Source organism: Natrinema thermotolerans, assembly GCF_031165565.1.
Lineage (GTDB): Archaea > Halobacteriota > Halobacteria > Halobacteriales > Natrialbaceae > Natrinema > Natrinema thermotolerans.
In genome coordinates this window covers 2,679,515-2,736,207 of sequence record NZ_CP101873.1, presented here as the reverse complement: position 1 = coordinate 2,736,207, position 56,693 = coordinate 2,679,515, and the positions used below count along the sequence as shown (strand labels likewise).

At 67.0% G+C, this 56,693-nt stretch carries 52 protein-coding genes and 1 tRNA gene (2 of these 53 running past the window's edge); 23 read left to right on the top strand and 30 right to left on the bottom strand.

From position 1 onward, the window contains the following. Positions 1–403: the 5' end (the start) of an amidohydrolase gene (locus NP511_RS14075; RefSeq protein ID WP_049966005.1), read on the bottom strand. 938 nt of this gene lie to the left of the window's left edge; 403 of the gene's 1,341 nt are visible here — the first part of the coding sequence; its start codon is at positions 401–403; its stop codon lies beyond the left edge, outside the window. 98 nt (positions 404–501) lie between these two features. Here NP511_RS14075 and NP511_RS14070 point away from each other — a divergent pair, with 98 nt between their 5' ends. Beyond that, positions 502–1,476, top strand: coding sequence for an NAD(P)-dependent oxidoreductase (locus NP511_RS14070; protein WP_049966004.1), 975 nt, complete (start codon positions 502–504; stop codon positions 1,474–1,476). 4 nt (positions 1,477–1,480) lie between these two features. On the opposite strand, the gene NP511_RS14065 is transcribed toward NP511_RS14070, so the two are convergent. The 3 genes from NP511_RS14065 to NP511_RS14055 all read right to left on the bottom strand — a co-directional run bounded on the left by NP511_RS14065 (position 1,481) and on the right by NP511_RS14055 (position 4,792). Next, positions 1,481–2,140 (bottom strand): DUF502 domain-containing protein, encoded by a 660-nt coding sequence (locus NP511_RS14065; RefSeq protein WP_006651183.1) that lies wholly within the window; start codon positions 2,138–2,140, stop codon positions 1,481–1,483. Positions 2,141–2,239: 99 nt separating this feature from the next. Next, positions 2,240–3,547 carry a glutamate dehydrogenase GdhB gene (gdhB, locus tag NP511_RS14060; protein WP_049966003.1) on the bottom strand — a complete coding sequence of 436 codons (1,308 nt, stop codon included), beginning with the start codon at positions 3,545–3,547 and terminating at the stop codon, positions 2,240–2,242. Between the two features lie 63 nt (positions 3,548–3,610). Further along, a complete protein-coding gene (locus tag NP511_RS14055) occupies positions 3,611–4,792 on the bottom strand; it encodes a M24 family metallopeptidase (RefSeq protein ID WP_049966002.1) in 1,182 nt (393 codons plus the stop codon). 218 nt (positions 4,793–5,010) lie between these two features. Here NP511_RS14055 and NP511_RS14050 point away from each other — a divergent pair, with 218 nt between their 5' ends. Continuing rightward, complete coding sequence (locus NP511_RS14050; RefSeq protein ID WP_049966890.1) at positions 5,011–5,556, top strand: CDP-2,3-bis-(O-geranylgeranyl)-sn-glycerol synthase; 546 nt, start codon at positions 5,011–5,013, stop codon at positions 5,554–5,556. Between the two features lie 35 nt (positions 5,557–5,591). Here NP511_RS14050 and NP511_RS14045 read toward each other — a convergent pair whose 3' ends face one another. The 5 genes from NP511_RS14045 to NP511_RS14025 form a co-directional block, all read right to left on the bottom strand. Beyond that, positions 5,592–6,953, bottom strand: coding sequence for an aminotransferase class III-fold pyridoxal phosphate-dependent enzyme (locus tag NP511_RS14045; RefSeq protein WP_006651179.1), 1,362 nt, complete (start codon positions 6,951–6,953; stop codon positions 5,592–5,594). 132 nt (positions 6,954–7,085) lie between these two features. Beyond that, on the bottom strand, positions 7,086–8,729 hold the full coding sequence (locus NP511_RS14040) for a BCCT family transporter (RefSeq protein WP_049966001.1): 1,644 nt from the start codon (positions 8,727–8,729) through the stop codon (positions 7,086–7,088). A gap of 549 nt (positions 8,730–9,278) precedes the next feature. Further along, positions 9,279–9,926: a DUF8102 family protein gene (locus tag NP511_RS14035; RefSeq protein ID WP_049966000.1), complete on the bottom strand. Its 648-nt coding sequence runs from the start codon at positions 9,924–9,926 to the stop codon at positions 9,279–9,281. A 94-nt stretch (positions 9,927–10,020) separates the two neighbouring features. After that, positions 10,021–10,353, bottom strand: a complete 333-nt coding sequence (locus tag NP511_RS14030) for a DUF8000 family membrane protein (protein ID WP_049965999.1) — start codon at positions 10,351–10,353, stop codon at positions 10,021–10,023. Between the two features lie 98 nt (positions 10,354–10,451). Then, entirely contained in the window at positions 10,452–11,732 is a 1,281-nt protein-coding gene (locus NP511_RS14025) for an amidohydrolase (RefSeq protein WP_006651175.1), read from the bottom strand. 472 nt (positions 11,733–12,204) lie between these two features. Between NP511_RS14025 and NP511_RS14020 the strand changes: the two genes are divergently transcribed. From NP511_RS14020 to NP511_RS14010, 3 genes are all read left to right on the top strand, one after another. Then, positions 12,205–12,675: a hypothetical protein gene (locus NP511_RS14020; protein WP_233274347.1), complete on the top strand. Its 471-nt coding sequence runs from the start codon at positions 12,205–12,207 to the stop codon at positions 12,673–12,675. Positions 12,676–12,837: 162 nt separating this feature from the next. After that, a complete protein-coding gene (locus NP511_RS14015) occupies positions 12,838–13,440 on the top strand; it encodes a helix-turn-helix domain-containing protein (protein ID WP_006651173.1) in 603 nt (200 codons plus the stop codon). Positions 13,441–13,460: 20 nt separating this feature from the next. Next, complete coding sequence (locus NP511_RS14010; protein ID WP_006651172.1) at positions 13,461–13,913, top strand: DUF4870 domain-containing protein; 453 nt, start codon at positions 13,461–13,463, stop codon at positions 13,911–13,913. Here NP511_RS14010 and NP511_RS14005 read toward each other — a convergent pair. Next, entirely contained in the window at positions 13,910–14,299 is a 390-nt protein-coding gene (locus NP511_RS14005) for a Rid family detoxifying hydrolase (RefSeq protein WP_049965997.1), read from the bottom strand. The two genes, NP511_RS14010 and NP511_RS14005, sit on opposite strands and share 4 nt — an antisense overlap. A gap of 20 nt (positions 14,300–14,319) precedes the next feature. Beyond that, the gene (locus NP511_RS14000) at positions 14,320–15,702 is read right to left on the bottom strand and encodes an aspartate aminotransferase family protein (protein ID WP_049965996.1); all 1,383 of its coding nucleotides are present in this window, start codon (positions 15,700–15,702) and stop codon (positions 14,320–14,322) included. Positions 15,703–16,120: 418 nt separating this feature from the next. Here NP511_RS14000 and NP511_RS13995 point away from each other — a divergent pair, with 418 nt between their 5' ends. From NP511_RS13995 to argS, 6 genes are all read left to right on the top strand, one after another. After that, on the top strand, positions 16,121–18,388 hold the full coding sequence (locus NP511_RS13995; RefSeq protein WP_049965995.1) for an amino acid permease: 2,268 nt from the start codon (positions 16,121–16,123) through the stop codon (positions 18,386–18,388). A gap of 135 nt (positions 18,389–18,523) precedes the next feature. Next, a complete protein-coding gene (locus tag NP511_RS13990; RefSeq protein ID WP_049965994.1) occupies positions 18,524–19,363 on the top strand; it encodes a proline dehydrogenase family protein in 840 nt (279 codons plus the stop codon). Between the two features lie 237 nt (positions 19,364–19,600). Further along, entirely contained in the window at positions 19,601–20,560 is a 960-nt protein-coding gene (locus tag NP511_RS13985; RefSeq protein WP_006651167.1) for a succinylglutamate desuccinylase/aspartoacylase family protein, read from the top strand. Position 20,561: 1 nt separating this feature from the next. After that, positions 20,562–21,695 carry a threonine synthase gene (locus NP511_RS13980; RefSeq protein WP_049965993.1) on the top strand — a complete coding sequence of 378 codons (1,134 nt, stop codon included), beginning with the start codon at positions 20,562–20,564 and terminating at the stop codon, positions 21,693–21,695. Positions 21,696–21,720: 25 nt separating this feature from the next. Then, positions 21,721–22,257, top strand: coding sequence for an NUDIX hydrolase (locus tag NP511_RS13975; protein WP_049965992.1), 537 nt, complete (start codon positions 21,721–21,723; stop codon positions 22,255–22,257). Positions 22,258–22,798: 541 nt separating this feature from the next. After that, positions 22,799–24,586 (top strand): arginine--tRNA ligase, encoded by a 1,788-nt coding sequence (gene argS / locus NP511_RS13970; RefSeq protein WP_049965991.1) that lies wholly within the window; start codon positions 22,799–22,801, stop codon positions 24,584–24,586. Between the two features lie 81 nt (positions 24,587–24,667). On the opposite strand, the gene NP511_RS13965 is transcribed toward argS, so the two are convergent. After that, positions 24,668–25,183 carry a DUF8159 domain-containing protein gene (locus NP511_RS13965; RefSeq protein ID WP_049965990.1) on the bottom strand — a complete coding sequence of 172 codons (516 nt, stop codon included), beginning with the start codon at positions 25,181–25,183 and terminating at the stop codon, positions 24,668–24,670. Positions 25,184–25,483: 300 nt separating this feature from the next. Further along, the gene (gene minD / locus NP511_RS13960) at positions 25,484–26,374 is read right to left on the bottom strand and encodes a cell division ATPase MinD (protein ID WP_049965989.1); all 891 of its coding nucleotides are present in this window, start codon (positions 26,372–26,374) and stop codon (positions 25,484–25,486) included. Positions 26,375–26,558: 184 nt separating this feature from the next. On the opposite strand from minD, the gene prf1 reads away from it, so the two are divergent. From prf1 to NP511_RS13925, 7 genes are all read left to right on the top strand, one after another. Next, positions 26,559–27,818: a peptide chain release factor aRF-1 gene (prf1, locus tag NP511_RS13955; RefSeq protein WP_049965988.1), complete on the top strand. Its 1,260-nt coding sequence runs from the start codon at positions 26,559–26,561 to the stop codon at positions 27,816–27,818. 97 nt (positions 27,819–27,915) lie between these two features. Next, the gene (locus tag NP511_RS13950) at positions 27,916–28,845 is read left to right on the top strand and encodes an NAD-dependent epimerase/dehydratase family protein (RefSeq protein ID WP_049965987.1); all 930 of its coding nucleotides are present in this window, start codon (positions 27,916–27,918) and stop codon (positions 28,843–28,845) included. A gap of 110 nt (positions 28,846–28,955) precedes the next feature. Further along, complete coding sequence (locus NP511_RS13945; RefSeq protein WP_049965986.1) at positions 28,956–30,107, top strand: lysylphosphatidylglycerol synthase transmembrane domain-containing protein; 1,152 nt, start codon at positions 28,956–28,958, stop codon at positions 30,105–30,107. A 7-nt stretch (positions 30,108–30,114) separates the two neighbouring features. Further along, a complete protein-coding gene (locus tag NP511_RS13940) occupies positions 30,115–31,296 on the top strand; it encodes an alpha-1 4-glucan-protein synthase (protein ID WP_049965985.1) in 1,182 nt (393 codons plus the stop codon). A 39-nt stretch (positions 31,297–31,335) separates the two neighbouring features. Further along, positions 31,336–32,496 (top strand): extracellular solute-binding protein, encoded by a 1,161-nt coding sequence (locus tag NP511_RS13935; RefSeq protein ID WP_006651157.1) that lies wholly within the window; start codon positions 31,336–31,338, stop codon positions 32,494–32,496. A gap of 4 nt (positions 32,497–32,500) precedes the next feature. Then, positions 32,501–34,117: an ABC transporter permease gene (locus tag NP511_RS13930; RefSeq protein ID WP_006651156.1), complete on the top strand. Its 1,617-nt coding sequence runs from the start codon at positions 32,501–32,503 to the stop codon at positions 34,115–34,117. Between the two features lie 43 nt (positions 34,118–34,160). Continuing rightward, entirely contained in the window at positions 34,161–36,197 is a 2,037-nt protein-coding gene (locus NP511_RS13925) for an ArnT family glycosyltransferase (protein ID WP_049965984.1), read from the top strand. An 88-nt stretch (positions 36,198–36,285) separates the two neighbouring features. Here NP511_RS13925 and NP511_RS13920 read toward each other — a convergent pair whose 3' ends face one another. From NP511_RS13920 to NP511_RS13870, 11 genes are all read right to left on the bottom strand, one after another. Continuing rightward, positions 36,286–37,032 (bottom strand): dolichyl-phosphate hexose transferase, encoded by a 747-nt coding sequence (locus NP511_RS13920; protein WP_049965983.1) that lies wholly within the window; start codon positions 37,030–37,032, stop codon positions 36,286–36,288. 89 nt (positions 37,033–37,121) lie between these two features. Further along, entirely contained in the window at positions 37,122–38,108 is a 987-nt protein-coding gene (gene corA / locus NP511_RS13915) for a magnesium/cobalt transporter CorA (RefSeq protein WP_233274346.1), read from the bottom strand. Beyond that, positions 38,105–38,275: a hypothetical protein gene (locus NP511_RS13910; RefSeq protein ID WP_162834896.1), complete on the bottom strand. Its 171-nt coding sequence runs from the start codon at positions 38,273–38,275 to the stop codon at positions 38,105–38,107. Before NP511_RS13910 ends, corA begins: the two co-directional genes overlap by 4 nt. An 83-nt stretch (positions 38,276–38,358) precedes the next feature. Continuing rightward, complete coding sequence (locus NP511_RS13905) at positions 38,359–39,999, bottom strand: GMC family oxidoreductase (RefSeq protein ID WP_049965981.1); 1,641 nt, start codon at positions 39,997–39,999, stop codon at positions 38,359–38,361. Next, a complete protein-coding gene (locus NP511_RS13900) occupies positions 39,996–40,514 on the bottom strand; it encodes a gluconate 2-dehydrogenase subunit 3 family protein (protein ID WP_049965980.1) in 519 nt (172 codons plus the stop codon). Before NP511_RS13900 ends, NP511_RS13905 begins: the two co-directional genes overlap by 4 nt. Positions 40,515–40,588: 74 nt before the next feature. Further along, positions 40,589–41,341, bottom strand: coding sequence for an SOS response-associated peptidase (locus NP511_RS13895; RefSeq protein ID WP_049965979.1), 753 nt, complete (start codon positions 41,339–41,341; stop codon positions 40,589–40,591). A gap of 603 nt (positions 41,342–41,944) precedes the next feature. Continuing rightward, positions 41,945–42,025, bottom strand: a tRNA-Ser gene (locus NP511_RS13890). A gap of 27 nt (positions 42,026–42,052) precedes the next feature. Next, positions 42,053–42,316: a DUF7981 family protein gene (locus NP511_RS13885; RefSeq protein WP_084158293.1), complete on the bottom strand. Its 264-nt coding sequence runs from the start codon at positions 42,314–42,316 to the stop codon at positions 42,053–42,055. Positions 42,317–42,332: 16 nt separating this feature from the next. After that, on the bottom strand, positions 42,333–42,713 hold the full coding sequence (locus tag NP511_RS13880; protein ID WP_006651147.1) for a Rid family detoxifying hydrolase: 381 nt from the start codon (positions 42,711–42,713) through the stop codon (positions 42,333–42,335). A 903-nt stretch (positions 42,714–43,616) separates the two neighbouring features. Then, on the bottom strand, positions 43,617–44,828 hold the full coding sequence (gene ilvA / locus NP511_RS13875) for a threonine ammonia-lyase (RefSeq protein WP_049965978.1): 1,212 nt from the start codon (positions 44,826–44,828) through the stop codon (positions 43,617–43,619). Positions 44,829–45,077: 249 nt separating this feature from the next. Continuing rightward, positions 45,078–45,551: a gamma-glutamylcyclotransferase family protein gene (locus tag NP511_RS13870; protein ID WP_049965977.1), complete on the bottom strand. Its 474-nt coding sequence runs from the start codon at positions 45,549–45,551 to the stop codon at positions 45,078–45,080. Positions 45,552–45,670: 119 nt separating this feature from the next. Between NP511_RS13870 and NP511_RS13865 the strand changes: the two genes are divergently transcribed. Both NP511_RS13865 and NP511_RS13860 read left to right on the top strand, forming a co-directional pair. Continuing rightward, a complete protein-coding gene (locus NP511_RS13865) occupies positions 45,671–46,738 on the top strand; it encodes a DUF7490 domain-containing protein (protein ID WP_049965976.1) in 1,068 nt (355 codons plus the stop codon). Beyond that, a complete protein-coding gene (locus tag NP511_RS13860; RefSeq protein WP_049965975.1) occupies positions 46,735–47,079 on the top strand; it encodes a DUF8060 family membrane protein in 345 nt (114 codons plus the stop codon). Before NP511_RS13865 ends, NP511_RS13860 begins: the two co-directional genes overlap by 4 nt. Before the next feature lie 55 nt (positions 47,080–47,134). Here NP511_RS13860 and citZ read toward each other — a convergent pair whose 3' ends face one another. After that, a complete protein-coding gene (gene citZ, locus NP511_RS13855) occupies positions 47,135–48,283 on the bottom strand; it encodes a citrate synthase (protein ID WP_049965974.1) in 1,149 nt (382 codons plus the stop codon). 303 nt (positions 48,284–48,586) lie between these two features. On the opposite strand from citZ, the gene NP511_RS13850 reads away from it, so the two are divergent. Then, positions 48,587–49,792, top strand: coding sequence for an MFS transporter (locus tag NP511_RS13850; RefSeq protein WP_049965973.1), 1,206 nt, complete (start codon positions 48,587–48,589; stop codon positions 49,790–49,792). Here the strand turns inward: NP511_RS13850 and NP511_RS13845 are convergent. Further along, positions 49,789–50,166: a VOC family protein gene (locus tag NP511_RS13845; protein ID WP_049965972.1), complete on the bottom strand. Its 378-nt coding sequence runs from the start codon at positions 50,164–50,166 to the stop codon at positions 49,789–49,791. The genes NP511_RS13850 and NP511_RS13845 overlap by 4 nt on opposite strands. Positions 50,167–50,327: 161 nt before the next feature. Between NP511_RS13845 and NP511_RS13840 the strand changes: the two genes are divergently transcribed. Next, on the top strand, positions 50,328–50,765 hold the full coding sequence (locus tag NP511_RS13840; protein WP_049965971.1) for a universal stress protein: 438 nt from the start codon (positions 50,328–50,330) through the stop codon (positions 50,763–50,765). Between the two features lie 36 nt (positions 50,766–50,801). On the opposite strand, the gene NP511_RS13835 is transcribed toward NP511_RS13840, so the two are convergent. The 4 genes from NP511_RS13835 to NP511_RS13820 form a co-directional block, all read right to left on the bottom strand. After that, positions 50,802–51,461 carry a helix-turn-helix domain-containing protein gene (locus tag NP511_RS13835; protein WP_006651138.1) on the bottom strand — a complete coding sequence of 220 codons (660 nt, stop codon included), beginning with the start codon at positions 51,459–51,461 and terminating at the stop codon, positions 50,802–50,804. A 111-nt stretch (positions 51,462–51,572) separates the two neighbouring features. Next, positions 51,573–52,892 (bottom strand): Coenzyme F420 hydrogenase/dehydrogenase, beta subunit C-terminal domain, encoded by a 1,320-nt coding sequence (locus NP511_RS13830; RefSeq protein ID WP_049965970.1) that lies wholly within the window; start codon positions 52,890–52,892, stop codon positions 51,573–51,575. Then, complete coding sequence (locus NP511_RS13825) at positions 52,893–55,295, bottom strand: rhodanese-like domain-containing protein (protein ID WP_049965969.1); 2,403 nt, start codon at positions 55,293–55,295, stop codon at positions 52,893–52,895. Positions 55,296–55,836: 541 nt separating this feature from the next. Then, positions 55,837–56,199 carry a cell division protein SepF gene (locus NP511_RS13820; protein WP_006651134.1) on the bottom strand — a complete coding sequence of 121 codons (363 nt, stop codon included), beginning with the start codon at positions 56,197–56,199 and terminating at the stop codon, positions 55,837–55,839. A gap of 214 nt (positions 56,200–56,413) precedes the next feature. Between NP511_RS13820 and NP511_RS13815 the strand changes: the two genes are divergently transcribed. Then, positions 56,414–56,693, top strand: the beginning of a protein-coding gene (locus NP511_RS13815) for a DUF1028 domain-containing protein (RefSeq protein ID WP_049965967.1). 485 nt of this gene lie beyond the right edge of the window; 280 of the gene's 765 nt are visible here — the first part of the coding sequence; it begins with the start codon at positions 56,414–56,416; the stop codon falls past the right edge of the window.

Here is a 56,693-nt window from a genome sequence, read left to right as displayed (position 1 = left end):
CGATCTCCGAGCGAAAGCCCTCGTCGACGGGGTCGTGATCCGGGTCGGTCGATTCCTCGATGAACAGCCCGTCGATGTCGACGCGTAGGCCGATCGTCGGCCCCTCGCCGCGCTCGAGGACCGCGACGGCACCCGTATTGCCGCCGGTCATCCGCTCTAAAAGCGCCTCGTCCGCGCCGCGCTCGCGGGCGCGCTCGACCCACGGCTCGAGGTCAGCGTCGGGGACGGCCATTCGGTCGGCGGGGTCGTAGGCGTCGGGGCCGACGGCCAGTTCGTCGACGCCGATGGCCCGGATCTCTTCGACGAGGCGGGCCGTCGTGAGGTACTCGCGCCACGCGGGCTCGGGGTGGCGGTGGAAGCTGCGACGAACCGTCACGAGTCGGTCCTGGATCGGCTCGGTCATGCGAGAGGCTGACGCGCCCCAGGGACTTAATTATACACAATGAGTGTTTACGACGACTACACAAAAAGGATAAGGGAGTCGATGACGATCGTCGGACAATGAGTCCGGAGCCGGACGTTGTCGTTCTCCGCGAGGGAACGGAAGGGCTGTCGATGGAATCGTACGCCGAGCGACTGCGCGAGCGACTGCCGGACCACACCGTCGCGCTCGCGCGGACGCCGAAAGAAGAGCGCGAACTGATCCCGCAGGCCCGGGTCGTGACCGGAATCTCGATCGACGAGGCGCTCCTCGAGCGGGCCGATCGGCTCGAGCTGTTCGCGTGTACCTTCGCCGGCACCGATCACGTGCCGATGGACGCGCTGGCCGATCGCGGCGTGACCGTGACGAACGCGGGCGGTATCCACGCCCCTGGGATCGCCGAGCAGACGATCGGGAACATGCTCGTGTTCGCCCGCCGGCTCCACGAGGGGTGGCGGCGCAAGGAAAACGGCGAGTGGCGACACTTCCAGTCTCAGGAGTTCACGGACAGCACCGTCACGGTCGTCGGGCTGGGCTCGATCGGACAGGCGGTCGTCCAACGGCTCGAGGGGTTCGAGGTCGAGACGATCGGGATCCGCTACACCCCGGAGAAGGGCGGACCGACCGACGAGGTACTCGGGTTCGACGAGGACGACGTCCACGAGGCCTTCGCCCGGAGCGACTACGTGGTCCTTGCGTGCCCGCTCAACGACCTGACCCGCGGGCTCGTCGGCGAGGCGGAACTGGCGACGCTCCCCCCGAACGCCGTGATCGTCAACGCGGCCCGCGGTGGCATCGTCGACACTGACGCGTTGCTTTCGGCGCTACAGTCCGAGGGGATCCGCGGGGCGGCCCTGGACGTCACCGACCCCGAACCGCTGCCGGCCGATCACCCGCTGTGGGACCTCGAGAACTGTCTCATCACGCCTCACACCGGCGGTCACACCCCCAAACACTGGGATCGGCTGGCCGATATCGTCGCGGGCAACCTCGCAGCGCTCGATGCGGGCGGCGAGATCGAAAACGCCGTCTTGCGGCCGGCATCGTCCGAGTGACCGGTCACTCGTCGTCGGCGCGGTCGTCGGTCGTCTCGAACGGGACCGTCGGGGCCGCCCCGTCAGGTCGAGTCGACTCGCCGAACCCGCCGCTCAAGACGTGCGCAAGCGTTTCGTCGACGCGTTCGTCGGTCTCGGTGACGCGGTCGGGATCGGCCTCGACGACGAAACCGGAGGAGATGTTCGGCGCGGTCGGAATAAAGAGGACGGGCCGTCCGTCGGGAGTCGTGTGGCCGGTCTTGAACGCGGGCACCTCGACGCCGTTCCAGTTCTCGACCCTGACCGGTTCCTGCAGCGCCTGTTCCTCGCCGAACGTGGTTTCGGCGGCGACTTTCGATGCGTTGTAGATGACGCGCAACCCCGGAACGCGGTTCGCGACGTGGTCGATGCCGCGCGTGAAGAGGTCACCGACCGTGGTCCGGGTCAGAAACCCGACGGCGACGGTCACGAGGGAGAACAACACGAGCGGAACGATCGCGTGCGAGACGTCGACGACCAGCGACCGGGTCGGCGCGTGCGTGATCACCCCGCTCAGTACGGCGTCGATCGGGACCATCGGCACGATGCCGGTCACCAGCGCGTAGACGCGGTAGAGAACGTACAGCGTGACGAGTATCGGACCGATGACGATCAGTCCGCTCGCGAACTCGCGCTTCCACGCCATTGTCGGAGTATGTGACCGGCGGGACATGAGCGCTTCCCTTCACGACCGCGCTCAGCCGGGCGGCAACCGATTCGAGCTGCCGCTGGCGGCCGAGGCCGACTACGGCCAGAGGCCGCGCGTCTCCTTCGCTTCGGCGATCCGGGACAGCGCGACCACGTAGGCGGCGTCGCGCCACGTCAGCCCCTCGGCGTCGACTACGTCGCGGACATCGGTCCAGGCCTCGAGCATGTGGTCCTCGAGTTCCTCGTTGACCCGCTCGAGGGACCACTGGCGGCGGTTGATGTCCTGGAGCCACTCGAAGTAGGAGACGGTGACGCCGCCGGCGTTCGCGAGGATGTCAGGGATCACCGGCACGTCCCGCTCCTCGAGGATGGTGTCGGCCGCGAACGTCGTCGGGCCGTTGGCACCTTCGACGACGATGTCGGCCGCGATCGCGTCGGCGTTGTCGGCGGTGATGACGTTGCCGACCGCGGCCGGGATCAGGACGTCGACGTCGAGTTCGAGCAGTTCCTCGTTCGTGAGCCGACGGACGCTATCGTCGCCCTCAAGGTCGTTCGCGAAGCTGGTGACCGCTTCGGGTTCCTCGTGGTGGGAGGGGATCGCCGCGACGTCGAGCCCGTCGGGGTCGTAGACCGCGCTGTTGACGTCGGAGACGGCGACGATCGACGCGCCCCACTCGTGGAGCAGGCGGGCGGCGTTGGCACCGACGCTGCCGAAGCCCTGCACGGCGACCGTGGTCTCGGAGGCCTCCCGGTCGTAGTACTGGATCGCCTCGCGAGCGGCGATGGCAGTCGAGCGGCCGGGGGCTTCCTCGCGGCCGTAGGAGCCGCCGATAACCGGCGGTTTCCCGGTGACGACGCCGGGGATGGTCTCGCCTTGTTGCATCGAGTAGGCGTCCATGAACCAGGCCATCGTCTGGGCGTCGGTTCCCATGTCGGGCGCGGGGACGTCCTTCGTCGGCCCGACGGCATCGCGCAGTTCCTCGGCGAACCGGCGGGTGAGCCGCTCGGTCTCGTCGTCGGTCAAGGACTTGGGATCGACGGCGATTCCGCCTTTCCCGCCGCCGAAGGGCAGGTCCATCACCGCGCACTTCCAGGTCATCCACATCGAGAGCCCGGTACACTCCTCCGCGCTGACCTCGGGGTGGTAGCGCAGGCCGCCCTTGTAGGGGCCGCGGACGTCGTCGTGCTGGGCTCGGTAGCCGGTAAAGACCTCGACGGTCCCGTCATCGCGCTCTAAGGGGACCGATACCTGCTGGACCCGTGTCGGGTGTTTCAGTCGCTCGACGACGCCGGGGTCGACGTCGACGTGGGTCGCGGCCCGCTCGAGCTGGCGGCGCGCGGTGACAAGCGCCGAGGCGGGTTCGTCCGTTGATTCGTTTTCCGTCGCGGGTGATGAGGTAGTCATCAGTCTGCTAGTCGTATCGAAGACAGTAGTATGGTTGGCGTTCCATGGTCGGTGTGGATCGCGTTACGTCGTGAATAACTCCCGTGGGAAGTCGGCCAGTGTCTCCGCGCCCGTACTCGTGACGCGGAACGTCTCGCTGATCTCCATCCCGATCTCGTCGGTCCAGATGCCGGGAATCATGTGGAAGGTCATGTCCTCCTCGAGGACGGTCTCGTCGCCGGGACGGATGCTCGCGGTGTGTTCGCCCCAGTCCGGCGGGTAGCCCAGCCCCATCGAGTAGCCGATCCGGTCCTCCTTCTCGAGGCCGTACTGGGCGATGGTCTCGCGCCAGGCCTTCTCGACCGCCTCGCAGGTGACGCCGGGTTCGACGGTGTCGAGCGCGGCCTCGATCCCTTCGACGACGATGTCGGCGGTCTCCTGGAGTTCCGCGGGCGGGTCGCCGACGAACGTCGTTCGAGCTAGCGGGGAGTGATAGCGGTGGCGACAGCCCGAGAGTTCGATGATGACCGGATCGCCGTCCTCGAACTCGCGGTCGGTCCAGGTCAGATGCGGCGTCCCGGTGTGGTCACCCGAGGGCATCAGCGGGACGATCGAGGGGTAGTCGCCGCCGTACTCCTCGGTGCCGGTAATAAGTTGTTCGTAGATCGCGGCCGCGGCCTCGTACTCCGGAACCCCCTCATCGATGACGTCCAGCCCCGCCCGCATCGCGTTCTCGGAGATGCGGGCGGCCTCGCGCATGTACTCGAGTTCCTGCTCCGATTTCTTGATCCGGACCCATCCCACGAGAAGCGTCGCGTCCTCGAACTCGGCCTCGGGGAGGTTTTCCTGCAGTCGGGTGTAGGACTTCGCGGTGAAGTAGGCCGCGTCCATCTCGAGGCCGATCCGGCCGTCCGCGACCTCGAGTTCCTCCAAGACGCCCGCGACGTAGTCCATCGGGTGGAGGTCGTGGGGGGAGTGGACGTGATCGTCGCTGTAGGCGCGGATGCTGTCATCGCCGAGGTGGGTCGTCGCCCGCGCGCCGCCACCGTCCATGTCGCGGCCGATCCAGACCGGTTCGTCGCGGTCGGGCGTGACGACGACGGCCTGATGGACGTAGAACGACCAGCCGTCGTAGCCGGTCAGGTAGTTCATGTTCGCCGGATCGGCGACGACGATGGCGTCGAGATCCTCCTCGCGCAACCGCTCTTTGGTCCGTTCGACCCGTCGCTCGTATTCGGCCTCGTCGAAAATATGCTCTCGTGGCATGGTAACAGGACCTCTACGAAGAGTATCGGCAAGTAGTAATAAAATCTTTTCGTGTATAGTAGATACAGATACTGTTTACTATGGGGCGGGTCGGGCGGGCAGCGACGGACCGGACCGTCGGCCACAGCCGGCTCGAGGGCGAGGCAGCCGTCTCGAACCGGTCGGCCCGTCCGATCGAACCACCGGCCGTTAAGACACGTCGGCTCCTTCCGGCCGATATGGCAGTACTCGAGACGCTCGTGATCGCGTTCTGGGCGATGTTGCCCGCGTACGTCCCCAACAACGCCGCGGTGTTGGCCGGCGGCGGTCAACCGATCGACGGCGGCCGGACCTGGGGTGACAAGCGGGTACTCGGCGACGGGAAGACCTGGCGCGGGACGGCGATGGGCGTCGCGGCGGGCCTCGCGCTCGCGGCCGTCTTGACGGTCATCGCGGGCGATGTCGGTAGCGCCCTCGGCTTCGACGTGCCGGCCTTTACCCCGCTCGCGGCGCTCGGTCTCGCCGGCGGCGCGATGCTCGGTGACATCCTCGCCTCCTTTCTCAAACGCCGGACGGGCCGCCAGCGCGGCGCGATGTTCCCCGGCCTCGACCAGCTCGACTTCGTCGTCGTCTCGCTGCCGCTCGTGGCGCTGCTCGACTTCGAGTGGTTCCGCGAGTGGTTCACGCTCGAGGTCATCCTCGTCGTCGTCGTCCTCACCCCGATCCTGCACGTGACGACGAACATGGCCGCGTACAAACTCGAATTAAAGAACGAACCGTGGTAATCGAGTCGCAGTAGGGCGACGGACGACGCCGGTTTTTACGCGACCGTCGCGCTCGGACCGACGGCCTCGATCGCCTCGCAGAAGATGTCGATGCCGAGTTCGATCTCGCGTTCGGTCGAGTCCAGCGGCGGCAGCAGCCGGATCGTCTTCTTCCCGCAGCCGAGCGTGAGCAGCCCGCGCTCGAGGGCCGACTCGACGACGGCGTTGCGGCGTTCGGGGGTGTCGAACTCGACGGCGAGCATCAGCCCCTTCCCGCGGACGTCCTCGACGTGGTCGGGCGCGTCGTCCCGGAGGAGTTCCGTCGCCTGTTCGCCCCGTCGGGTGGCGTTGTCGAGCAGGTCGTGGTCCTCGATTGCCTCGAGCGTGAACGCACCCATCATCGAGCCGAGCAGGTCGCCGCCGCCGAAGGTCGAGCCCAGCCGGTTCTTCTGACTGGGGAAGACCTCCGACCGGGAGATCGTCGCGCCGACGCGCAAGGCCTTCGCGCTGGCGATGACATCGGGTTCGATCGGGTAGTGATCGGAAGCCCAGATCTCACCGGTCCGGCCCACGCCGGCCTGGATCTCGTCGACGACCAGTGGAATGTCGTACTCGTCGGTGACGGCGGCCACTTCTTCCATGAACGTCTCGCTGGGGAACCGGTAACCGCCGACGCCCTGAATCGGCTCGAGCGTGAGGAAGGCGATCTCGTCGGGGTCGACGTGGCCGCCCTCGGGCGCGAGCATATTGCGGAGCTGCGAGCCGCCGCCGGCGAAGAACCCGCAGTCGCAGCTGTCGGCGTCACAACCCCGGTCGGCGCAGAACGGTACCGTCTCGATCCCGCTGATCTCGGGGTAATGGCGCGTATAGACATCCTTGGACTTCGTCAGCGAGAGCGTGCCGAGGGTACGGCCGTGGAAGCTCCCCGAAAACGCGACGCCGTATTTGGCCGGCGCGCGGTAGTCGTTGGTGATCTTCATCGCGTTCTCCATGGCCTCCGCGCCGGAGTTCGAGAGGAAGACCGTGTCCATGCCGTACTGGCTCGAGACCTCGGTCAGTTTCTGCATGAGGTGACTCGAGCCGGGGAACTCGGCCTCGTCGGGACTGGGCCCGGAGCCGAAGTACATGTCCTGGCCCGCGATCTTCATCGGTTCGACGAGGTCGAACTCGCGGACTTTCTCGAGGACCTTCTCGTTGTTGTAGCCCAGCGGTGCCGCGCCGATGTGACAGGTGAAATCGAGCAGGACGTTGCCGTCGACGTCCGTGACGAAGGGCCCGTCGGCCTCGCGGGTCACGTCCCAGACGAACTCGTGGGAGTATTCGCTGGGCGCGGAGTACTCCTGGTGGAAGTCGACCCACTGCTGGGCGTTCGGCCCGGGAAGCGCGTCCGCATCGGGTTCCGCCGTGTCCCTATCCATACACAGTTTATGTGTACCTCGTACATTAAAACTTGTTATAGATTGGCGAGGGTGTGTGGTCGCGACGGCGAAAAAGCGGACAGCATGACGGCCGGTGATAGCCGCGGGCCGGCCGCGGCGGCGTCGACGCGGTCAGTCGTCGTCCGTTTCGACGGTGCCGGCGGGGCCGGACGGCGAGTCGGCGTCGGGCTGCTGACTCGAGCCGATCAGGACGGTCTCGTCCTGCAGGAGGACGCGACCGTGGCTCGAGCCGAAGTCCTTGATCAGCGAGAGCATCGCGGCGAAACAGACGAACGCGAACGGTGCACCGGTGATGATGACCGCGTTCTGGAGCGCGCTCGTTCCGCCCTCGCCGCCGATGATCATGAGGATCGCCGCGGTCATGCCGAGGACGACGCCCCAGAAGACCCGATTAATGGTGGACGGCCTCGCTTTGCCACCGGTCGTCATCATCGAGACGGCGAGCGTCGAGGAGTCCGCCGACGTGATGAAGAACGTCGTCACGAGGATCATGAAGGCGATCATGAACACCGTCCCGAGCGGGAAGGCGTCGAAGAGGATGAAGCCCGACACCTCCGGCGTCCCGTTGGCGATCACGGTGCTGAAGTCGGCCGTTCCGTTGTGGTGGTATCGCAGCGCGGTGCCGCCGACGAACGTGAACCACGGGATGGTCGCGGCCGAGGTCGCGCCGATGCCGGTGAAGGCGACTTCGCGGACGGTCCGGCCCTTGGAGATGCGGGCGATGAACAGGCCGGCGAACGGAGACCACGAGAGCGCCCACGCCCAGTAGAAGACGGTCCACGAGTTCATCCATGTCGTCCCACCGTCGGAGCCGGTTCCCGTGTAGAGGCTCATGGACGTGAAGTCGGCGATCATGCCGCCCATGGCCTGCGAGCCCAGCAGGAGCAGGAACAGCGTCGGGCCCAGAATGAACGTCGCGGCCATGAGGATGACGAACAGGATCATGTTGAAGTTCGACAGCCGGCGGATGCCCCTGTCGACGCCCAGCACCATCGAGATGGTAAACAGGAGCGTCATCGTGGTCACCACGAGGAGGATGCCGACGTTCCCGAGGTCGATCCCCCACTGGTAATTGAGTCCGGCGATGAACTGGCTGCCGATGAAGCCGAGCGAGGTGGCCACGCCGCCGATCGTCGCGAAGACGGCGAGGATGTCGACGACCTTCGCGGCCGGGCCGTCGAGGTTCTCCTTCCCGATTATCGGCGTCAGCGCCGACGAGACCCGGAGCGGGACGTCATCGTAATTGTACGCGAAGTAGGAAATAGCGAGTCCCATGATCGTGAAGACAGCCAGCTGGGGCAGCGCCCAGTGGAACAGCGTCTGCTGAATCGCGATCGGGATCGCCTCGCTCGTCCCGCCCTCGACGCCGAACAGCGGCGACGGGTTATTGTAGTAGAACAGCGCTTCGGTCGGTCCCCAGAAGACGACCCCTGCCGCGAACCCGGCGGAGTACAACATCGCGAAGTACGACAGGAAGCTGTACTCCGGATCCGAGTCCCCCATCTTGATCCGCCCCCACGGCCCGACGATCAGGAACAGCAGGAAGAGGACGATCAAGAACACGATCACCAACAGCGCCCAGTTCAGGTGCTCGACGACCCAGCCGTACACGGTGTTGATCGTCTCCGTGACAGCACTCTGGTTGATGAAGAACGCCACGATCACGCCGGCGGTCAGCAACGCCCCGAACGCGAAGACGATCGGATCGATCTCCTCGAGGAACTCGTCGACCATCCCCTGATCCGCGTCGCTCATCCGACCTCACCCCTGTGGATCGCGCGATGGCACGTTGGTTGCCCCGTTCTCCACCGACCGTTCACCATGCTGCGCAATGGCATACCGCGACCATTGACGCCGTATACAATAAGTGTTTCTCACTCGCAGAGATAATAAACGAATTGCGTTTATCCAATATTCGCCAGTGAAATCGATTGAATCGCCCGTATAGTTAGACATTCGTCTGATTTTTGCTTATTGAAGTGTCGATCTCAACTCTACAGAAGGCCGAGGGAGAAGATAGCGAACTAACGACCCGATCAGAAAGCGTGTTCGCGAACGGAGGACGGTGACGGCCGAGACGACGGCGTCCGCCGGGCGTACTGCCTTGCGGACGGGGTCGATCCGTTCAGTGAGAGGGCGGCCGTGTCGGCCCCGCGATCACTGCCGACTCGAGCCGAGCGCCGGACGACTGCGTGCCGAAAACGGAATTCGATGACGGCGTCTCATACGGTCTGTCGGAACGATTTCCCGGCGCAACCGCGCCCGTCCGGCGGTTGCACCGGAACTGACGGACAGCGGTCCGTCTCAGTCCGTCAGCTCCTCGACGGCTCGCTCGCGGGCCTCGGTGCTTTCGGTCACTCGATCGGCGAACTCGTCGACCCGGTCTTTGATCTCCGCCCGCGTTTCCGTCGGCGAAAAGTCGTCGGACATCGTCAGCAGGCGGACGAACGCCCGGAGTTCCTCGTCGGTGAGCTGAGCGAACTCCTCGTGTTCCAGTTTGTCGACGACCTCGTCGACGTCGATCTGGCCGACCGGATCGACGTTGAACTCGACGTTGACCATCCGATAGTTCGAGCCCGCCAAGCGCTGTTCGGCCTTGCCGACCCCCTCCGAGAGCATGTCCTTGAACGGCGTGTGATACCCCATCGTCCCGAGATGGAGGAACGCGAGCATGTCCGTGATCCCCTGCGTGTAGGCGTCGCGTTCGTCGTCGTCGGGGTCGAAGACCGTCTCCCGGTCGCGTTCCTCCATGTACTCGAAGAGAATGCTGAAATCGAGAACCGCGTTGCGCACCCGCCGCCGAATGCGGTTTCGCTTCTGTTTCTTGGAGTGGTCGGTGTAGTCGGTCTTCCGGCCGAGCAGGAAGTCGCGGTCGGAGGGCGTGAGAATCCCGCGCGGGCGATCCGAGTCCGCCGCCGTCCGCAGCGACTCCGGCACGTCGTCCTGGCTCATGGAGGATACACGGAGGTCGCGCGAATTAACGTTTCCCATTCCGGAAACGTGATATGCTGCTTATGTTTCTCGAGTCGGCCGCCGAGCCCGACACTCAGTCTCGCTCGTCGTCGCCGTCCCCGTCTGGGAGCCGCCGGATCGCCCGCTCCCACCCGTCGCGGGCCGCCTGTCCGGGGTCCGCGTACGGGTCGTGCGTGATGTCGTCGGCCGTCCCGATGTGGGCCCGCTCGTCTCCGTCGGTCGTCCGCCGCCACAGGCCCACCGCTACCGCGATCAGAAACAACACGGTCAGGGACGCTATCAGGATGTCGACGGGTCTCTCGAGCGGGAACACGACGAAGAACAGCACGAGCGAAAGCACGACCAGTTGGGACACGTAGAAGAGCAGCCACGGGAAGTCGCTCGAGAACTCGATGGACCGACCCATTGCTCGTCTGACGTGTCAGAGCTGCGGCCGCATAATTTTTCCGGGCAGCATCCGATCCCGCCGTCGACGGAACGAATGGACCCCGCCTTCCCCGACTGCTACGGTCGCCGCCGGGAGAGTTCGACCGCCGTCTCGGCGAGCAACGCGACCCCGACCTCGAGGCTCGTCTCGTCGATGTCGAACGTCGGCGTGTGGTGGCTCGTCGGGTGGTCGGTCCCGATCAGGACGTAGGAGGCGAAGCCGCCGTTGTCCTGCACTCGCTGCATGAGATAGGTCACGTCCTCGCTCACGCCGAACTCCTCGGTCGGGATCACCCGCTCGACGCCGTCGACGTCCCACGCGACGTTGCCCACGAGGTCCCGCAGGGCGGGGTGGCTGTCGACGCGCGGGGACTCGCTGATCATCCGCGGCGTCACGTCGCAATCGTGCATCTCCGCGGCGGCGTAGCAGACCCGCTCGAGTTCGGTGCGCGTGTACTCCATCAGGGCGGTCGTCTCGCCGCGGACCTCCGCCTCGATGGTGACCTCCTCGGCGATGACGTTGCTGGCGGTGCCGCCCTCGATCCGGCCGACATTGACCCGGGTCAGCCCGTCGCTGTGGCGGGGGATGCCGTAGGCGTTCTGGATGGCGGTCGCGGCCGCCTGCATGGCGTTTGCCCCCTCGTTCGGGGCCTTCCCCGCGTGGGCGCTTGCCCCCTCGAAGGTCGCGGTGAGGTGGGCCATCGCCAGCGGCTTCTCGATGCCGGCGACGATCTCGCCGGTGGGATGATCCAGCCCGACGTGCAACGCCAGCAGGTAGTCGACGTCGTCGAGGTGCCCGCTCTCGGCCATCGCCTTCCCCCCACCGGAGATCTCCTCGGCCGGCTGGAAGAACACCTTGAACGTGCCTTCGAACTCGCTTGCTTTGACCGTCTCGAGCGCCCCAAGCGCCATCGCGAGGTGGGCGTCGTGGCCGCAGGCGTGCATGTAGCCGTCGTGTTCCGACCGGAACCCCTCGGCGGCCGGCCGGTGGTCGTCGGCCGTCGATTCCCGCATCGAGATCGCGTCGAGGTCGACCCGCAGCCCCAGACAGGGCCCCTCGCCTTGCTCGAGCGTCGCGACGACCCCCGTGTGTCCGTCGGCGGTCCGCTCGAGGAGGTCCGATCGAACACCGGCCTCGCGGGCGCGCTCGCGCCACGGTTCGAGTTCCGACTCGGGCGGCACCGCCATCCGCTCGTCGGTCGCCAGCGCCTCGCGGCCGACGGCGATCTCGTCGACCCCGATCCGCTCGAGTTCCTCGACGACCCGGGCCGTCGTCCGGAACTCGCGCCAGCCGGGCTCGGGGTGGCGGTGAAACGCCCGCCGGAGATCCCGCACTCTGTTTCGCACCTCGTAGGACATTCTTGCCGGTTGTATGCGCGGCGGATACTTAACCGTAGTCAATAATCGTATACTATTTCTCCACGATCGATGTAGAATCGCCGAGACGCCGCCCCGTCGACCGACTGGGAAACGACGGGGCGACGCGACCCGGCACGCGGGCCGGTCGACGACGGTCGATCGAGGGGTCGCGTGGAGGGCCGACGGGCGGGTCAAAACCCCCGCATGCGACCCTCGGCAGGGGACGGACGTAAAACCGGGCGCGATTTTGGCGGCCACCAACCGCCGAACGATCCGGACGGAAGATTGGGACCGTCACAACGTCGCTCGAGGGGTGCTTGGCGGCGGTCAAAAACGGTCGGGTGCTTATCAGGCGGGCGATCGATAGCGACGGTTCGCATGCCCGCCCTCCCACCGTGGATCGACGAGCGGATCGAATCGGACCCGAACCGCACGCTCGCCCAGCGACGGGTCGTCGCGGCGATGCTGGACGGTGAGCAACCGTTCTTTCTCGGTACCGGAGCTTCGAGACCGGATCGGACCGGACGCGAGCGAGGCGACCGTCCGGGAACGGCTCGCGGAACTCCGCGACCGCGGGGTCGTCGCCGCCGAGACGTACCCGTCGTCGACGACGCTGTACTACGTCGATTTTCCCGATGGAACCGGGCGCTCGGCCGCAACGGGGCCCCTGCCGTCAGTGAACCCGCTCGATCGGCTCTCGGCGCGGGACGTCCTGTTACTGCGGAACCCCGAGGGGATCAGGACGATCGTCCTCGCGGGCTACCAGCTCAGTCTGGTGTGTTTCGTGCTGGGGCTCGCGCTGTCCGTCGTCGGACTCGCGGCACCGTTCCACGGCGGCCACGGCCTGTGGACCGCTGCGTGGAACCTGCTCGCGGTCTGTGTCGCCCTCCGGTTCGCCGAACTGGCCGCCACGCGGGTTCGCGAGCGCCGCGGTCGGTCCTGAGCCGAGGCGTGTCCGGAACCGGTCGAAATCACACGACTGCACGTCCGTTCAACTACTCCTTTCCATTCACCGTCCGGTCCTTGGTGGGGGCGGAGTCGCGTTTGGGAGCCAGCAAATCCGCCCCGGGGTTTACTTCGAACCCGACCGATGCCGGGACTACCCATGACGACCCTCCCGACGTGGATCGAGGACCGCATCGATCCAACGTTCGAAAAGAAACTCACGCAACGACACGTCGTCGAGGTGATGCTCGAGTCGGATCGACCGTTCTTCTCGATCCGACAGCTCCAGTCCCGCGTGCGACCGACCGTCAGCACGGAGACGGTTCGGAACCGGCTCGACGAACTCCGCGAGATCGATGTCGTCGCCGCGGAGACCTACCCCGAGACGATCACGCTGTACTACATCAACCACCCCGAGTCGCAGTGGCCGCTCTCGCCCGAGGGAAAGCGCGCCCTCGAGTACGAGACACCGCTCGAGACGCTGTCTGCCGGGGATTTCCTCCGACTTCGGAACCCCGCGGGGATCAGAACGCTGGTCCTCGCGGGCTTCCAGTTGAGTCTGGTGCTTTTCAGCGCCGGCGTCGTGTTGACCGCCCTGTCGATCGACGCGCCGGTCAGTGCCAGTCACGGGCTCTGGGTGGCCGCCGGGAACCTCTTCGTCGCCTGTCTAGTATTGCTCGTCGCCGAACGCGCCGTTCGTAAGCGCCGCGACGGCGGAATCGCCGCTTCGGTGCCGACGGCTGATCGATCGAACCCCAAATAATAGCACACACGACAGAACACATGTCACAACCAACCGCAACGACCGAACCCGGCCCGTCGATCCTCACGGAGCGGACGCTACTGGGCATTTTCGTCCACTTCATCGCGATACTGCCACTCGTCGGCATCGTCGCCACCGCCGTGATCTATCTGGTATCGACCCACGACTTTACCCGCGCCAACGCCCGGAACGCGCTCAACTGGCATCTGCTGGTCAGTGGCTCGTTCATCGGGACCGTCGTCCTCGTGTTCGGGCTGGACGCGCTGTTCGAGTACGCCCCGGTACCGGACCTCCTCGAGACGGTCGTCTTTCTGCCGGTCTTCGTCCTGACGGTCCTCGCGATCGCCCTCGGCGCTCTCAGCGTCTTCGTCTGGATCGTCGCGATGGCGAAGGCCATCTTCGGCGAGGCCTGGGAATACCCCTTCGCGCCGGCGTTCGTTGGTGCCGACGCGGACGGTGACCAACCGAGTTAACCCACGTACGCGGTCGCGTCCAGTTCGACGCGAACGTCATCGGGCAGCCGCGAGACCTCGACGCAGACCCGCGCGGGCGGCTCCTCGCCGAACCGGGCGCCGTAGGCCGCGTTGACCCGCTCGTAGTCCTCGAGATCGGTCAGGTAGACCGTGACTTTGACCACGTCGGCGAGACCGTCGCCGCCGGCTTCGTCGACGACGGCCGCGATGTTATCGAGGACCCGATTCGTTTGCGCCTCGATGTCGCCGTCGACGACCGCGCCCGTCCCGGGATCGACGGGGCCGTAGCCGGAGACGTACAGCGTGTCGCCGGCGCGGACCCCCTGCGAGTAGGGGTTGTCGTTGCTCGGCGCGTCGTCGGTTTCGATGGGATCGATGTCGGACATGTGGATCGTCGGGGCTCGAATCAGGCGGTTCGTGTCGCCTCGGCGGTGACCGCTTCGATCGCCTCGACGACGACGTCCAGTGCGGTTTCTGCCAGGTCGTGGGTCAGCACAAGCGGCGGCAGGAACCGAAGGACGTTGCCGTGGCGGCCGGCCGTCCAGACGAGGACGCCCTGCTCGAAGCAGTACTGCTGGATGGCGTCGACGAGATCGCCGTCGGGCTTGCCGTCGGCGTCGACGAACTCGGCACCGATGAACAGCCCCTTGCCACGAACGTCAGCGAGGTGGGCATTGCCCTCGCCCGCCTCGCGGAGCCGCCCCCGAATGTACTCGCCGAGGTCGCGGGCGTGTGCGAGCAGGTCGTGGTCCTGGATGTACTCGATGGCGCGGGTGCCGGCGCGCATCCCGACGACGTGGCCCCGGTAGGTGCCGGCGTGGTCGCCCGAGCCCCAGGTGTCGAGATCCTCGTGGTACATCGTCGCCGAGAGCGGGAAGCCGACGCCGCCCAGCGCCTTCGCGCTGGTCATCGCGTCGGGGGTGACCCCCTCCCAGTCGCTGGCCCACCACTGGCCCGTCCGACCGAGCCCGCTCTGGATCTCGTCGAAGACCAGCGTCACGTCGTTGTCGTCGGCGATGTCGCGCAGCCCCTGCAGGAACCCCTCCGGGGGCGTGACGATCCCGCCCTCGCCCTGGATCGGCTCGACGATGATCCCCGCGGGGTTCGCGAGGCCGCCGTAGGGGTCCTCGACGATCGCCTGGACCTCCTCGAGTGCGTGGTCGACCGCTTCCTGAGGTGCCTTGTCCTGGCGGAACGGATGGGGATAGGGCGCGTGGACGACGTCGGCGAGCAGGGGCGTGTAGTCCCCCTTGAACTTCTTGTTCGAGGTGACGCTCATCGCGCCGGTCGTCGCGCCGTGGTAGGCACCGCGGAACGCGATGAGGCCGTCGCCGCCAGTGTTGTACTTCGAGAGCTTGATCGACGCCTCGACGGCGTCGCTACCCGTCGGGCCGCCGAAGACGACCTTCTGGTTCCCCGCCAGTCCGTCGGGAGCGATCTCGTCGAGTTTCTCGATCAACTCGAGCCGGGCCTCGGTCGGGAAGTCGACCGTGTGAACGAACTTGTCTGCCTGTTCGTGGACCGCCTCGAGGACGTACGGGTTCGAGTGGCCCACGTTGAGGACGCCGATCCCCGCGAAGAGGTCGATGTAGGTGTTGCCGTCGGCGTCCCGAACCGTCGCCCCCTTCCCCTCCTCGAAGGCGATCGGGATGTCGTCGGGATACGCGACGGCGCTGCTGTCGATCTCGCGCTGTTTCTCGAGCAAGGCCCGCGTGTTCGGGCCGGGAACGTCGTCGACGGTCGGTGCGTCCGCGAAGTGGAGTTCGTCTATCGGCGGTCCTGCCGTCATACGTAGTGGCAAGGGAACCGATTACAAATAACTTGTCCACGATATTCATGCAGACTGTATACAGATACTGAACACAGGCCGGAGTTCGGCGACTCGAGACGGGTGTCTGACTCGTCGCGGCTGTCCGCGGCTTTAGGGGCTGAAACCATCGTAATCACGCCCTTCACGCTCTGGAAACGGCGATACGCGTGGAACGTTGTCGACGGGGTTCGTAATCAGGGAGTTTATCACCATCTCCGACACAACTCCGGCCAATGAACGCCCGAAGTCACGCGTGCGGTCCGCCGAGACGGTCGGTATCGAACGCGATCCGCCGACGGAAGCGCGGACGGGAACTACCGAACAGGGGCGGTCTGCGTTCCGCTGCGGTCCCGAATCGCGGCCTCGGGGTATCCGGGGACGGTTGGGGTGTGCCCGTATGAGCGGTGACGATGAACTCGCCAAGGACCTCGGGTTGATCTCGGCGATGACGATCGGTATCGGGACGATGATCGGGGCCGGAATTTTCGTCCTCCCCGGCGTCGCCGCGAACGCGGCGGGGCCGATCGTCGTCGTGTCGTTCGTCGTCGGCGGACTGATCGCGATGGTGAACGCGTTGTCCGTCTCCGAACTGGGCACCGCGATGCCGAAGGCCGGCGGCGGCTATTACTACATCAACAAGTCGCTGGGCCCGATGTTCGGCTCGATCGCCGGCATGGGTGACTGGATGGGACTGGCCTTCGCCTCCGCGTTCTACTGTATCGGGTTCGGTCAGTATCTCGCCGTGTTCCTCCCGCTACCGGAGGTGGCGTTTCTCAACCCCATTCAGGTGGGGGCGCTGTTCGCCGGCGCGGTTTTCGTCGGCGTCAATTACATCGGTGCGAAGGAGACCGGCGGCATCCAGACGGTCATCGTGTTCACGCTGCTGGCGATCCTCACCGCCTTTGCCATTGCGGGCTTCGCCTCGTTCGATTACGCGACGCTGGCCGGTGACGGCGGCCTCGCACCCTACGGGTCGGGAGCGATTCTACCGGCGACGGCGCTCGTGTTCGTGTCGTTCCTCGGCTACGCGAAGATCGCGACCGTCGCCGAGGAATTGAAGAACCCGGGCCGAAACCTCCCCATCGCCATCATCGGGAGCGTCGGGATCGTCACCGTCATTTACGCGATCCTCGTGACGACCATGCTCGGTGTCATCCCGTGGGCCGACCTCAGCCAGGACGCACCGGTCGCACAGGCCGCCGAGGTCGCGTTCCCGTCCTCTCTCGGCCCCGTCAGCGGGCTCGCTGCCGCCGCGGCCGCGGTGATGACCCTCGGCGCGCTCCTAGCGACGGCGTCGTCGGCGAACGCCTCGATCCTCGCCTCGGCGCGGATCAACTTCGCGATGGGCCGCGACAAGATCGTCACTAACTGGCTCAACGAGATCCACCCGAACTTCGCGACGCCCTATCGGTCGATCCTCGTCACCGGCGCGCTCATCATCGCGTTCATCACGTTCCTCGGACGAGACATCGAGGTCCTCTCGAAAGCGGCGAGCGTCCTCCACCTCATCGTCTACGCGCTGATGAACGTCGCTCTCATCGTGTTCCGGGAGGCGGACGTACCGGAGTACGATCCGGATTTCACGGTTCCGTTCTACCCGATCACGCCGATCCTCGGCGCGGTGTTGTCGCTCGGACTCGTCGCGTTCATGGACGGACTGGAGATCGCCCTGTCCGGGGCGTTCGTCGTCGCCGCCGTTATCTGGTACTTCCTCTACGCTCGTACCAAGACGACACAACAGGGCGTCCTCTCGCACTACATTCGGAGCCGCGAGGACGAGATGCCGGGGCCGGTCGTCGACGCCGCCGACGCGGTCGCGCCCAGCGGGACGGACGGCCCGACGATCATGGTCGCGCTGTCCAATCCCCGCACCGAAAGCGCGCTCATCACGCTCGCCGGTGCGCTCGCCGAACACCGAGGCGGTCGCGTCCTCGCGACGCACATCGTGACGGTCCCCGACCAGACCTCGCTCGATGCCGCCGCGAGAAACGGCGGCGGCCTGAACGACGAATCGGAGCGCCTGCTCGAGGCCGCCAAGCAGGACGCGGCGGCGTTCGACGTCCCGATCGAGACGAGGACGATCCTCTCACACCGCGGGTTCGAGGAGGTGTACGACGCGGCGGAGGCGAACGACGTCGATACGGTCGTGATGGGGTACGGCGGCACGCGATTCACGGGCGGTCGGGCCGAGAGTACCCTCGAGGAACTGACCCAGGCGCTGCCCTGTGACTTCCTCGTCCTGGATACCGAGGAGTTCGAGCCGACCGACGTTCTCGTTCCCACGGCCGGCGGCGGATCCTCCGATCTCTCCGCGGAGGTCGCCCTCGCGCTCCGGGAAACGATCGGTTCCGAGGTCACGCTACTCCACGTCGCCGACGACGGCGAGGAGGAAGCGGGCCGGGAGTTCCTGCGCGAGTGGGCCGACGGCCACCAGCTGTCGGACGCCGAGTTACGGATCGAGACCGGCGACGTCGAAACCGCGATCGAACGGGCCAGCGCCGACTACGGCCTCGTCGTCATCGGTGCGACGGAGCAGGGCCTCCTGTCGCGTATCGTCCGGGGGTCGCTCGTGTTCAACGTCATCGAAGACCTCGACGCACCGGTCCTGCTGACCGAACGGCCGTCCTCGCGGTCGCTCCGCGACCGGATATTCGGTCGTCAGTGAGAAGAGGGGGTTCGGCCGTTCGGCCGCTCGAGACCGGGCCGGCCCATCGTGACGGTCTCGAATTGCCCTCCTGCACGGTGACTGCTGCCGAGAATCGGAGGAACCCTCTTGCCGATCGCGACCCCAGTAACGGCTATGATCCCGCCGATCGCGAACCGGTTCGTCGCGGGAGAGTCCCCGGCGGAGGCGCTCGACCACGTCCGGCGACTGAACGACCGCGGCGTGAACGGCATCGTCAACCTGCTCGGCGAACACTACGACGAGCGCGAAGCGGCCGCCGCCGACGCCGCCGAATACCGGCGGCTCGTCGCCGACATCGCCGGCTCGAGGCTCGAGGCCTGCATCTCGATCAAGCCCTCCCAGTTGGGCCTCGAGATCGACGAGTCGGTGTTCCGGCGGGAGCTGGCGGAGATCGTCGCCGCCGCGGCCGAGCGGGACGTCTTCGTCTGGATCGACATGGAGGACCACACGACGACCGACGCGACCCTGGACGCCTTCGAGGCGGTCGCCCGCGAACGGGACGGGGGCGGGGTCGGCGTCTGCCTGCAGGCGAACCTCCGCCGGACCCGGGCCGACCTCAGGCGACTCGCCGACGTCCCGGGCAAGGTCCGGCTGGTCAAGGGGGCCTACGATCCGCCGAGCGACGTGGCCTACACCGATTCCACGCGCGTGGATCAGGAGTATCGGACCCTGCTCGAGGCGGCGTTCGAGCGCCGCGACGGTGGGATCGCGGTGGGCAGCCACGATCCGGCGATGATCGAACACGCGACGGCGTTACACGAGCGCTACGGCACGGACTTCGAGATCCAGATGCTCATGGGTGTCCGCGAGGACGCCCAGTACGAGTTGGCCGCGGAGTACGACGTCTATCAGTACGTTCCCTACGGCGACCGCTGGCTGTCGTACTTCTATCGTCGGGTCGCCGAACGGCGGGAAAACCTCCGGTTCGCGCTTCGGGCCGTTCTCAGTAGCTGACCGGGACCGATACACGACCGTTGCTCGAGAACTCGAGCCCCGGCCGGCCTCGAGTGCGGGCCACTGCCGACCTCGAGTGCAAATCACGGTCGGCCGGGGCTCGCTGAGCGGCGGGGCGATCGTCCCGCCTCGGTTCCGTGAAACCGGCAACCGGCTCGGTCGTTCGTCCCGTCGCTGCTCCCATCGCTCGAGATCAAAGGATAGTATAAAGGCGAACGGGTTCATCGTGAGGGACATATGACGACGACGCTCGGTACGGCGAGCGCGGGGCCCGGCGAGATCGATACGGGCCGTCTCGAGGTCGGCGAGACGCGGGATGGCAGTCCGTTCGGACTGCCCGTGGCCGTGGTCAACGGCGCGAAGTCGGGGAAGACCCTCTACATGCAGGCGGCAAGCGACGGCGACGAACTCAACGGCGTCGGCGTCGTCCAGCGGGTCGTGCCGCGACTGGACCCCACCGAACTCTCGGGGACGATCCTGATCGTCGGGATCGTCAACTACCACGCGTTTCAGGTCGCCGAACACCGGAACCCGATCGACGACACGAAGATGAACAGGGCCTATCCGGGCAACGAGGGGGGTACCTCGACCGAACGGATCGCAGCCGCGACCTTCGAGGCCGCCTCGCGGGCCGACCTGATCCTCGATCTCCACCAGGGGTCGACCAGCCGGATGCTCGACGAGGTCCGGGTCCGCTGTGGGAAGCGCCACCGGCTTCACGACCAGTGTCTCGAGCTGGCGAAGGCCTTCGGCTGTGGCTACGTCCTCGACCAGAAGGGGCCGGACGGCCAGTTGGCCCGCGCGGCCCCCGACGAGGGGATCCCGACCGTCGACCCCGAACTCGGCGGCGCGGTCGGCTGGGACGAGGAGAGCATTCGAAAGGGCGTCACGGGCGTGTTCAACGTCCTCAAGTACTACAACTTCCTCGAGGAAGGGAACCCGCTCGAGACTCAGACGCGAGCGAAGGGCTTCGAGCAGTACGGCGCCCCGGCCGGCGGGCTCGTGACCCGAACGAAAGACCTCGGGGACCGCGTCCGCCCCGGCGAGACGCTGTTCGAGGTGACGACCCCCTTCGGCGAGCCGAAAGCGGAGGTGACCGCCGACAGCAACGGAATCCTCTGGCGGGCCAGACGGCTCCCACAGGTCGCGACCGGCGAGTACGTCTGTTCGGTCGGGACCGACATCGACGAATACTGATATGGCGGCCGATCTCACCTGCCCCGACTGCGGGACCGTCTACGAGGCCGGACCGGACGAGCCCTGGCGCTGTGGCTGTGGCCACGCGCTGGAGTTCGACGAGCGACCGCACCCACAGGGCGATCCGCTCCCGTTGCATAGCCTCGACACGACCGAGGGGCTGTGGACCTTCTTCGAGTTCCTCCCGATCGAACAGCACGTCACCTTCTACGAGGGCTTTACGCCGCTGGTCGAGGCCCCCGACTGGGACGCGGAGTTCAAACTCGAGTACGTCTTCCCGACGGGGTCGTTCAAGGACCGCGGCGCGACGACGACGCTCTCGCGGGCGGTCGAACTCGGCGTCGAGAAGGTCATCGAGGACTCGTCGGGCAATGCGGGCGCGTCGATCGCGACCTACGCCGCGCGGGCGGGGCTGGACGCGGACATCTACGTCCCCGCCGACGTCAAGCAGTCCAAGCTGATGACGATCCAGCGGGCCGACGCCCGCCCGGTTCGGATCGAGGGGACCCGGGAGGACGTCACTGCCGCCTGTCAGCGGGCCGTCGAGGGCGACGGGGAGCGCGATACCCCCTACCAGACCGGTGACGGCTGGTACGCCAGCCACGCCTGGAACCCCGCCTTCTATGCGGGTACGATGACCTTCGCGTTCGAGGTGGCCGCCCAGCAGGGCTGGACCGTCCCCGACGCCGTCGTCCTCCCGATCGGGCACGGGACGCTCTTTTTGGGCGCGTATCGTGGTTTCTCGCTGCTGAACGAGGCCGGCATCGTCGACGGGATGCCGCGGCTGCTGGGCGCGCAGGCGGCCGGCTACGCTCCCATCGTCGCCGCGCTCGGCGGCGACACTACCGACGCCGACGGCGAGGGGACGACCATCGCCGACGGTATCCAAATCGCCGAACCCGCACGCGGCACCGAGATCCTCGAGGCCATCGAGGAAACCGACGGCGATGCCATCGCCCTCGGCGGGGACCCGATCGAGACCGCGCTCGATCGACTCCACCGCAACGGCTTCTACGTCGAACCGACCTGTGCGGTCGCGCCGGCGGCCCTCGAGCAGTATCGCGAGAACGGCGTCATCGACGACGGGGACGACGTCGTCGTCCCGCTGACCGGCAGTGGATTGAAGACCCTTTGAGGCCTGCATACTGAGACGTCGACGAATGGTCAGCCGACCCCCGACGTTCTGTCCCGACTGTGGTGCCCGCCTCGAGCGGACGAGTGCCGACGACCGCGAGCGAAAGCGCTGTCCGGCCTGCGAGGCCATCGTCTGGCACAACCCCGTGCCCTGTGCCGGCGTCGCCGTCGTCGACCGCTCCGGTCCGGACCCGGCCGTCCTCTGTGTCGAGCGCGGCGTCCCGCCGGGGGTTGGCGAGTGGACGATCCCCGGCGGTCACATGGAAGTGGGTGAGGAACCGCCCGAAGCGGCCGCCCGCGAACTCGAGGAGGAGACCGGCGTCGCCGTCGATCCGGACGACCTCGAGATCCTGGCCGCGTCGGCGATGCCGCCCCGAACGGGCAAACACGTCGTGACGGTCCACTACGTGGCCGACCGCGCCGACGCCGAGGGCGAGCCGGTCGCGGGCAGCGACGCGACGGACGCCCGGTTCTGGACCCCCGCCGCGTTCGACGCCTCCGACGAGACGTTTCGACCGGTCCACGAGGAGCGGTTCCGGGAGGCCGCTCGCGGCCTCGAGTGACGGACGAGTGCAGTGGCGTATCGAGTACACGGCCTCCGCATCCGGTTGCGGTGGCGCGCGCTGGCGACTGCTCGAGGGATACCGAGAGCAGTCGATAACGCCGTGCGAGGGATGAGCGAACGCCGACAGGCGTGAGTGAATCGGCTGGGGAGGGCGTGGCGATTCCCTGTTGCCACGATAGCAGGACGCTTTGCTTCCGAATCTATCAGAAAACACTGTTCCGTTCCTGCTGTGAGTTACCAGAGAGGTGCGCCCTGCTATCGTGGCAACGATGAGAACCACGCCCTCCCCAGCCGATTCGTTCGCTCCTCACAGTCGCTCACTCATCCCTCGCACGATGTCACCGACCGCCTTCGGTAGCACTCAGGCGGCCGCCAGCGCGCGCCACCGTATATCGGCTGCCGCATGGAGTGATACGCTGTCCCCTTTCCACGGGTGAATCTAGCGGACGCTATCCGGGTCATCGTACTCGAGTCGTCCCGGCTCCGCCCGCGAGTCGAAACCCGACATCCCTTTACTCCGGCCCTGAATACGGGCGGGTATGTTCCTTGCCCTACGCACGGAAGTCGAGGACGCCCTCGAGGGGGCGCTCTCAGCGCTCGACTTCCCGACGGACGATCTCGGGATCGAAGAACCGCCGGACGACGTCGCGAGCGTGCTGGCCTCGAGCGTCGCCTTCCGACTCGCTAGCGAAGCGGGCGCGCCGCCGCCGCAGGTCGCCGGCCAGGTCGCCGACGAGATCGACGCCGACGAGCTGACCTACGTCGCCGCGGTCCGGACGCAGGGCCCCTATCTCAACTTCCTGCCCAGCGACGCCTACTTCGCGGAGACGCTGGCCGAGGCGACCGACGAGGGCTACGGCCACCTGCCCGACCGCGACGCGAGCGTCGTCGTCGAACACACGAGCGCGAACCCGACGGGGCCGGTCCACGTCGGCCGCGCGCGGAACCCGATCATCGGCGACGCGGTCGCCAACCTGCTCGAGTACGCGGGCTACGACGTCGACCGCCACTACTACGTCAACGACGCCGGCCGGCAGATGGCCGTCTTCACCTGGGCCTACGAGACCTTCGACGAGGCGGACTTAGAGAGCGAGCCCGAGCGCGACCGGAAAGAGTACGACCTCGTGCGCTACTACCGGAAGGGCAATGCCTTCCTGGAGAACGCCCCCGAGGAAGAGGTCGAAGCGGCCGAGGCCGAAATCGAGTCGATCATGCAGGGCCTCGAGGCGGGCGACGACGAGGCCTACGAGCGCGTCAGCGAGGTCGTCGATCAGGTGCTTGGCGGGATGACCGAGTGTCTGGAACGCCTGCCGGCCGAGTTCGACGAGTTCGTCAAGGAGACCCGGTTCATGCGCAACGGCGACACCGACGACCTCGTCTCGCGACTCAAAGAGCTCGACGAGGCGGTCTACGAGGAGGAGGCCTGGCAGCTCGAACTCGAGGACCACGGCATCGACAAGAACCTGGTTTTCCTGCGCTCGGACGGCACCTCCCTCTATGCCACGCGGGACCTGGCCCACCACGAGTGGAAGTTCGCCGAGTACGATCGGGCCGTGACGGTGCTGGGCGAGGACCACAAGCTCCAGGCCCGACAGCTCCGGACGACGCTCGAGTTGCTTGGCAACGATACCGACGGCCTCCGGCAGGTGCTGTACTCCTACGTCAACCTCCCCGAGGGGAAGATGAGTACCCGTCGCGGGACCGGCGTCGATCTGGACGACCTGCTGGACGAGGCGATCGACCGGGCCCGCGACGAGGTCGAAGACCGGCTGGACGACCGCATCCGCGACGACGAACTCGACGACGACGACATCGAGCGCATCGCCCATCAGGTCGGGATCGGCGCCGTCCGCTACGACATCGTCTCGAAACAGCCGACGAAGGCGATCACCTTCGAGTGGGACCGCGCGCTCGACTTCGAGGCACAATCCGCGCCGTACGTCCAGTACGTCCACGCCCGTTGTTGTGGGATCCTCGAAGAGGCCGGCCTCGACCCCGAGGCCGACCTCGCGGACCAGGACGTCGAACTCGAGGCACTCGAGGCCGACCTGCTCGCGACCGACGCCGAGCGCGACCTGCTGGAGACGATCGCGCGGTTCCCGGCGGTCGTCGACGAGGCCGGCGACGACCTCGAGCCCCACCAGATCGCGACCTACACCCGCGAGTTCGCCGATCGGTTCAACGGCTTCTATCGGGAGTGTCCGGTGCTGGCCGACGACGTCGATCCCGACGTTCGCGAGGCCCGACTCGCGCTGGTCGCCGCCTCGAAACACACGGTCGCGAACGCCCTGTCGATCCTGGGTGTGGCCGCGCCGCGGTCGATGTAAGCGGCCGGGACCCGCGGGACGGTCCCGCGGCTGGTCGAGGCGTGGCCGAAAGAACGATGCCGTCCGCACGGACGAGCGCGCTTACTCGTCGGTGGTCTCGAACACGAGATCGGCGAGTTCGTCCTCGTCGATCTCGTCGTTGATGTACTCGATCGCCCACTGGACGTCGACGTAGAACGACATCACCATCGCGCCGTCCTGCTCGAGGACCCAGGTGACGCTGTTGACTTCGGCCGCGAACGCCTCGGGGTCGGTGATCGACGCCGCGAGCGTCTCTCCGATGGACCGGAGTTCCGAACGCAGCACCTCGGGGTCGGTGGTGGTCGTCGTCGCGACGACGTCGACCTCGTCGCCGTCCTTGTTGACGTCCTTGATCGACACCTTCTCGCTGTCGAGTTTCATCGCGTCCGTGTCCATCCCGGGGACGTCGGACTCGTTCTCGTCGTCGGGCTCGCCGTTGTCGCCGTTCCCGCCGTCGGACGGCGACTCGTCGTCGTCATCGTTCGACTCGTCGTCGCCGGTTTCGTCGCTGGAACAACCGGCGAGGACCGTTGCGAGCGCAGCGCCACTGCCGAGGAGGATCTTTCGTCGCTCCATGGACGACCCATCGGGAACAGTCGTGATTAGTAATAAGTTCGTTACTCGGTCAGTCACGAGCGGCGACTGGTCCGGATCGAACCGACGGTCGAAACCGCGCGGGAAGGGACCGACAAACAGATCGAAACGTCATCGAAACGTCGGCCATATCGGCTCGAGATCGACCGAGCGTGGCGTCTGACTGCCCGGACCCCGTGAGGAGAACGAACGGCGGTAATCGGCCCGTTCCGAACCGCGGCCCGATACCGACGGCCGGTCGCCGGCGGAAGGCACCGGTTACCCGTGCGTGCGGACCGCCGATCAGGGATCGGACTCGGCTTCGGTGATCGCGCTCGAGACGTCGTCGTGTGCGGCTTCCCGCCCGTCGGCCTCGTCGGTCGCGGCGTCGGCGTCCGCGTCGGGCTCGGACGCCGCGGCCGTCGCGTCGTCGGTGGCGGCCGCGTCGGCCGTCCCGGGTTCATCGTCGGTCGGGACGGGGACCTCGACGCCGGTCAGGTCGGCCGCGAGCCGCCGGTAGGCGACGGCCGCCGGCCCGTCGGGTTCGTAGACGACCAGCGGCGTCCCGGCGTAGACGCTGTCCCGGGCCGCCGGGTCCTCGGGGATCGTTCCCAAGAGAGGGACCTCGAGGCGGTCGGCGAGTTCCTCGTGGGAGACGTCGCCGTCGGGTCGGGTTCGGGTCAGGACGAGGCCCGCGACCTCGCCGCCGGAGCGGTCGGTCAGCTCGACGGTCTTTTTCGTGTCGTGGACGGCGGCGGGTTCGGGCGTCGAGACGAGGACGACGGCGTCGGCCAGTCCGAGCGGCAGGACGGTTTCGTGACTGATGCCGGCCCCGACGTCGAGCAGGACGTAGTCGAAGCGCGATCGGAGGTCCTCGACGGCCTCGCGCAGCCCTTCGGGGGAGGTCTCGGCGTACTCGTCGAGGCTCGTGCCGCTCGGCACCGCGACGATGTCGTCGGCCAGTCGGTAGGTCGCGTCCTCGATCGATGCGTCGCCGGCTAACACGTCGTGAAGGGTCGTCGAGTCGGGAGAAAGGCTGACGAACCCGGCGAGGTTCGCCATCCCGAGGTCGGCGTCGACGATGGCGACGCGTGCCCCGGCGTCCGCGAGGGCCGTGCCGAGGTTGACCGTCGTCGTCGTCTTCCCGACACCGCCTTTTCCGCTCGCGATGGCATAGACAGTCTCGTGAGACATACGTGGGTACTGTCCGGACAGTGGAACGGCACCCCCTTAAATCGTCACCTCACCGCCCGCCCGGTGGGAGGGTCGGCCGACCGGTGGTCGAACGCGGTTCGATCGAACGTCGTCGGACCGGGCGGTCGCCCGGTCGATCGGTGTGTCAAAGGATTCTTACCGACAGCCCGGTTTTATACGTGTAATGAGCCAGGAGGGCGAGCAGGAGCAATCCGACCGGAAGAAGTACGAGTTCCGGAAGGTCATCGAGGACCTCAAGGACTACGACGGCTCCGGAACGCAGCTCGTGACGATCTACATCCCCGACGACAGACAGATCAGTGACGTCGTCCAGCACGTCACGCAGGAACACAGCGAAGCGGCCAACATCAAGTCGAAGCAGACCCGAACGGCGGTCCAGGACGCGCTGACGAGCATCAAAGACCGGCTGCGATACTACGACACCTACCCGCCGGACAACGGCATCGTTCTCTTTTCCGGTGCCGTCGATTCGGGCGGCGGCCGGACCGACATGGTCACCAAAGTCCTCGAGAGTCCGCCCCAGCCCATCGAATCCTTCCGCTATCACTGTGACTCGGACTTCCTGACCGAGCCCCTCGAGGAGATGCTCGCCGACAAGGGCCTGTACGGCCTGATCGTCCTCGACCGCCGCGAGGCCAACGTCGGCTGGCTGAAGGGTAAACGCATCGAGCCGGTCAAGTCAGCATCCTCGCTTGTTCCCGGCAAGCAGCGAAAGGGTGGCCAGTCCGCCCAGCGATTCGCCCGCCTGCGCCTCGAGGCCATCGACAACTTCTATCAGGAGGTCGCGGGGATGGCAAACGACCTGTTCGTCCCCAAGCGCCACGAGATCGACGGCATCCTCGTGGGCGGTCCCTCGCCGACCAAAGACGAGTTCTTGGACGGGGACTACCTCCACCACGAGCTACAGGACGAGGTGCTTGGCAAATTCGACGTCGCCTACACCGACGAGTCCGGCCTGAAGGACCTGGTCGACAACGCCGAGGACGCCTTGGCCGACGCCGAGGTGATGAAGGACAAGAAGGTGATGGAGGAGTTCTTCGAGGAACTCAACGCGGGCGATCAGGCCACTTACGGCTTCGAGCAGACCCGCCGGAACCTGATGATGGGCGCGGTCGACCGCCTGCTCATCAGCGAGGACCTCCGGAAGGACGTGATCACCTACGACTGTCCCGAGTGTGGCGCGACCGAACGCGAGGTCATCGACCGGCGCAAGTCGACGCCGACTCACACCTGTACCGACTGTGGCACCGAGGTCGAAGGGGACGAGGACGACCGCGAGGACGCCATCGATCACCTCATCGAGATCGCCGAACAACGGGGCACCGAGACCAAGTTCATCTCGACGGACTTCGAGAAGGGCGAACAACTGCTGAACGCCTTCGGTGGTTTCGCCGGCCTGCTGCGGTACTCGACCGGCGTCTAAGGCGTTGGTTTCGCAGTTCGAACGCCCTCCCGTTCGTGCGGATCCCCACCGCAATCGAACCGCAACTCCTTACCGCTCGGTCGCTGAATCGCCGTCAATGTCACTTTCGGACCGGAACGTACTCGTCACGGGCGGGGCCGGCTTCATCGGCTCCCATCTCACTGAACGCCTGCTCGCCGACGGCGCGTCCGTCACGGTCGTCGACGACTTGTCCAACGGCGACCGCGACCGCGTCCCCGACGCCGCCGAGTTCCTCGAGGCCGACCTCACCGAGCCCGACGCGCTCGAGGGTCGGCTCGAGGGAATCGACCTCGTCTTCCACCTCGCGGCGTCGAAACACGTCGACACGGACCGTCCCCACGGCCAGTTCGACGACAACACGCAAATGACCCGAAACCTCCTCGAGGCGATGGCCGACGCGGGAGTCACGGAGATCGCCTACACCTCCTCCTCGACGGTCTACGGAGAGGTCCCGCGGCCGACGCCCGAGGACTACGCGCCGCTCGAGCCGATCAGCGCCTACGGGGCGAGCAAGCTGGCCGACGAGGGGTTGCTTTCGGCGCGGGCCCACAGCCACGACCTCACCGTCTGGAACTTCCGCTTTGCGAACGTCGTCGGCCCGCGGCTGCGCGGGGCGGTGATTCCCGATTTCATCGAGAAGTTGCGGGACGATCCCGAGACGCTGACGATCCTGGGCGACGGCCGTCAGGAGAAGTCCTATCTATACGTCGAGGACTGCCTCGATGCCATGCTGCACGTGGTCGAGAATTCGGACGACGCGATGAACACCTACAATCTCGGCACGCGGACGACGACCTCGGTCGACCGGATCGCCGCCATCGTCGCCGACGAACTGGCCCTCGAGCCCGCGTTCGAATACACCGGCGGCGACCGCGGCTGGACCGGTGACGTCCCGAAGATGCGCCTCTCCATCGAGAAGCTCTCGGCGCTGGGCTGGGAGCCCGACCGCTCGAGCGACGAGGCGGTGCGGCAAGCGACCCGCGAGATCATCGAGGAACTGCGCTGAGCGACGACCGTGGATAGGTTTCCACGGCAGAAAGCCGCTCGAGCGTGACCGTTCCGCCGGTCCAGCCCGGTTTTAGGTGGGCTTAAATATCTGGGCCCGAAGCGTCGCGTATGAACGACGGGGGCGAGCGAACGGGGGCGGACGCGTCCGACGGCGACGCCGCGAGCGGCGGGCTCGCCGCGGCGCTGACCCGCCGTCGCCTGACGATCGGCGGGACGCTGTTCGTCCTCGCCGGCCTGTTCGTCGCCCTCCGGGACGTCGATGTCGGGACGGTCCTCGCGGAGATTTCAGCGGCCGACCCGCGCCTCCTCGCCGCCGCGGTCGCCGTCTACGCCGTCTCGTGGCCCCTTCGGGGGCGACGGTACGGCGACGTACTGGCCGCGATGGAACGGCGGACCGGGACGGCGTTCTGTACGGCCGCCGTCTTCGTCAGCCAGACGGCGAACCTGGCGATCCCGGCGCGGGCCGGCGACGCAGTCCGCGCGTACGTGATGGAGACCCGTCGGGACGTGCCTTACACCGCCGGCTTCGCGTCGCTGGCCGTCGAACGCGTGTTCGACCTCGCGACGATCGCCGCGCTCGCGGGGCTGGCGACGGCGTGGCTCGCGGCCACCGGCGCGGCCGGCCCGCTCGAGATCGCCGCCGAGGCCGGGGGCGCACGGACCGCGCTGGCGGCCGCGGCGGCCGTGAGTACGGCGACCGTCGGCGTCGGATTCGTCGTCGTCACCGCCTCGCGGACGGACCACGGACTGGGCGCACGACTGCGGACTCGAGCGGTGGGCCGACCGCGTCTCGAGCGGGCGCTCGAGGCCGCGCTCGGGTTCGCGGGGGACGTTCAGGTCGTCGCCCGCCAGCCGAGGGCGGTCGCGCGGATCGGCGCGGGAAGTCTGCTGATCTGGGCGTTCGACGTGCTGACGGCGGTCCTGGTACTCGCGGCGCTGGGCAGCGGGCTCGCGCTCGGACCGCTGCTGGCGGTCGGGACGCTGGCGGTCAGCGTCGGGAACTTAGCGAAGGTCCTCCCGCTGTCCCAGGGTGGCGTCGGGCTCTACGAGGCCGCGTTTACGGCGCTCGTAGTCGCCCTGACGCCCGTCGGGGCGGGGACCGCGCTGGCGGCGGCGATCGTCGACCACGCGCTGAAAAACGGTGTGACACTGGTCGGCGGGGCCGGCGCGGTCGCCGCGCTGGGGCTCTCCGTCTCGGACGCGACGGCCGCGGAACCGACGCGGGAGACCGACAGTATTTTAGGCTCGCCTAAAAGATAGTCGAGCAATGAATCAGGACATCTGTGTCATCGTCCCGACGATACGGGAGTACGAGTGCATGCGTTCGTACTTCGCGAACGCCCGCGACCACGGCTTCGACCTCGAGCGACTCCACGTCGTCCTCGTGACCGAGGACTTCTGTGAGACCGACGAAATGGAAGCCATGCTCGAGGAGGAGGGCGTTTCGGGCGAGGTCTTCGACGGCAGCCGTCGCGAGGAGTGGTACGAGGCCCACGATGTCGCCGAGTACGGCCACGTCGTGCCGGCGGCCAGCCACGCCGAGACGAGCTTCGGCCTGCTGTACATGTGGGCCCACGACGAGTTCGACTACGGCTTCTTCATCGACGACGACACGCTGCCCCACGAGGACGAGGACTTCTTCGGCACCCACATGGAGAACCTCGCGTTCGAGGGCGAGATCGAGTCCGTTGCCTCGGACGAGCAGTGGGTCAACGTCCTCTATCAGAACGCCGAGGAACACGGTCTCTACCCGCGGGGGTACCCATACTCGGCGATGGGTGAGACCGTCGAGACTGGAACGACCGAGATCGACGGCGGCGAGGTCGTCGCCTCGCAGGGACTGTGGACCAACGTCCCCGACCTCGACGCCGTCCGCATCCTGATGGACGGCGACCTCGAGGGCCAGGCCCAGACCCGCACCTCGAGCGATGACTTCGGCGAGGACTTCGTCGCCGCACGGGACAACTACCTCACGGTCTGCTCGATGAACCTCGCGTTCCGCCGGGAGGTGATCCCCGCGTTCTACCAGCTGCCGATGGACGAAAACGAGTGGGACGTGGGCCGATTCGACGACATCTGGTCGGGCGTGTTCCTCAAGCGCGCCTGCGACGTGCTGGGCAAGCGGATCTACAACGGCGCGCCGCTGTGTGAACACAACAAGGCCCCCCGCAGCACCTTCGACGACCTGAACAACGAGGTGCCGGGGCTGGAACTGAACGAACACCTGTGGCAGGTAATCGACGAGGCCGGCAGCGACGCCGATTCCTACGCTGCGGTCTTCGAGGCCATGGCCGACGAACTCGCCGAGGGCGACTGGGACGACTACAACAACGGAGCCTTCTTCAACCACGTCGGCGAGTACATGCGCGACTGGCTCGACTGTCTGGCGACGCTGCGCCCGGCGGCCGGCCTCGAGGCCGATGGCGCGCGGGTCGTCGCGGACGACTGAATCGTCAACTATAAGTTTTTAGGTTAACCTAAATCGAGTATGAACGACGAGCAGGGCAATCGTGCAGTTTCACGTCGGCGGGCATTACAGGTCGGCTCCGCGTTCGGGGCCGCATCGCTCGCGGGCTGTCTCGGGTTTTTCGACGACGGACAGAGCGCGGATATTCCGCCGCTCTCGGAGTTTCGGGGGTCCGGATCGCTGGTCGACGGCCGACCGGCACCGGGCGGCACGTCGATCGAGGACCTCCCGAACCTCTCTGGGGACCTCGCGCTCTACATCGGCGGCGGTGAAGGCGGCATCTACTACGAGTTCGTGGAGATGCTCGAGGACATCTACCCGGACTTCGAGGTCCACTCGACCGACAACAGTTCGTCGTCGCTGGCACAGACGATCGTCGAGGAGGCCGACGCCGGCGCGGCCCAGGCCGACGTCTTCTGGTCGATCGACGCCAGCTCCCTCGGGTTCGTCGCGGAAAACGACGCCTACGAGCCGCTGTCGGACGAGGCGGTCGAGGCGGTCGGGAACAGCCAGTTCGTCGGCGACGACAACGCGTGGGCCGGCGTCGCCGGACGCGCCCGTGCCGTGCCGTACAACACGAACGAATTGAGCGAGTCGGACATCCCGACCACGGTGCAGGAGTTCCCCGACGCCGACGCGCTGCAGGGGACGATGGGCTGGGCACCGACCTACGGCGCGTTCAAGGCCTTCGTGACGGCCATGCGCCTGCTCCGTGGCGACGACGAGACCCGCAACTGGCTACAGAGCATGAGCGAGGCCGGAACGGAACGACGCGGCAACGAGTACGCCGTCTCCGAGGCGGTCGCCAACGGCTCGCTGTCGGCCGGGTTCGCCAATCACTACTATGCGATGCGGGTCAAGAACAATCGGCCGGACGCCCCGATCGATCTGGCCTTTACCGAGGGCGACGCCGGCGCGTTGATCAACGTCGCGGGCGCGCTGAAGGTACAGGGCACCCAGAAGGGCGAACTGGTCGACAACTTCGTCCGCCACCTGCTCTCGGCCGAGGCCCAGGAGTACTTCGCGACGATCAGTTTCGCCTATCCGATGATCTCGGGCGTCGAACCAGTCGGCGGGCTGCCGACCATCGACGAGCTGAGCCCGCCGGACATCGACCTCGCGGAACTGGCCGACATCGAGCCGACGCTCGAGCTGATGGACGAAGCCGGCGTCTCCGGATAACGGAATGAGCGTTCGGGATCGAGTCGCGAAGACGGTCGAGCGAGCCGGTGACGACGACGGGAGCGGCGCCACCGGCGTCGGGCTCACCCTGCTCGCCGCGGCCATCGCGGCCGTTCTCGTTCTCCCCTTGCTCTGGCTGGTCGTCGACGCCGCCGGGCTCGGGACTCGAGCGTTCGAACTCGCCGTCGATTCCCAAACGATCGACGTACTGATCCGAAGCGTCGCTCTCGTCGCGATCGTAACGGGTGCGAGCGTCCTCATCGGCGTCCCGCTCGCGGTGTTGACGGTCCAAGGCGAGATTCCGTTCCCCCGGTTCTGGACCGTCCTCATCGCGTTGCCGCTGGCCGTCCCGAGCTATCTCGGCGCGTTCGCGTTCGTCTCGGCGTTCGGTCCACAGGGTGAACTCGTCGGCTTCCTCGAGCCCCTCGGTATCGACGCGCTCCCCTCGGTATACGGGTTCGCGGGTGCCGCGTTCGTGTTGACGCTGTATACCTACCCCTACGTGTTCTTGACCACGCGAGCGTCCCTGCTCTCGATGGACGGTTCGCTCGTGGAGGCCGCTCGGACGCTCAACTCGGGCCGCTGGGAGGCGTTTCGCCGGATCACCCTCCCGCAGATCCTGCCGGGGATCGCCGCCGGCGCGTTGCTCGTCGCCCTGTATGCCCTCGCGGACTTCGGCACGCCGAACATCATGCGCGTCGAGGTGTTCACGCAGTTCATCTACGCCAGATACAACGCCTTCGCCCGCGACTACGCCGCGTTGTTGTCCCTGCAGTTGCTGACGGTGACCGTGATCATCCTCGCGATCGAGTCCCGCATCGGTGCCGACGACTCCGGGGCCTACGAGAGCGGTGGCGACCGCGGTACCGCCGACCTCGAACTCGGAGCGTGGCGGTATCCGGCCCTGCTGTTGCCGGTTGCGATCGCCCTGCTCGCTATCGGGCTCCCGATTGCCATCTTCACCATGTGGCTGAACACGGGCGGACCCGGCTATCAGCTCGGTCGACTGACATTCGACTGGGAGTACGGGTTCAACTCGGCCTACGTCGCACTGCTGGCCGCCCTCGTCTCGGTGCTGGTGGCGCTGCCGATCGCGATCGGATCGGCGACGTCCGATTCGCGGGTGGCGGCGCTGGCCGATCGGGCCCCCTACATCGGATACGCCACGCCCGGGATCGTGCTGGCGATCGCGTTGCTCAGCTTCAGCCTCGACGTGCTACCGTCGATCTACAAGACCGTTCCGCTGCTGATCTTTGCCTACGTCGTCCGGTTCATGCCCCAGGCGATCGGCTCGATCCGGACCTCGACGCTGCAGGTCGACCAGAAGTTGGTCGAGGCGGCCCGGACGCTGGGTCGATCGCGGCTGAACGCCTTCCGGTCGGTGACGCTCCCGTTGATCCTGCCGGGCGTGGCCGCCGGAGCCGCGCTGGTCTTTCTCACGACGATGAAGGAACTCCCGGCGACGCTCATGTTGCGCCCGCTCGGATTCGAGACGCTCGTGACCTACATCTGGCGGGTCGAGGAGGCCGGTCTCTACGGACAGGCGGCAGTGCCGGCGCTCGTCCTCGTGGCCATCTCGGGGCTGTCGATGGCCGTGATGCTCGCACAGGAAGGACGGTGACGACCGTGAGAACAGGACCGGGACGACGAACACGAGGTGGGCGATGAGACGGCGACGATGGCGGGCCGCGGTCGCCGCTATCGCCCTCGTCGGTGCGATCGCGATCTGGTTGCTCGCGACGCGGACTTTCCCCCACCACTCGCTCAACCACGACGAGGGCGTCTACCTCCAGCAAGCGGCGATGTTGCTCGAGGGGCAACTGTTCGTCCGGCCGCCGGTCGAGGAGGCCTTCCGCCCCTGGTTCTTCGTTGCGGACGGCGACCGGCTCTATCCGAAGTACTCGCCGGTGCCCGCAGCGATCTTCGCGCTCGGGAAGATTGTGGGCGGCTACCGGCTCGCGCTGGCTGGGATCGGCGTAGCCGTCCCCGCGCTCATGGCGCTGGTCGTGCGCGAGGTCTTCGACCGGCGGACGGGCCTCGTGGCCGCCGTCGCCGTGTTGTGTTCGCCGCTGTTCCTGATCCAAACGGCGGTGTTCTTGCCCTACGCGCCGACGGCGATGCTCAATCTGGCCTTTGCATACGCCTACCTCCGGGCCGACCGGACGGGGGACCTGCGGGTCGCGGGCGTGGCCGGCGTGGCGATCGGGCTGGCCTTTTTCGCACGGCCGTACACGGCAGTCCTGTTCGCCGCGCCGGTTATCGCCCACGCCTGCTGGACGCTCCGGCGGGATTTCCGCGGGGCCGTTCCCCGACAGGCTGCGACGGCGGCGTTCGGGCTGGCCGGCGTTTCCCTCGCGCTCGGCTACAACGCCGTCGTGACCGGATCGGCGCTTGTGTTCCCCTACGAGGCGTTCGCCCCGCTCGACGGGCTCGGGTTCGGCCGTCGGCGCATCCTCGAACACGAGATCGAGTACACCGTCGGGCTGGCGCTGCGGTCGAACGCGCTGGTACTGCGGTCGTTTTTCACCGAATGGGTCGTCGGCGGACTGCTGGGCGCGGGGCTGGCCGCGGTCGGACTCGGGCTGACCGTCCGCCGACGCCTCTCGCCACGCGCGGCGATCCTCGCTGGACAGTTACTGACGATTGCCGTCGGCAACGTCTACTTCTGGGGGAACTTCAACGTCCTCGGCGACATCGACCGGGCCGGAACTGGACTGATCGCCACGCACGGCCCCTACTACCACTTCGATCTCCTGCTCCCGGTCGCGGCCTTCGCGGCCGTCGGCGCGCTGGCGCTGTTCGACGGCGTTCGCCGTCGCGCCGATCGATCGCTGTCGCCGGAGCGCGCACGCGCGGTCGTCGTCGCGGTGTTGCTCGTCAGCGGGCTCGCGGTCGGCGGCGTCACCGCGACGACCCTCGAGGGGAAACTCGAGCGAAACGAGGCCATCACCGAGACCTACGATCGGGTCTACGACCCGCTCGAGGACGGGACGATCGAGGAGCCGGCGGTCGTCTACCTGCCGACGCCGTACGGCGACTGGCTCGGGCATCCGTTCCAGGCGCTTCGCAACGACCCCGGGTTCGACGGGGAGCGCGTCTACGCCCTCGACGAGCGGCCGTTCGACGTGGCCGACGCCTACCCCGACCGCTCGCTGTACCGCCTCGCGTATCGGGGGGCCTGGGCTCCACAGGCCAGGTCGCCACAGGGAGCCCGGCTCCAGCGGGTCGACCGGGTCGCCGGTGAGACGGTCTCGCTGAACGCGACCGTCGGCGTCCCGGAAACGGCCGGCGGCGTTAGCGCGACGATCACGACCGACGAGGAGAGCGCCACCTACGTCGCCGACGATGTCTCGAGTCCGTTGGCGACCCGAGTGGTCGTTACCGACGGCGAGGCGCGGCTGCGCGGCGCGGCATGGGGGGCCAACAACTCGGTCGCCGTCGACGAACGCGACGACGTGATGCTGACCGTGTTCGTCGATCGGGGGCCCGGCAACAGCTTCAGTTACCGGCTCGAGCTGCCGGTGGAGGCGGCCGAAAACGGAACGACACGGGCGCTGACACCCAGGGTCGAGCGGTGTAGCGGGATCCGCGACTGTGGCGGCGAAGCGGCGTATCTCCCCGAGAACGCGCCCGACGGCATCTTCGTCCAGACCGAACTCACGGCGCTGGATCGGAACGGGTCCGACTATAGTAGCCGCTGAAAGTCATTGCACACCTGATCGCACGACAGCGTTGCGATCAGTGCGTAAATCGTTTCAGCGGCTACTATAGAACGAGCAGGTACGTCGACTACTGGGTCGGCCGGTGTGGGAGTTCTCGAAGCCGTTCCTCGAGTGATACTTTGACGATCGAGCGGGCGATCTCGGCCCCGCCTTTGAACGGGTCGAGCTTGGTCTGGCCGGCGCGCTCGCGGTACTCGATCGGGTGTTCGCGGACGTCGTAGCCGCGCATCAGGGGCCGGATCAGCAGTTCCGCCGAGAGGCCGGTGTTTTCCGTCCACTCGATGTCCTCGACGACGTCGCGCCGGTAGGCCCGCATGCCGGTCGTGGTGTCGTGGACGCGGGTGCCCATGAGGAGGCTCGCGACCGCGGCGAAGGCGTGGTTGCCGAGGCGGTTGAGCGCCGGCATCGCGTCCGCGCCGTGATAGAGCCGGTCGCCGCTGACGACGTCGTAGCCGTCGTTGATCAACGCGAGAAACTCCGGAAGTTGCTCCATCGGATAGGTGTCGTCGCAGTCGGTCGTGACGACGATCGGCCGGTCGGGCTCTAAGACGGCCGCGCGCACGGCGACGCCGTACCCCTGTGGCTCCTGTTCGATGACCGTCGCGCCGTGGTCGCGGGCGATTTCGGGGGTTCGATCCGACGAGCCGTCGACGCAGACGACCTCGGCCGTCCCGTCGGTGACCTCGTCGATGTCGGTCAGTACTTTGCCGATCGCTTCCTCCTCGTTGTACGTCCCCATGACGACGCTGACGTCTTCGAAGGTGTACTCCTCGTCCGAACCGTCGGTCGTCGCGGGCTGGACCCCATCACTCATTGCCGGTACTCTCTGCGCGCCGTATTTATGCGTTTAGGTTTGCCTAAAACAGTCGGGACACCGGTCCCCGTTCGTCGGGGCGGGATCGGTCAGATCCAGTCCTGCCGACGGAAGTAGACGAGCATCAGTCCGGCAACCGCCCCCATCCCGAGCATGACCGCCGGATAGCCGTACGTCCAGTAGAGTTCGGGCATGGCAAGCGGCGTCTCCGCGAAGTTCATCCCGTAGATCCCGGCGACGAACGTCAGGGGGATGAAGATGGTCGCGACGACCGTTAGCGTCTTCATCACGTCGTTGGTCGACTGTGAGACGGCGTTGAGATAGATATCGCGGGAGCCACCGGTGAGGTCGCGGTAGGTCTCGATGAGATCGACGACCTGCACGAGGTGGTCGTAGACGTCGCGGAAGTACTTCTCGTTCTCGTCGGCGACCTCCGGAATGTCGCCGCGGGAGAGCGACGAGATCGCCTCCCTGGCCGGCCAGGCGACCTTCCGGAAGGCCAGCAAGTCCCGGCGGACGTCGTTCAGGTCCTCCAGTATCCGTGGCTCCGGCTCGTCGAGAACGCGCTCCTCGACCGCTTCGATGTCGTCCTCGATCTCGTCGAGAACGTCGAAGTAGTCGTCGACGATGGCGTCCATGAGCCGATAGGCGAGGAAGTCCGTGCCGCGGTTCGCGACCCGGCGTTCGTTCTTCGCCCACTGCGTGGCCGACTGGTCGACGACGTCGATGTCGGTCGTCGACATCGTCACGAGCCACCCCTCGCCGATGAAAAAGCCGACAGTGTGGGTCCGGATCTCCTTTTGCAGCGCGACCTCGTCGCGCTGACTGAGGCTGACGGTCTTGAGGAGAACGAACGTGTGCGTTTCGTACTCGGCGGTCTTCGGCCGCGTCTGGTCGTCGATAACGTCGTCGACGGCCAGCGGATGGATTCCGAGCCGATCCTCGAGCGTCTGCAGTTCGTCCGGTTCGATCCCGGCGGCGTGAACCCACGTCTCCCCCGGTGCGGCGACTGCGGCCGCCGGATCGTCGTATCGCTCTATGCCGTCGTCGGCGTAGACCATGGCGCGAAGGATCATGTCTCGCCCCCGGTCGCCGACGACCGTGCGATCGCGACGAGCGTGAACCCGACCATGATCGCGGTCAGGGAGAACGCTCGACCGGCATACGCGACGGAAATCCCGACGACGTACCCGACGACGCCGACGGCGGCCACCCCGACTCCCGCGAGCCGTACCCGATTCATAGCTCCCCCATCGGCTGCCGCTCAAAAGAAGCTGTGGTGTGGACCGCGTTCGGGAACGCCGAGCCGGATGGCGTTCGCCGCCGTTACGCGGCCTCGAGGACGTGGTCGGCTGCCTTCAGCGCCAGCGCCGCGATCGTCAGCGTCGGGTTCATCGCCCCGCCGGTCGGGAAGACGCTGCTCGAGGCGATCCAGCAGTTCTCGAGATCGTGGGTTCGCAGGTCGGGGCCGACGACGCTCTCGGCCGGCTCCGACCCCATCCGGGTCGTCCCCATGTGATGGTAGGCCGGCCCCGTCCCCTCGGGCCCGGCCTGCCAGGTGATCTCCGCACCGAGTTCCGCGAGGATCCGTTCCTGAATCTCGTTGACGCGCTCGATCGTCTCGAGCGCGCGATCGCCGACGGTCCAGTGGACGTCGGGCACCGGATTACCGTGATCGTCGGTCGTCGAGGGATCGAGCCCGACGTAGCTGTCCTCGCGAGGGAGCTGTTCGACGAGGCCGCCCATGCCGATGTGGGTGCCATACGCCGAGCGGAGTTCCGCGAGCAAGTCGTCGCCCCAGTCCGCGCCGTCGCTCGAAAGGGCCATCCCGGCCGGCGAGGGGCCGTCGTAATTGAAGAACTCGAGCTTGAAGGGAGCCTGTTCGGCGTCGGCCTCGTCGTAGAACTGGTGGGACTCGCTGGTGAGGAAGCCGACGTGGTTCTGCCGGGTGGGTTCGTCGAGGACGCCGCCGGTGCCCGCGAAGAGGTGGTCCATGAAGTACCGGCCGACGAGCCCGCTCGAGTTGGCCAGCCCGTCCGGATAGTGACTGGATTCGGAGAGCAAGAGCAGGCGCGGTGTCTCGACGCCGCCGCAGGCGATCACGAAGGCGTCGGCTGACTGGCGGTGGCGCTCGCCGTCCGGCGTCGCGTAGACGGCCGCCTCGATCGCGTCGGGCCCGTGTTCGAGTCGCTGAACCGGCGCGCGGTCGATCACCGTCGCGCCCCGTTGCTCGGCACGCTCGACGTGGACGGTCGCGTCGTACTTCGCGCCGGACGGACAGACCGGCTGGCAGGTGCCGTAGCCGACGCAGGCGCTGCGGTCGTCGTAGCCCTCCGAGTTGCGTGCGTTGGGCACCGAGTGCATCGCGATCTCGAGGTCGTCGCAGGCCTCGGCGAACAGCGAATCGCTGTAGGAGGGCGGGAAGGCCGGCATCGGATGGGGCTCCTCGCGGGGCGGCGCGAAGGGATTGTCGTCGGCCCCCGCCACGCCCAGTTCCCGCTCGGCCGCGGCGTAGTAGGGCCGCAGGTCTTCGTAGTCGATCGGCCAGTCGGTGCCGACGCCGCGGGCGCTTTCGGAAGCGAAGTCGTCCTCGTGGAGCCGCATCACCATCCCCTGCCAGTGCAGCGTCGAGCCGCCGACGCCGCGGGCGCGGGCGTGGTTCAGCGGGTAGAACCGCTCGCCGGTGGACTCGTAGGCATCCCGCTCCGGATCGCCGTCCCAGACGTCCGGGCGGTCGTAGGCGGGACGGATCGCGCGTTCCTGCCGGGCGAGCCGATCGTCGGGATCGAACCGCGGCCCGGCCTCGAGGATCACGACCTCGCGGCCGGCCTCGGCGAGGCGGTCAGCGACGATTCCGCCGGCCGGCCCCGCGCCGATGACACAGACGTCGGCGTCCCTGACGGGGGTTCGGTCGGCGTCGTCAGTGGTCGGTACCGCCGAGCCGGCCGGCGGCCGGTCCCAGCTCACGCGTTCGGCCCCCGCTGGTAGCTCCCGGTCCCGCCCGCGTGGCCCTGCGGATTCTCGAGGCCGACCAGCTCGCCGCCGGTCGGCGAGGCATACAGCGCCAGCAGGAGGTCGTTGACGACGTAGTACCGGACCCGTTCGCTCGCCGTCCCCGACGGGTCCTCGTCGGCCTCGTCGGCACCCACGTTCCGCAAGACCTGGTCGCGGTCGGCGACCGACAGTGCCGTGAACCCATCGTCGAACCACACCCGCGCATTCTCGTCCAGTTCCGCGACCGCCGCCTCGAGCCCTTCGACGTGGGCCCGGTCCGCGAGTCGCCCCTCGAGGAAGGCCGCGACGAACGGGTCGATCCCGGATACCCTGCTCGGGTAGACGACCTCGGCGGCCGCGACCAGCGTCTCGCGGAGGCGATCGACGTCGACCGGTTCCGAACCGGGCGGGGTGACACAGCCCGCCAGCGTCCCCCCGACGCCGAGCGCAGACAACGCGGCGACCGCGTCCCGCCTCGTCAGTTCCATGCGGGAGGATTAGGCAAGCCTAAACCATATATTCGTTGGAACGGGACGGTCGCGCGGCCGTGGGACGGCCGCCGTCACACCGTCTCGACCGGGTCGACCAGCGACGGCTCGTCCGTCGCCGGGTCGTTGACCGCCGTCGAAACAGGATACGCCGTCATCCCGTCGGCCGACCGGGGCTCGAGCAGTTCCCGACCCGCTTCGCCCGACAGCCACCGCTGCTCGTCGTCGGGGTCGAGGATCACTGCCATCCGGTGATGAAGGTCCGCGACGAGGTCGTTGGGCTCGGTCGTGACGATGGTAAACGTCTCGAGGGGGCCGGTCTCGGTTCCGCCCTCGAGGCCGCCGCCGAAACTGTCGAGTCCGGTCTGGGTCGCGTCCGGCTCCCAGCGCTCCCACAGCCCCGCCATCGCGAACACCCGCTCGTCCTCGAAGGCGACCCGATAGGGGCGTTTCCCGCCGTCGGATCCCCGATCCGACGAGGATCGCGAATCGCCGATTCCCTCACCGTCTTCGGTCTCGACCCACTCGTAGAACCCGTCCGCGGGGACGAGACACCGCCGTCGCTCGTAGGCCTCGTGAAAACTCGGCTTCTCGTCGACGGACTCGGCCCGCGCGTTGATCAGCCCGTCACTGTCGTCGTCGGCCCACGACGGGACCAGCCCCCACTCGAGGCGTCGAAAGACCTCGGGCTCCTCGTTCGTGATCACCGGCAGCTTCTGGCCAGGTGCCATGTTGTACCGGGGTTCGAACCCGGAGTCGGAAAGCCGGGCGTCGAACCGCGCCTCGAGGTCGTCCCCGTCGACGGTGAGCGTGTAGCGACCGCACATACCCGATCCTCGGCCCGACGGCCCAAAGGGTTGTCCGGTCGTGGCTCGCCGGCCGCCGCGGCGACGGGGTGTCAGTGGCTCCCTCGAGCGACCGGCCGAACGGATTTGGGGCGGTAGGAAGCCGTTACTCCGGCCGAACCGCCGGGTACGGACCGCGTTACGATACCCGATCCCGGTCGACTCCTCGATGGGGTCAACATGGACGATCGATACGAAATGGTGGTGTGTCAGCGCGGCGCGCTCGAACTCCGAGATCCTGACGACCCCGACTGCTGGATCGCGACCGAATCCCCTGTCGAGATCGAGCGGTAACGCGCTCCGGTACCCCTACCCGTTTTCCGCCGTCGGAAGAAATGACTCGTGAGCCGTCGGGTCGCCGTCCGCTCGCGACTCGAGCGCGATCAGTTCCTCTCGTTTGCGTTTCGCCGACATCGCGACTCGCTCGGCTACGCGTCGCTCGTAGCAACTGAAATCACGAAAACGCCAGGACAGGGATTTGAACCACGCCCAGACGATCGCCTCGCTTCGCTCGGCGCTGCGACTGGTCTGATTCAGATCCCGACGTTGTGTTTTCGTCGCTCACGAAGTTGTTCGCGACAAAAACGCCAGGACAGGGATTTGAACCCTGAATCCCAAAGGGAACACGCTTTCCAGGCGTGCGCCTTACCGTTCGGCCATCCTGGCTCACGCTATCCTAACCGCGTCCCTCGTTTAACCCTTACGAGATCCGTCGCCGCGCCCGCGGTCGAGCGCCCACGCGGCGATCCGGGGCTCGAGCAGGTACGCTCCCAGCCCCGCGCCGATTCCGACCGCGGTCGCCAGCGCTACCGCGACCGTGAACCGTACGAGCGGTGTCACGAGCAGGGCATACCCCTGCACGAGGACCAGAAACGCCAGTCCGCCGACGAGCCCCCACAGGACCGCCGACTTGGTCCGCGGCCCGATCCCCATCTTTCCGGCCGGATAGCCGCTCACGCGACGCTCACCCGGTTCACTCGAGGTCGGCGACGGCTTCGATCTCGATCCCGACGCCCTTGGGGAGGGCGGCGACCTCGACGGCGCTTCTGGCCGGCGGCTCGTCGTCGAAGTAGTCGGCGTAGGCCTCGTTCATGGCGTCGAAGTCGTCGATGTCCTCGAGGAAGACGGTCACCTTGAGGACGTCCTCGTAGCCGCCGCCGGCCTCGTCGAGGACGGCGTCGAGGTTGTACAGCGCCTGTTCGGTCTGGGCCGCGATGGGCTCGTCGTCGAGCAGTTCGCCGTCGGCAGTCATGGGGATCTGGCCGGCGGTAAACAGCAGCGAGCCGTTGCTGGTCGCCTGACTGTAGGCACCCACGGCAGCGGGCGCGTCGTCGGTCTCGATGATTCGTTTCATGTCCAACACCTCGGACCGAGACGGCTTAAAAGCGGGCGAAATCCCCGGCCGATCGCAGCCGGGGAGGTGCCGTCCACAGACATCGACTCCCGGCGATCACTTGGTCGGAATTTAATTCCATGTTTCTCACATTTTGCCCGTATCTACACACCACCTCGAGTATCGTATGAACACTCAACACGGTCTACGGAGTCGATCCCGGGCTCTTCGCCGTTCCCCACAACGCATCCACGACTACTGTTGACACACCCTTTCCCTACTCCTTGTGTCTAAAGGTGAAGAGATACGTCGTTATCATCACTATAATACCCAGAGAAATGCCACCAGGAATCGGTGGCGGTGGCTCTACCATTAGCAACGTCGCGAGTACGGAATACCCGAGAGCGGATAAAACGCCGGCAAGAACGGCAGATTCACTACGGGATAGATTGTCCGCCCAATCGTCAATATGATCGTATATTTGTCTCATGCCCCATAGTCACTACTCGAGTATATCTGAAATAAATTTTCGAACGTCCAGTTGAGCCAGTTTGAGGAGCGAGTAGGTCTCAAGTTTTGGCGATGTTCGCAGACCCGCTCAACGACTGCCACGCGGTAGAAGTTGATGGACACGCGTCGCTATCGTTATCGAGCGGAGTATACCAGGCACTCACGCTCTCGTCGCCAGTGGGTCGGTGATTACGGCTCGCAACGGGGTCGTTGGAGAACAGTCGCACTTCGTCCGTCGTCGCGCAGTTCGAGCCGTTCACCGGTATCGGTTTCTCGGGACCGATCGGCAGACTGTCGACCCCCGAAACGTCCCCGCCGGGCTACCGGGCTAGACCGGAACACGACGACCAGTCCCGCTCCATCAGAACGGCGATCGTGATCGGGCGACGGATCGCTCGAGGCCGTTCCTCCCGATCAGGCCAGCACGTCGACTTCGTAGCCCGCGTCCCGCAGCGCCGACAGGAACGCGTCGACGTGGTCGGGACCGCGCATCTCGAGTTCGATCTCGACTTCCGTGTCGCTCATCTCGACCTCGCGGGAGGTCCGGTCGTGGTGGATCGCATAGATGTTCGCCCGGTGGGCGGTGAAGACGTCGAGGAGGTCCTCGAGCGCGCCGGGGCGGTCTTTCAGCACGGTCCGGATCTTCAGGTAGCGGCCGGTCTCGACGAGGCCGCGGACGATGACGTTGGTCAGGGTATTGAGGTCGATGTTGCCCCCACAGAGCGCGGGGACGATGACCTCGTCCTCGGCGTAGTCGAACTTCTCGAACAACACCGCGGCGAGCGCCACCGCGCCCGCGCCCTCGACCACCGTCTTCGAGCGCTCGAGCAGGTAGACCAGGGCGACGGCGATCTCGGGGTCGGAGACGGTGACGACCTCGTCGACGTACTCCTGAATGTGGGGGAAGGTCTGCTCGCCGACGCTGCGGGTCGCGATCCCGTCGGCGATGGTATCGACGCCGTCGAGCGAGACCCGCTCGCCCTTCTCGAGGGATTTCGCGGCGCTGGAGGCCCCATCGGCCTGGACGCCGATCACGCGGGCCTCGGGCTGTTGCTCCTTGATCGCGGTCGCGATCCCGCTGATGAGCCCGCCGCCGCCGATCGGAACGACGACGGTTTCGACGTCGGGACAGTCGTCGATGATCTCGAGGCCGATGGTGCCCTGGCCGGCCATGACGTCCTCGTCGTCGAAGGCGTGGACGTAGGTGCGGCTTTCCTCGCGTTCGATCTCGTGGGCGCGTTCGGCGGCCTCGTTGTAGTCCTGGCCCGCGAGGACGACCTCCGCGCCGTAGTTCTTGGTCGCTTTGACCTTCGAAATCGGCGCGTGTTCGGGCATGACGATCTTCGAGTCGACGCCGGACCTGGTGGCCGCCAGCGCGACGCCCTGCGCGTGATTGCCCGCACTGGCGGTGACGACGCCCGCGTCCTTCTGGGACTCGGAGAGGGTCGCGATCCGGTTGGTCGCCCCGCGGATCTTGAACGAGCCGGTCCGCTGGAAGTTCTCCAGTTTCAGCCGGACGTCTGCTCCGGTCATCGACGAATATGTGTGTGAGTGTTCGAGCGGCGTGTGCCGAGAGGTTTCCCGGACCCGCTCGCGTGCCTCGAGAATATCCGAGAGTTCGAGCATACCCCCGACTACGGGACGTGGAGTGTAAGGATTTCTGTCAGGGAACGGGGAGCCCGTGGGGCCCGCCCACCCCCAACAGGATGTGTTGCCAGTCGGGCAACACGACAGGGAATACAGGGAATGCACGGCGTGTGACGTGCGACTGGAGAAGGGGACCGTGACCATATAAATCTCATGCACCCGCAGTGAAAGTGAAACCACACGAAGGCGGCGGGTTAATCACCGCGTCAGACGGAAGGACGACGGGTGTCATTCGCGGTTCCGAACGACGACATCGGCCCGCGAAACGAGCCGGCGAACGCGGTCGCCGAACGGGCCGTCACCCGGCCAAGTTGCATCGACCGCGAGTCGTGCCGGGTCGCCGACGTACACCCACGACCGCTCGGTCGTCGCGTCGGCGGCAGTCACCCGATCCGACGCGATACTCGAGCCGTCCCGCCGATCACCGTCGGCGTCAACGGACGGGACTGCGACCCGGACGTAGAGCCCGCTCTCGACGCCCTCGTAGCGGTCGAGGGACGCGAGGGCCGCGTCGCCGACCGCGAGCAACCGACCGTCGACGCTGCCGCCGGGAACGAGCGTCGGATACCGGCCGTCGACCCGCTGAAGCCCCTCGAGCGTCGCGTGGCCGACGAACAGCCGGGCTGCCGCCGCGGGCGTCGTCTCGAGAACGGATGCCACCCGTTCGGGGTCGGTCAGCGTCCCGTAGACGAAGACCGTCACGGGCTGCGATTCGGCCTCGAAGGACTTGCACGTGCCGCCTGGGACCGGGATGATCGTCTCGCGGGACGTTCACCCTAAATTACACAAAGCACTTATACACCTGATCGGACCGTTCGGGCATGAACCGCGAGTCCCTCCTCGCCGTCGCGACGCTCGTGGTCGTCCTCGGGGCGCTCACGACGCTCGCTCTCGCCGGCGCGGTGTCCGATCCAGCCGCGTCCGAGACGGCCAGCGACGTCGAACCCGCCGGCCACGTCTCGCTGACGGAGCTGACGATCAGCGCCGACAGCGTCACCGGCGGCACGGCGACGCTGGCCGTCGACACGTATCTCGACCACCGCGGCGGTCCCGTCGAGAACGTCACCGTCGTCCACCGAGCGATCGATACGGAGAGCGGCCTCGTCGAGGCGACGACCGAACGCGAGGTCGGCCGGCTCGAGGAGGAGTCCGAACACGTCGTCTCGAGTTCGGTCGCCGTCCCCCGGGAGAGCGGTTACGAGATCGAGACGCTGGTCTACCGGGGTGGCAACCGGACCGAGTCGACGAGCCACACCGTCGAGGGCGTCGGCTCGCTGACTCCGGCCTACGCCGACACCGACGTCGAGTTCCACCGGTTCGGCGGCGGGTCGGGCGGGAGCCTCGCGGACGTGCCCGCGATCGGCTACTCGATCGAGTCGACGACCGACGAGCGGGCGACGCTCGCCGTCGATAGCTACCTCACCAACACCGGCGACGACCCCGAATCCGACCTCGAACTCGAGGTCGTCGCCCGGCAGTCGGGGTCGAACGTCGTCGCCGACGCGGCGACCGTCGACCTGTCGACGATCGAGCCAGGAAAGACCGCGTCGCCGACCGCCGAACTCACCGTCCCGGCCGAATACGACTACTACCTCGACGCGGTGCTGTGGCGGGACGGCACGATCGTCGGCACGGACCGCTCGGTCGCCAACCTCGGCCCGGGATCGCTGTCGGTCAACGAGACGGCGACGGACAGCGGGCTCGAGGTGAGCGACTTCGCGGGCGGTCCGACCGGCGCGGACGACGGCAGTGACGGGTACGGCGCGGACGACGACGACGACGGCGAGGACGGCGAAGACGGAAGCGGCGACGGCACGCCCGGCTTCGGGATCGCCGTCACCGCGGCCGCCGTCCTCGCGACGATCGCCCTCGCACGGAGGTTCCAATGACCGAAACACCGACGGACACCGAGACGACGCTCGAGGCACCGCCGGACGACCAGTACCATGATGAGACGGACGATTCACCGCCGACTACCGATTCGGACGACGGGCTCGATCCGCGTTCGGCGGCGATCCGGCGATACCTCGTCTGGGGCGGCCTCGCCGTCTGTTCGGTGGTCGCGGTCGTCGCGCTGATCCGGTTCTACGGCAGCGTGACCGACGCCATCGACCTCTGGGTCGACCCCAAGTACCGGCCGCTCGTCCACGCCGCGTTCAACCTCACCGTCCTGCTGACCTCGCTGATCGGCGTCTCCGTGCTGGTCCGAGAACTGAGCGATCGGTACTGAATCCGCCGAAAACGTTCGCGCGCGATCGAAACCGAACCGAAACGACTCGCGGCCGTTACCGGTCCTCGAGCGGGACGAACTCCTGATCCTGCGGGCCGGTGTAGCGGGCGCGCGGCCGGATGAGGCGGTTTTCCGCCTGGTACTCGAGGACGTGGGCGATCCAACCGCCGACGCGGCTCATCGCGAAGATGGGGGTGTACATGTCGATCGGGATGCCGAGCTGGTAGTAGACCGAGCCGGAGTAGAAGTCGACGTTCGGGGCGATCCCCTTCTCGACGAGGCCCTTCTCCTCGGTGAGGAACTGCTCGATCGTCGTGGTGTAGTTGTACCACTTGTCCTCACCGGTCTCGGCGAGTTCCTTGCTGCGTTCCTGCAGGATCTTCGCGCGGGGGTCCTTGACGTTGTAGACGCGGTGGCCGAAGCCGGGAATGCGCCGACCTTCGGCGGTCGCCTGCTCGACCCACTCGCGGTGGTCGAGGTCGCTCTCGTCGATCTCGATGAGGACCTCCATGACGTCCTGGTTCGCGCCGCCGTGAAGCGGCCCCGAGAGGGCGCTGATGCCGCCAGTGACGGCGCTGTAGATGTCGGCCATCGTCGAGCCGATGACCATCGAGGTAAACGTCGAGGCGTTGAGCCCGTGATCGGCGTGGAGGATCAGCGCCTGATCGAAGGTTTCGGCGGCGATGTCGTCCGGCTCCTCGCCGGTCAGCATGTAGAGGAAGTTCGCGGCGAGCCCCAGGTCCGGATCGGGGTCGACCGGTTCCTCGCCCTGGCGGTAGCGTTCGAACGCCGCCAGCGCGGTCGGGATCTTGGCCGTGATGCGACGACCCTTCCGGAGCGTCGCGTCGAGATCCTCGGGATCGGCGTCGTCCTCGGGTTCGTAGGCCGAAAACATCGAGACGGCGGTCCGCAGCGCGGCCATCGGCCGCTCGCCGGCCGCGGCCAGCCGCTCCATCGTGTCGAGGACGTCGTCGTCGACCTCGCGTTCCTCGAGCAGGGCCTCGATAAACGGCTCGAGTTCGTCCTCGGTCGGGAGATGACCGTTCCAGAGCAGATAGAGGACCTCCTCGTAGCTCGCGCCGCGAGCTAGATCCTCGATGGTGTAGCCGCGATAGATCAACCGGCCCGCATCACCGTCGATCGAGCTGAGCTCCGATTCGGCAACCAACACGCCCTCGAGCCCTTTCTTGAGGTCGTCAGACATACTCAGGGATTTCGGACGCCAATGGAAAAGTATTATCGTTTAGTCGGTGCCGGCACTCGACACGTCGGATGTCCGCATTTTGCCGGTAGCACGAACACGTCCGGGTGGCGTTTTCGACATCGAACGAACAGACAGTCAGTCGAACCACGTCCGGCGTACTATAATTGTCTTTCGTGGGGTTCGCTCGAGCGCCCGGATCGAGTCACCGCCGGCCCCGTCGGGGTCGGCGATACACGCAATCGATTCGGCAGGGGACACCGTCGCCGCCACGTTTTTCGAACCCCTCTGCAAAGGGTACCGCGGATGGAGCGATCGGACTGGCGGACCGTCCTGTTGGTCACGACGTGGCAGATCTCGGCGAGCATCTGTTACTATACGATCTTCGCGGCGACGCCGTTCTTCCGGACCGCCTTCGGCCTCTCCCGGTTTTCGGTCGGGGTCGTCGTCACGGCGCTCACCCTCGGCTACGCCGTCTTCTTGCTGCCCCTCGGCGCTCTGACCGACCGGTTCGGCGAACGGACGACGCTGACGCTTGGCCTTCTCGGGCTCGCGACGGGGGCGCTGCTGGTCGCGGGCGCGCCCAGCTACGCCTTGCTGCTCGCGGCGGTGTTCGTTCTCGGGTCGCTGTATGGCACCGCGATTCCGGGGACGAACAAGGCCGTCTTCGACAATATCGACCCCGGTCGACGGAACCTCGCGATGGGGATCAAACAGGTCGGCGTCACCGGTGGCAGCGGCATCAGCGCCCTGCTAGTCACCGGACTCGCGGGCGCGCTGTTCTGGCAGGCTGGCTTTCTCGTCGCCGCCGCCGTTGGACTGCTCGTCGCCGTCGCCTTCTATCGGCTTTACGCGAGCGACGGCGAGGGGGACGAGCCCGGCTATCCGGACTTCCGCAAACTGCTCTCGAATCGGGCGTACCGCTCGTTGATCGTTGCTGGGCTCTTTCTCGGAGCGGCCCTGTTCACGACGACGGGCTACACCGTTCTCTACGTCGAGGAGTCCGTCGGCGCGTCCGTCGCGTTCGGCGGGGTCGTCCTCGCACTCGTCCAGTTGTTCGGCAGTGTGGGTCGCGTGCTGACCGGGTGGCTGAGCGACACCCTCCCCGGGGAGCCACGGGTCAGGATCGGCTCGCTGCTGATCGCCCAATCGATCGGCAGTGCCGTCATGTTCGTCGTCGTCGCGTCGACGACGAGCGAACGCGGCGCCGCAGTCGCCTTCTCGGTTCTCGGTTTTTTCGTCCTCGGCTACACCGGCGTCTACTACTCCGTCATGGCGACGCTCGTCCGCGCCGACGAGATGGGCGGTGCGACCGCCGGCGGCCAACTCGCGTTGACGAGCGGCGCACTCGTCGCCCCGCCCGCGTTCGGCTATCTGGCCGACACGGTGGGCTACCGCACGTCGTGGCTGTTTTTGGCCGCCGTCGTCACGATCGCGGCCGGATTCCTCGTCCAGGTCGTTCGGACGGAGCCGACCGTGACGAACCCCGCTGCGGCCGGCGAGTCGGACTAGGAATCGAGTTCTTCGACCAGTTCGACCACGTAACCGTCCGGGTCCTCGAGGAAGGCAACGCGGACGCCGATGTCGTCCATCGTCATCGGTTCCTCGTGGACCGGCGGATCGACCCGTTCGACGAGTCGATCGAAGACCTCGTCGACGCTGTCGACGCCGACCGCGACGTGGGCCATCGTCCCGGAATCGATCTCCGGGCCGCCCTCGGGATCGTACTTGAACTGGAACTCCGCGTTCTCGCCGCCGATGTAGACGTTCTCGACCTCATCGTCGGTCACGAACGACCAGTTCTCCTCGAGTCCGAGGGCGTCGACGTAGAACGCCCGGGTGCGGTCGAGATCCGAGACCCACAGCGCCGTGTGAATGACGTCCATATGGTCCGGGAGGACGCCGTCGGTCAAAGGGTTACTGGCGGGCTCGGGAGCTGCCGGTTCTCGGGGGAACCGACCGCGCCTCTCGTCGGACGGGCGGGCGTCGCCGTCACGCGATGGGAACCGCCAGTACACCTTTGACGGCGTGGCTCTCACGATCGGACATGTACCACGTTCTGGTCCCGGTCGACAGCGACGAGCAGCGCGCGACCGCACAGCTCGAGACGCTGCGCTCGCTCCCGGCCGACCCCGACGACCTGTCGGTGACGGTCTTACACGTCCTCGAGGAGATCGACACGATCGCCGACGAGGGCGGAACGACGTTCATCGACGACGTCAACGAGTCGCTGTCCGAGATCCGTGACGTCCCCGATACCGTCCCGCTGATCGAGGAACGGCTCGCGGACGACGGCATCGACGTCGAGCGGATGGAAATGGTCGGCGACCCGGCCGACGGTATCGGACAGGTCGCGGCGGAGATCGACGCCGATGCGATCCTGCTGGGCGTTCGGAAACGGTCGCCGGTCGGCAAAGCGATCTTCGGCAGCGTCAGTCAGCGGGTCATCATCGACGCCGACCGACCGGTCATCATCGCCGAATAAGGAAAACGGGGTTCGGTCCGAAAACGATGCCAGCAGCTACGTTTCTTCCTCGAGGATCGCGTCCATCAGCTTCGTCTGGGCCGCCGCCAGATGCTCGGTGAAGGTCGATCGGGCGACGCCCAACTCCTCGGCGACATCGGTCGCGTTCGCACCCTTCGGGTAGTCGAAATAGCCCATCTCGTGGGCCGTCTCGACGATCTCCTGTTGTCTGTCCGTGAGTATCTCGCGGTCGACGACGACCGGATCCGCCGAGATCTCCTCGTGGTCCTGTGTCAGTTCCTCGACGAGGACGCCGTCGAACAGCTCCCGCAGGCGATCGACGATGTCGGCGATCTCGGCCAGTTCGAGGGTCCGAAAGGACAACAGCAGGGAGCCATCCTGGGCCCGGACCGAGGAGACCGGGGTCCCGGTTCCCTCGACGACCTCGCAGACGCAGTCAGCGGCGGCGTCGCGCTCGAACCGGTAGATGGCCTCCCGTTCGTTCGACTGGACCGGCGTCAGCTCGACGCCGGCGTCCCCGCTCTCGTCGATCGAGGCGTCGGCGGCGACGCCGAACTCCTCGACGACGGTCCCGTCGGCGGTGGCCCGTGAGGAGCGAGCGATCGAGTCGATCTGCTCGTTGGCCGCCGCCGAGACAGTAGCGACCGGACAGTCCGCCGGTTCGTTGACGACGACCGTTGCACGAAAGCCCGTCATACTACCCCATACGGGACGGCGGGGGATAACCCGGCCGAGAATTCCCGCCGGATGAAAACACTTCGAGCGGCCCCAACGCGTCGCTCGAGCCCGCGGCCGGCCGTCAGCCGGTCAACACCACTCTTCGTACTGGTGGACACGAGCCGGGTTCAGCGGTTCGGGCTCGCGGTCGGTTCCGTCGTAGCTCTCGCGGTGGTGTTCGTAGGTAATGCCGATCCCGGCCTCGGGGTCGTACTCCCGCGGGAGGATCGACTCGGCGCGACGGCGGTTCCAGTCGGCCAGTTTCTCGAGCGTCCCCGGCCGATCGATCGCGGCCGTCTCGAGGGCGGGGGCCGCCGTCTCCCAGGCCGACTCGCCGGTTTCGGTCCGGACGACGACGGTCGTCTCGCCGTCCGGGCTGCCGACGTTGCCGACGCTGATGTCGGCCGCGCCACCGACGAAGTCCGCACACTCGTCGCAGCCGCGCAGCCCGGCCGCGTCGAACGCGTCGACGTCGGTCTCGAGCAGCGTCTCGCCGGCCGCGTCGGTCGCGCGGAGTTGCCCATCGCTGATGTCGAGGGTATCGACGGCGGCGGGGTCGACGTCGAAGGTCTCGAGTCGCGACACCAACCGGCTGTGTTCGAAGCTGCGGGTACACATCAGCGCGACGGTCAGCGCGATCGGGTCGGCGGGCTCGTGGTCGTAGCGATCGAGCGCGGTCGCCCCCTGAATCATACAGGGAGTGCCGACCAGTGCGAGGTCGGGATCATCGGTCTCGCGGGTCGTTTCACTCGCCGCTCGACTGTCCGAGGCGCCGTGCGCCTCGCTCCCCAGATCGGCGTCGGCGAGCAGTTCGTCGAGTTGTCCCAGTCCCATCGTCTGGTTGTAGATACTACCGCCCGCCGCGAGCAGTTCCTCGCGGGAGGTCGCCAGCACGGCCTCGCCGCGCAGCGGTTCGTCTTCCTGTTCGCGGGCGACGACCGCGCCGTCGATCTCGCCCGCTTCGATGAGTTCGGCGAGCAGCGCCGTCACGACGCCGCCATCCTGACCCGCGTTGGCGGCCTCGTCGGTCGCCCGCGCGGCGTAGGTACCCGGCTCCGCGAGGCCGCGTTCTTCCTGGGTCAGCTCGAGGTGGCGCTCGTAGCGCAGGCCGCTGCGGGGACAGAAGTCCCAGCAGCGCGAGCAGCCGGTACACATCTTGACCAGCGTCGGTCTGCCCTCGTCCTCGTCGATGCCGATGGAGTCGGAGGGGCAGGCGGCGACACAGGAGGCACACTGGATACAGCGGTCGGCCTCGATGACGGCCTCGTCTAAGTCGCGGAACCAGATCTTGCCGGGGGCCTCGGCGACGTCGCGGTCCTGTTCGCGCGGGTCCTCGCCGATGCCCTTGACCCCCGCCTGCGGAACGCCGGGACGGGGCCCGTCGGTCGCGGCGGGATCGGTACCCGACATCTAGCTCACCTCCGTCCCGATGGCGGGCGAGTCACGCGCCGGCCGTTCGGTGACGATTTCGCGCAGTTCCGCGTTCGAGGTCCGGTCGGTCCACTCGGTGAAGGACTCCCCGGGCTCGCTGTCGGCATCGTAGGCACACATTGTGGCCTTGACGACGTCGGGCACGTCGTCGATGGGGATCTTCCCGACGAGCCAGTCGATGAACTCGTCGTTCCCGAGGTCGCCGCCCAGTCCGAGGTCGGCCGCTCGCCCGGACTCGTAGTCGTCACGATAGACCTCGCCGCGCAGCCCGAAATCGCCCAACTGGGGCTGGGCACAGGAGGCCGAACAGCCCGACATGTGGATCCGGATCGCCTCGTGGTCGTCGGCGATTCCAACCTGCTCGGCCCAGTCGTCCAGTTCGCGGGCCCACCTGATCGCCCTGTTTTTCGTCTCGATGATCCCGTATTTACAGAACTCCCGGCCCGTACAGGTGACGATTCCGCGCGTGAACGGCCCCGGATCGGGGCTGTAGCGCTCGAGCAGCGGCTCCTCGAGCAATGCCTCGAGGTCGTCGTCGGTCAGGTGCGGGACAAGGACGTTCTGGTTGGGCGTCAGGCGGACCTCGCCGTCGCCCAGTTCGCCCGCCAGTTCTGCCAACTCCGCGAACTCGTCGCCGCCCATCCGGCCCGTCGGGACGTTCAGCCCGACGTAGGAGCGGCCGTCCGCCCCCTCGTGGACGCCGACGTGGTCCCCGCGGTAGTCCATCGTGAGGGTCTCGTCGGGCTCGACGAACTCGAAGTCGGCGTAGGACTCGAGTTCCTCGCGGAACCGCTCGGGGCCGAACTCGGCGACGAGAAAGCGCAGCCGGTTGACCGCGGTGTCGAGGTAGCTGCCGTGGTCCATGAAGAGGTCGGCCATCGCGGCCACGAGGTCGTCGACCTGGTCGGGTTCGACGAAGAGGTCGATGTCGCTGGCGACGCGGGGGCCGTCCGAGAGGCCGCCGCCGACCCGCGCGACGAACCCGTCTTTTCCGTCCTTCCGGGCGGGCGTCAGCCCGAGATCCTGAATGCCCGACCGGGCGCAGTCCTCGTGACAGCCCGTGACGCTGACCTTGAACTTCCGGGGCAGATTGGCGTAGTGGTGGTCGCCGAGGAACCGCTGGCTCACCCGCTCGACGACGGGTTCGATGTCGACGGTCTCGTCGGGGTCGAGCCCGGCCGCGGGACAGCCGACGACGTTCCGGACCGAGTTGCCACAGGCCTGCATCGTCGAGAGCCCGACCGCGTCGTAGCGGTCCCAGATCTCGGCGACGTCCTCGATCTCGATCCAGTGCATCTGGACGTCCTGCCGGGTCGTGGCGTCGAGATAGCCGTCGCCGAAGACCGGGTTCTGGTCGGGGCCGCCGTATTCCGCGGGTGCCGTCGCGAACTCGTCGGCGACCTCGCCGATGGTCCGGGCCTGTTCGGCGGTGAGGCGTCCGCCGGGGGCCCGTGTCCGCAACATGAAGTAGCCCCGCTGTTTCTGGTGGTAGAGCCCGATGAGCTTCAGCCGGCCGAGGACGTCCTCGCCCAGTTCGTCGACCATCGCCTCGAAGCCGCCGTTGTCGGCGTAGTGACGGACCTGTGCCTGCAGTTCGACGGGATCCCACTCGGGCGCCTCGGCTCGCACCCAGTCGGTGAGACTCCCCTCGTAGAAGGCCACGTCCTCGTAGCCCAGGTGTCGGAGGACGACGAACGTGTGACTGAGCCGCCGGGCCGTGTTACAGTACAGCAGGATCCGCTCGTCCGGTTCGATCCCCCGCTCCGCGAGCAGGGCCTCGAGGTCGTTCTCGGGCTTGAGCCGGCCGTCCTCGAGCAGGTCCTCCCAGTCGAGGTGGACGGCCCCCGGGATGCGGGACTGCTCGTACTCGGCGGCGGTCCGGGTGTCGACGAGGACGGCGTCGCCCTCGACGGCCGCCTCGACCGCGTCCCGGTCGACCAGCGGCGCGTCCTCGCACAGCGCGGCCTCGTAGTCGGTCGGCTCGCGGTCGGGGACGTCCGTGGTCAGCGAGCGGTCGTCGCCGTCGCGCCAGGCCTCGAGGCCGCCGTCTAACAGGTAAAGACTCCCCTCGTGACCGTAGACCAGTGCGGTCACCAGAAAGCGGGCCGCGAGCGCGGGGTCGCCACCGTACGCGACGAGCGTGTCATCGGGGTCGATGCCGGCCTCGGCGAGCAGACTCGCGAAGTCGTCGGCCGCCGGCAACTTCCCGGCCGCGACGCTACTGGGGTCGCGGAACCGATCGCCCGGGACACTGACTGCGCCGGGGAGATGCCCCAACTCCTCGTAGTCGCGCCGCTCCCGGACGTCGACGGCGACGACCGAGTCCGACTCCCGGTGGGCCTCGAGCCACGACGGCGAGACGACCGCGGGGCCGAAGCTCACGCACGATCACCCGCGCGGTCGCGATCGGTGCGGCCGCGGCGACCGGTCCGGACCGATCGACCGCTTGCCGACCGTTCCTGTCGAACGTTCGATACTGTCGTACTCATGGTGTACTCGTCGGTTGTAGCCGACTCCCCTTTCAGCTACGCGTCCGGGTAAACAGTACCGTCGCTCCGGAACCACGGCAGCGGGCCGTCGCCACTCCTGACAGAACTGTTACCCTTCGTATGTCCTGATTTTATTCGCCCCGTCGGATGGATCTCGCGACTCGGGAGCCCTCCCGCTCGAGTGGCCATCGGGCGGCTCCGTCGCCGGAACCGGCAGAAATGTCCGCCTCTGTCGGACGGATCGCCAGGCTGGACCGACCAATCGCCGGTCGCGACATCGACGCGTCCGTTCGGTCGATCGGCGGTTCGCCACGGGTAACACAGCGAGAGTCCGAACTCGAGCCGAACCGAAAGACGGTGCCGAAAAGCAGCGAGACGATACCGACCACGAAGGGGTGTTCGACACTGGGTCACGGGCTCGGCGGCCCCGTCGCTCAGAGCTTCTGGCCGAGCTTCTCGCGGCTGATCCGGACGCCCGTCGGGGTGATGATCATCTGATCGTCGCCCTTTCGGACGATGTCGCCGTCGACCTCCTGGGCCACCTGCCGCAGTTCGTCGATGACGTGTTCGACCGTGCTGTCCTCGGTCCGGAGCCGCGTGATGTCCGCGATGACGATGTCGCCGTCGTAGACGGCGTCTTTGATGTCGATCGCGTCGGCCTGACTGCCGACCTCCGCGATGTGTACCTGCATCGTCGCCTCGGCCGACCCCGCGTCGACGTCCTCGAGGTTCAGTTCGGCGTAGTCCTCGACGGTGCGGGACTGGTTCCCGCCGAGAATTTTGCTCATCAATCCCATAGGTGTGTGCGTCCGTCGCTGTCTGTATAGTTCTTACGTCAGACACGGTCGTCACAGCCGGACCGTCGTCGGTCGATTACGGTCGTTCAGTCGGGACAGTCGGACGGTTCGATCGGTTCGTCCCGGCGGCCAGTGGGGTGGACGGTCGGACCGGCGAGCGGTCCGATTGGGCCGTCCGTGGGTTTTTAATTCCTTCACCGTAGCGATTCAAACGATGACGTTTAGCATCTGCGTCCACGAACCGTACGAAACCGAATCCGGGGAGCGCCACCACCGGTTCGGCGTTGCGGTCACGACGCGACTCCCGGGTGTCGGGACGCTCTGTCCCTTCGTCAGCGAACACGGTGCCGTCGCGACCCAGAGTCTGGTCAACGTCGAACTCGGCGAGCGCGGGATCGCCTACATCGACGACGGGTTGGCGGTCGACGACGTCCTCGAGGCCCTGCTCAACGCCGACGAGGGCGCACCCCAGCGCCAGCTCCACGGGGTCGATC

What these genes read in the sequence shown, in the direction of transcription:
- NP511_RS14070 (WP_049966004.1), top strand. Translation starts at nt 502, where the DNA reads ATGAGTCCGGAGCCGGACGTTGTCGTTCTCCGCGAGGGAACGGAAGGG.
- NP511_RS14065 (WP_006651183.1), bottom strand. Translation starts at nt 2,140, where the DNA reads ATGGCGTGGAAGCGCGAGTTCGCGAGCGGACTGATCGTCATCGGTCCG.
- gdhB (WP_049966003.1), bottom strand. Translation starts at nt 3,547, where the DNA reads ATGACTACCTCATCACCCGCGACGGAAAACGAATCAACGGACGAACCC.
- NP511_RS14055 (WP_049966002.1), bottom strand. Translation starts at nt 4,792, where the DNA reads ATGCCACGAGAGCATATTTTCGACGAGGCCGAATACGAGCGACGGGTC.
- NP511_RS14050 (WP_049966890.1), top strand. Translation starts at nt 5,011, where the DNA reads ATGGCAGTACTCGAGACGCTCGTGATCGCGTTCTGGGCGATGTTGCCC.
- NP511_RS14045 (WP_006651179.1), bottom strand. Translation starts at nt 6,953, where the DNA reads ATGGATAGGGACACGGCGGAACCCGATGCGGACGCGCTTCCCGGGCCG.
- NP511_RS14040 (WP_049966001.1), bottom strand. Translation starts at nt 8,729, where the DNA reads ATGAGCGACGCGGATCAGGGGATGGTCGACGAGTTCCTCGAGGAGATC.
- NP511_RS14035 (WP_049966000.1), bottom strand. Translation starts at nt 9,926, where the DNA reads ATGAGCCAGGACGACGTGCCGGAGTCGCTGCGGACGGCGGCGGACTCG.
- NP511_RS14030 (WP_049965999.1), bottom strand. Translation starts at nt 10,353, where the DNA reads ATGGGTCGGTCCATCGAGTTCTCGAGCGACTTCCCGTGGCTGCTCTTC.
- NP511_RS14025 (WP_006651175.1), bottom strand. Translation starts at nt 11,732, where the DNA reads ATGTCCTACGAGGTGCGAAACAGAGTGCGGGATCTCCGGCGGGCGTTT.
- NP511_RS14015 (WP_006651173.1), top strand. Translation starts at nt 12,838, where the DNA reads ATGACGACCCTCCCGACGTGGATCGAGGACCGCATCGATCCAACGTTC.
- NP511_RS14010 (WP_006651172.1), top strand. Translation starts at nt 13,461, where the DNA reads ATGTCACAACCAACCGCAACGACCGAACCCGGCCCGTCGATCCTCACG.
- NP511_RS14005 (WP_049965997.1), bottom strand. Translation starts at nt 14,299, where the DNA reads ATGTCCGACATCGATCCCATCGAAACCGACGACGCGCCGAGCAACGAC.
- NP511_RS14000 (WP_049965996.1), bottom strand. Translation starts at nt 15,702, where the DNA reads ATGACGGCAGGACCGCCGATAGACGAACTCCACTTCGCGGACGCACCG.
- NP511_RS13995 (WP_049965995.1), top strand. Translation starts at nt 16,121, where the DNA reads ATGAGCGGTGACGATGAACTCGCCAAGGACCTCGGGTTGATCTCGGCG.
- NP511_RS13990 (WP_049965994.1), top strand. Translation starts at nt 18,524, where the DNA reads ATGATCCCGCCGATCGCGAACCGGTTCGTCGCGGGAGAGTCCCCGGCG.
- NP511_RS13985 (WP_006651167.1), top strand. Translation starts at nt 19,601, where the DNA reads ATGACGACGACGCTCGGTACGGCGAGCGCGGGGCCCGGCGAGATCGAT.
- NP511_RS13980 (WP_049965993.1), top strand. Translation starts at nt 20,562, where the DNA reads ATGGCGGCCGATCTCACCTGCCCCGACTGCGGGACCGTCTACGAGGCC.
- NP511_RS13975 (WP_049965992.1), top strand. Translation starts at nt 21,721, where the DNA reads ATGGTCAGCCGACCCCCGACGTTCTGTCCCGACTGTGGTGCCCGCCTC.
- argS (WP_049965991.1), top strand. Translation starts at nt 22,799, where the DNA reads ATGTTCCTTGCCCTACGCACGGAAGTCGAGGACGCCCTCGAGGGGGCG.
- NP511_RS13965 (WP_049965990.1), bottom strand. Translation starts at nt 25,183, where the DNA reads ATGGAGCGACGAAAGATCCTCCTCGGCAGTGGCGCTGCGCTCGCAACG.
- minD (WP_049965989.1), bottom strand. Translation starts at nt 26,374, where the DNA reads ATGTCTCACGAGACTGTCTATGCCATCGCGAGCGGAAAAGGCGGTGTC.
- prf1 (WP_049965988.1), top strand. Translation starts at nt 26,559, where the DNA reads ATGAGCCAGGAGGGCGAGCAGGAGCAATCCGACCGGAAGAAGTACGAG.
- NP511_RS13950 (WP_049965987.1), top strand. Translation starts at nt 27,916, where the DNA reads ATGTCACTTTCGGACCGGAACGTACTCGTCACGGGCGGGGCCGGCTTC.
- NP511_RS13945 (WP_049965986.1), top strand. Translation starts at nt 28,956, where the DNA reads ATGAACGACGGGGGCGAGCGAACGGGGGCGGACGCGTCCGACGGCGAC.
- NP511_RS13940 (WP_049965985.1), top strand. Translation starts at nt 30,115, where the DNA reads ATGAATCAGGACATCTGTGTCATCGTCCCGACGATACGGGAGTACGAG.
- NP511_RS13935 (WP_006651157.1), top strand. Translation starts at nt 31,336, where the DNA reads ATGAACGACGAGCAGGGCAATCGTGCAGTTTCACGTCGGCGGGCATTA.
- NP511_RS13930 (WP_006651156.1), top strand. Translation starts at nt 32,501, where the DNA reads ATGAGCGTTCGGGATCGAGTCGCGAAGACGGTCGAGCGAGCCGGTGAC.
- NP511_RS13925 (WP_049965984.1), top strand. Translation starts at nt 34,161, where the DNA reads ATGAGACGGCGACGATGGCGGGCCGCGGTCGCCGCTATCGCCCTCGTC.
- NP511_RS13920 (WP_049965983.1), bottom strand. Translation starts at nt 37,032, where the DNA reads ATGAGTGATGGGGTCCAGCCCGCGACGACCGACGGTTCGGACGAGGAG.
- corA (WP_233274346.1), bottom strand. Translation starts at nt 38,108, where the DNA reads ATGATCCTTCGCGCCATGGTCTACGCCGACGACGGCATAGAGCGATAC.
- NP511_RS13910 (WP_162834896.1), bottom strand. Translation starts at nt 38,275, where the DNA reads ATGAATCGGGTACGGCTCGCGGGAGTCGGGGTGGCCGCCGTCGGCGTC.
- NP511_RS13900 (WP_049965980.1), bottom strand. Translation starts at nt 40,514, where the DNA reads ATGGAACTGACGAGGCGGGACGCGGTCGCCGCGTTGTCTGCGCTCGGC.
- NP511_RS13895 (WP_049965979.1), bottom strand. Translation starts at nt 41,341, where the DNA reads ATGTGCGGTCGCTACACGCTCACCGTCGACGGGGACGACCTCGAGGCG.
- NP511_RS13880 (WP_006651147.1), bottom strand. Translation starts at nt 42,713, where the DNA reads ATGAAACGAATCATCGAGACCGACGACGCGCCCGCTGCCGTGGGTGCC.
- ilvA (WP_049965978.1), bottom strand. Translation starts at nt 44,828, where the DNA reads ATGCTCGAACTCTCGGATATTCTCGAGGCACGCGAGCGGGTCCGGGAA.
- NP511_RS13865 (WP_049965976.1), top strand. Translation starts at nt 45,671, where the DNA reads ATGAACCGCGAGTCCCTCCTCGCCGTCGCGACGCTCGTGGTCGTCCTC.
- NP511_RS13860 (WP_049965975.1), top strand. Translation starts at nt 46,735, where the DNA reads ATGACCGAAACACCGACGGACACCGAGACGACGCTCGAGGCACCGCCG.
- citZ (WP_049965974.1), bottom strand. Translation starts at nt 48,283, where the DNA reads ATGTCTGACGACCTCAAGAAAGGGCTCGAGGGCGTGTTGGTTGCCGAA.
- NP511_RS13850 (WP_049965973.1), top strand. Translation starts at nt 48,587, where the DNA reads ATGGAGCGATCGGACTGGCGGACCGTCCTGTTGGTCACGACGTGGCAG.
- NP511_RS13845 (WP_049965972.1), bottom strand. Translation starts at nt 50,166, where the DNA reads ATGGACGTCATTCACACGGCGCTGTGGGTCTCGGATCTCGACCGCACC.
- NP511_RS13840 (WP_049965971.1), top strand. Translation starts at nt 50,328, where the DNA reads ATGTACCACGTTCTGGTCCCGGTCGACAGCGACGAGCAGCGCGCGACC.
- NP511_RS13835 (WP_006651138.1), bottom strand. Translation starts at nt 51,461, where the DNA reads ATGACGGGCTTTCGTGCAACGGTCGTCGTCAACGAACCGGCGGACTGT.
- NP511_RS13830 (WP_049965970.1), bottom strand. Translation starts at nt 52,892, where the DNA reads ATGTCGGGTACCGATCCCGCCGCGACCGACGGGCCCCGTCCCGGCGTT.
- NP511_RS13820 (WP_006651134.1), bottom strand. Translation starts at nt 56,199, where the DNA reads ATGGGATTGATGAGCAAAATTCTCGGCGGGAACCAGTCCCGCACCGTC.